This window comes from Stenotrophomonas sp. MH181796, assembly GCF_009659995.1.
Taxonomy (GTDB): domain Bacteria; phylum Pseudomonadota; class Gammaproteobacteria; order Xanthomonadales; family Xanthomonadaceae; genus Stenotrophomonas; species Stenotrophomonas riyadhensis.
This window is the reverse complement of sequence record NZ_RAHU01000005.1, coordinates 282,588-340,141: the sequence shown is the minus strand read 5'-3', so window position 1 is coordinate 340,141 and position 57,554 is coordinate 282,588. Positions and strand designations below refer to the sequence as shown.

Sequence of the window (57,554 nt, the reverse complement as noted above, 5' to 3'; positions counted from 1 at the left end):
ACAAAGCAGCGATTGAGATTGCGAAGATGCGCCTCAGCTCAGCCGAGCTGGCGGCTGCCGATAGCAGGGCATCTCTGCCTTACAAGGGATTCGCAGGCGGCCAAGTGCCTGATCCCCGCCCTCAGGGGTAGGCTCACTACAAGCCATAGGGCGCCCTTTTCGCGCCCCAGAGCGAATCCCGCCGCCTGTAGCTTCGGTTCGATCAAATGGTGCAGCTTGCGCGTACCGATCCGCAGCTGGCGCGCACGGCAATCGCTCACAAGTGCCAGTGCCGTGGCATCGGCAGCGTGTCGCCGCCGATGACGGCGTCCAGCCTGATAGAACGCCTGCCGGTTGATGCCGAAATAGCGGCAAGCCCTTGCTACGCTTACACCTTTGGCGCGCCCTTGCGTGAGGACTTGCCGGAAGGCTTTTTACGATGCGTACCCCGTAGTCCTCTTTTCCCACTCGTGATAGGCCAACAAGTAGCCCCGCACCACCGCAGCGGATTCACCTCCGTCACCTGGGTCAGGCCAGTCCAGCGGCGGCGCCTCTGCCAAACCGGGCGGCAACTGGGCTCCTACCACCTGCAAACGCACTACCACCTCTACGTGATTGCGAGCGTCAGCCATCACGAGTGCGTTGCGCCGCTCAAAGTCCAGCGGTGCCACAGCGGCGCCGCTGTCCAGTAGAAGTTCAACCATCTGCAGATGCCCACCTGAAGATGCCAACATCACCCGACGCCAGGCAGCAAGGCCTGGAAGCAAACAGTCTAGCCCGCCTCAAAGAATTGACCACTACAGACCTGCAGCAGACCCGCTCACCTTCCGCCACGACGACACCAACTTCAGCGGACATGATCTGTCCTCAGAGCAGGTCGCCATTACAAACTGAACGCAGGATAAACTACAACCTCAAACTATTGCACTTTATTTCTATATGGATTAGTCCACGGTTGCCATTTTGGCACCACCACCATATACTGAGCGCCTACCAGGACAGGGGAGATGACATGAAGTAGACGGCACCGCACCAACCAGACGCCAGGCACCAACCGAGCTCAAGGCTTGGTCTGCTTTGGCAAATACGAAATGAGAGAAGGAGTTACCGATGCATGCGACCAGTAATGACAGGGCAAGGATAACGACCCGGGTCACCGCTTATGCGCAGCAAGCAATTGAACAGGCAGCTGAGATGACGGCAACAACGACGAACCAGTTCGTTGCCCAGGCCGCGCTTAGGGAAGCAGAGAGAATCATTGAGGAACACTCGATAATTCGATTGAGCCAGAACGACATGCAGAGATTTCTGGATGCGCTCGACAACCCCAAGCCCGTCCCCGATCGTCTCGCTGCCTCCTTAAAACAACATATGGAGAGCAGAGACCATGACACTAGAAGTAGAAGTAGTACCGTTCGCTGGACACCTAAGCCGCGCTGATTTCGACTGCGGTAACGAGAAGTTGAACGACTGGCTTCGCAAGACGGCGAACCAGCACCAGAGCCGCGGCATCAGCCGCACGTTCGTGGCAATCCCAGCCAAGGGGACTCTGGATGCTTGGCATCAGGCAGGATTCAAGGACGTCACAGACACCACGGTCCTAGGCTTTTTCAGCCTGTCATCAGCGCAGGTGATGAACGACGAACTCCCGCCAGCGGGCTCAAAATTGCCGCGCAATGTCCCGGTCGTGCGAATGGGCCGTTTGGCGGTTCATCAGCAGCTGAAGGGACGCGGCTTCGGCGCGATGCTCCTCATGGAAGCCATCACGCGAGCAGCACAGGTGAGCGAAACCATCGGGGTGTCCGGAATGTTCGTAGATGCAAAGGAGGATGCGGCTCCTTTCTACGAGAAGTTCGGATTTCAGGCTGCAGAGTCTGACCCGCTAAAGCTGTGGCTGCCCTTGAAGGACATCCAGAAGCTGCTGAACCCCTAACAGCATCAGCGTGGCGCCAGAAATCCTCTACCCGTTCCGGGCTATGGGATTCTTGCGCATGCGAGATCCTTCCTACGCCTACTTCACATACGTGATGACCGAGAAGGCATCAATCTCAAGGGCTCGCCAAGCTGGACTTGATCGGAAGTACCGAGTGAACTTGTCGAATTCGCTGGACACACTACTTGACTGCGAAAGCTTCGCGCAGTTCGATTAAGCCTCCCCCTAGGGGCTCCGCATGCGGCTAGAACTGGAAGTCCTCACCCACTTGGTCCATCTCTCCCAACTCAGAGTGAATTCCACCAAGCATCCTGAAGATGCTATCCATGATTTCGCTGAGCTGCCGGACGTTGATATGCCGCAGATCTGGCAGCGACTCAGACCCCTGCTTTGTGGTTGGGTACCGGAACGAAAACGACTGCGGATCTACTTTGTCAATCTGCTCGATGAAGCTCTCAATAGCGGGAAGCTCAGCATCATCTTCATGCGGGGTCAACTCCTCCAGAAGTGGACGCAGCTCGCTCCACATTGGCATCAGCCCATGACTGTGGTCATTCTTGGACGCCTTCTCAGCCAGTCTCCTTGCAAGCGGCAGCAACATCTTCAACTGAAGCTCAATGCCCTGCCTGTAGACGAACACCAGCGGATAAACCACGCTATCCAGACTGGCTTTCTGCTGACTCAGCGCGTACAGAATGGCATCTGCAGCGTCCTTGTAACCGGCCGCGTACAGACCCATCGGGAAGCCAGTCCAGCCAAGCATGGCATTGTTGCGCCAATCTGGACCGCGCTCAAATAGGTTCCGTCCCGCAAAGTCTGATGGCCACTTACGACCCTCCAGGTTCTTGCCGGGCTCTACACCTTCACTCGTAGCCATCCCACACCTCTTTGGCGATCTAGCCATCCAATAGCTTGCCTCACGATGAGACCACAACGGCCACTCTATCTTCAAGCATCAGCATCGACTCGGCAGCACATAGACGCATTGTGGCAACGATAGTCCTCAGCGCCCGACCTAGGTTGCGCTCTCCTTAGCTCTCATTGACAAGCACTGCTTGCAGCTGTCGGGGAATCACAATGGCATCGGATCGACCAGGGGTAGAGTCACGCGCGACTGCTCGACAGGAACTCAAGACAGGAGCGGTTCGATCAGCATCGACCTGTCATCCGTCACGCCTAAGAAATGAGGATGACAGAGGTGAACTTGACATGCGTGCACCCAGCCAAGGATCTGATGATAAGTCGCTTCTGGAGTACATCGATAATTTCTTACATCACCACCCCTATGTATATGGAAGTGATGGGCTCGTAGCTGACAGGAATAGAGAGATGTCCGTAGTGGGAGGCGCTGTTAGAGCAGCGCCTCTATAGAGGACTCGATATGGAACTGTAGTAGCAGAGTCAGTGTTAGCCCCCAACAAGACTGCCAAAGAGCGATGCATACAGGGGGCTGTAGCACGCGCACTTACCGTTTCTCTATCACACCGCATTCGCTAACGAACCACTCCACTCCACACAGGCCAACAAGAGCAATCTTGTTGGCCTTTTTCGCTTACGCATAGAGAAAGGCTGATAAAGCAATGGCAAGCTTCCACTACAGTATCAAGAGCGGCAAAAAAGGCACCGCTCGCAGACACAGCAGCTACATCCAGCGAGAGGGATCGCACAGCGAACGCGAGGACTTGGTCCACGCTAGTCAAGGCAACCTGCCGACCTGGGCCAAGGACGATCCCAAAACGTTCGGAGCATGGCCGATCGCCACGAGCGCGCCAACGGTTCCGCCTATCGCGAGCATGAGATCGCACTACCCGGCGAGCTGACTCAACCACAGCTGGTTGAGCTGGCTGAGCGACTTGCTCAGCGCCTAGCCGGATCCAAACCGTACCAATACGCAATCCACGCGCCAGAAGGCGCGCTCGGCGGTATCGAGAAGCGCATAGCGCCATTGATAACCGAGGAAAATATCTGGGACAATGGCAAGAGCGGCTTCCGGTACTAGCCTGCCAGTGGCTCAGAGCATTTGGCTCCCGTCAGTTGGATCGACAATTTGAATCCGGGGCCAGACCGAACGACTCGATCGTGGGCATCACCTACGACTTAAGGCCGTTAGCCAAGCGCTATTCCGCGCCCAGTCGGTCTAGCACTCACAATCATCTCAAGAGGGCAGCGACGGCACGGGGACCGCCGCTGCCGGTTTAAACTTAGAACTTATAGCCAAGACCCAACATCACGCCATTCTGAAGCTGCCCATCGCGGCGTTCGCCGACATAGTCGACCATCACTGACAAGCGCTCGCTGGCCCGACTGGTCACGCCCACGTTCCAGGCCAGCACCTGCTCGCCCACCACCTGACTGTTGCTGCCGAACACAAGATCCGGTGCCGCGGCGAAGCCGGTGTTGTAGCGGGCCTGCGAATCGCCCAGTTCCTTCTGCCAGACCACCCGGGCGCGCGGGGTGATGCGCTCGCCGTTGTTGCCCTCGAAGGTCTTGAACAGCTGCAGGCCCGCGCCCACGCGGATGCTCTCCAGGCTGCCGCTGCGGCCAACCAGCGCACCGGCGCCCTGCCCTTCGTTGAAGCGGGTGGCCGAGGTACGCGCGTAGTCCACCACGGGCAGCAACGGCTGGACCACCAGGCCCTTGCCGGTGGTGAAGGAGAACGCATGCTCCGCTCGTGCGGAGATCGCATCGTTGCTGTACTTGGCGCGCAGCGGCTGCTGCAGGCCTTCGATGCCGTTGATGCTGCGACGGGTATCGTGGCGCAGATCGGTGTAGCGCACGGCCGCCGACAGATAGCCGCGCGCGTACGTCGCATCGAGGTAGCCGCCCACGTCCAGCGCACGCACGTCACCAGTGAAACCAGAGCCATCGCTGGCCTTGGTCGACATGTCCGCCGCGGCCACGCTGACGCCCAGGGTCACGCGGTCATCGGCCACGCGGGTATCGGCACCGACCACGATGCCACCGATGGTGTGGCTCAGGCCGGCTACGCCACCGTCGGCATCGATGCGGCCATGGCTGGCAAAGCCGCGCGCCCAGATACCATGGTTGCGCTCACTGCCGGCAGCGCGGCCGCCCTCGCTTGCAGCGGCGGGCTCAACGAGGTGCATGGCGAGCTGGTTGAACAGGCTGCCATGGCGCATGCCCGGCTGCGCCGACATCGACTGTGCGACCCGCAGGGCCAGGCCGTCGGCATCGCCACCGGCACTGCGCATCGCCGCCTGATGCTGCTGGACCATGTTGCCGATGCTGCCAAGCAGGGCGTTGTCGGCCAGGCGTAAGCTGGCGTGCGCGTCACCGCGCAGGGCACCGGACTGTTGGGCGATCACGTCGCGGTCGGCGAACTGCAGCGCACCAAGCAGCGATCTCAGACCACGATCCTTGCGATCGGAAGCGGTCGCCAGCGCGCGGCCCAGGCCATCGCCGGAGCTGCCATTGGCGAACAGGCCCAGCTGCTCGAACCCCGGGTTGGCAGTCAGCCACAGGCCATCGGCGGTCTGCTTCACGTTGAAACTCAGCAGCGAGTTGTGGCGCGGACGGAACACATCACCACTAGTGATACTGGCACTATAGCCGGTGTCACCGAGGCGTACGACCTCTTCGAAACCGCCCTGGGAGATCGGCCCCTGCACCAAATCACGATGGAAATCTTGGCCGTAGTAACCCTGCGCCACATTCAGTTCAAGGAAGGCCCCCCTGGAAACCAGCAGCGCTCCGTCGTTCATCTTGCCGCTGAGCTGATCAAAGAAGCTCCCGACGCGTAGGCGACCTCTGCCAGTGTCGTCGTTCTCGGTCACATCGAACAGCACTTTGCCGCCCGGCATGATGTTGACACGTCCATGGGTAACCAGATCGCCGCCGCGTGGCATCAGTGTCCCGAACACGCGCAGGCGATTGAAACCGTCCTCGCGCCAGGACGGACGGGTACCGCTGATCAGCGCGCTGAGATCCATCGCTGTACCAGCAACGTCACCATGGCCGACCACGGTACCGGCTGGCAATACTCGCAACTCGTCCGTGCGCAACCCGCCCCCTTCCAGGGCGATTACGCCATTCTCCACCAACATTAAATCCGCACCGGTGGTCTCACCTGTCCGCCAGACCGCGCCATTCAACAGTCGGATCACGCCTGCCGAATCGCCAAGGATGGCGCCCCCCTCGTCTGTCATTAACAACGTTGAATGGAGAAGAGCCTGTATGCCGGGTTCACGCAGTACAGCTTGAACTGACCCACCCTCTCCCAATGCAAAGTTATAGGCGGCTATTGCCAAGTTTAGATAGGACCCTAAAGGAGAAATGTAATAATGCGCAGCATCCCTATCGACAAGCGCATGCAGCTCCCTATTAGTTCTAAGATAACCAGGATTTATATCACCACCAATATCTTTATCGACCCAAAGGGTGTCACCCGGAGCGCGATAGCCTACCCGAGTAATAATATTATTACTATAAATGCTATGACCATTAAAACTCTCAATACTTACCCCATCCCCTACTGGATCGAATGTAACAGACGCGCCCGAGCTACGGCCCGGATCACTGAATACCAGCAATCCGTTAGGCTGAACAACATCGTACATAGCTTTGCGAAGCAGCTCCGCATCCATGCCGCCGCCATAGTTGCCGGTATAGATCTGGGTCATGCGCGGCGACGGTGCGTAGACAACGTTGCCGCTACTGCTGGCCGCGTGGATCTGCACCGAGTCAACGATCGGCAGGTCGCCGGCTAGATAACGCTCGACGCCACCGGACTGCATGATCGAGCAGGACGAAACGCAGTGACCGGACACGATGGTGTTCAGGCCGGAAATACGGATCACGCCCTGCAACCACTCACCCGACAACAAGACTCCTCCGTTCGACGTACGCAGGACTACCTCGCGAATCGGCCGACCCTCTGCGTTTGCCCTCGCCAGCAACACTGGAAGCGCGGCTACGTCGGCAAGAGTTACCCCCCCCGACATATATACTCGGTCGCCACGGACATGGTAATTCATCGCTCCAGCGTCCTCGATTCCTGCCAATGCGCCAGCTCCAGCCAATCCAGCTAGCGCAATACTAAGCCTTGATTTTCTCATCAAAGTTCCTTTCGTCAAAATTTGAAACATCGTGTACCGACTGAGAGCGACTTAGCATTAGATAATCCTTCTCAGCCTTGTTCAGCCGGGAGTCGACTATTTGCCAGACAACCTACCAATTGGGCAGAGCTACCCAAAGGCCTAGAGCGTGATGACGGGCGAGATGAGCATGTGCTGCAGATCTCTAGGATCGCTGCTCTCGACGCGACCGGAGTAGTAGATCGTGTCGCCATTCAGATGAAAGCTGCTTGCCTGCGCATCGAGCGTGGAAAGACCCACCAACAGGGCAATTGACGTTGCCATGCTCAGCATTGATCGGGAGATAAAGGGGGAGAACGAAGAATTCGAGATTCTCATTGACTATCCTCGAAGTAACCTAAAGGAAAATTCTGCCTGTGCGATGGCCGCAACTTAGGAACGGCCAACAATCGCTTCTCACTGCAGTGCTGTACGCCGTACCTTGATGCCCTAGCCGACGAAGTGCTTACACTTAGAGGGCGTCCTTGCCCCAGTCGAGAGCAAGTCGAAGCAGATGGTGGCGAAAGTGCCACCGGAGTGCCCTACCTATCTGGCTTATGCCAAGCGCTAAGGTTCGACACCGCATCGCGCTCTTCCCATGCCAACTATGAATCCCGCTAGTAGCTGCGTGGCAGCACTTCGCATGGCGGTGTAGTGCGACGACAATCGAAGTGCAAGTTGATTCGTCAGCCGCTTCACATTCACCTATCGGCGGCCGCCAAGCGGGCGCGGCGACTACTGTCCTCTACCGCTAGGCCAGGTACACGCACAACACTGCACGGAGGGGGGGCTCCGGCTCCAGATTCACCCAGTGCCTTGCCAGCAAGCAATGCCCCGCCGCTCAAACGCCGCTGGGTGATGTCCACCCTATCGCTCTTTCCCATACCTACTGATGAGTCGGAACGGCGGGGCGGGATGAGCTCCGCCCCGCTGCGGCAAATGCTCCGGTGAGACCGCGCAAGAAACCGGGCCCAGCCGAGCCCTTATTGATGGCAACCGTCTACTTCTTCACCGTCGGGGCATGCACTTTCAGTGCTTCGGACAGACCTGGAACCCCGTCTTCGCCCGCCGGCACTGAGATACTGGAGCCAGTGAAGTCGTTGCCAATCGGCTGCGCGCGCCCCCCTAGGCATCGCGCCAGGAATCCCTCGGCGACAGCATTGAATGCCTTGCTGTTCTCTGGACGGCTGAAACCGTGTCCTTCGTCCGGGAACAGCGCATAGGTCACCGGGATTTCCTTGGCCTGCATTGCTGCGACGATCTGGTCACTCTCGGCCTGATTGACCCGGGGGTCGTTGGCGCCTTGCCCAATCAAGAGGGGCCGGGTGATGCGGTCGACATGCGTCAGGGGCGAACGCTCAGCCAACAGCTTCTTGCCGCTTTCAGTGCGCGGATCACCGACGCGTCGAACCATCTGCTCAAAACCCGATGCCCAATATGGGGGAATTGTCGACAGTAGTGTATTGAGATTGGATGGACCCACGACATCGACACCGCATTTGAACGTATCCGGGGTAAAGGTCAATCCAACAAGGGTTGCATAGCCACCATAGCTGCCGCCCAAGATCGCGACCTGCTCCGGCGTAGTCACACCCTTTTGCACAGCCCATTGCACCGCATCCAACAGGTCTTCATGCATCTTGCCAGCCCACTCTCCGTTGCCAGCGTTGGTGAATGCCTTGCCGAACCCGGTCGAGCCACGGAAATTGACCTGCAGCACCGCGTATCCACGGTTAGCCAACCACTGCACACCACTGCTGTAGCCGTAGCTGTCGCGAGCCCAAGGCCCGCCGTGCACCATCAACACCATCGGCGTCGGCTTGTTCGGCTTGCCATCGCCGTCGGGATCTGCAGGCTTCGGCAAAGTCAGGTAGCTGACCAGCGACAGGCCATCGCGCGCCTTGATTTCCGTCGGCCACATCGGCACCAACGGCTTGCCATCCAGCGCCGGCCGGGCAGTGAACAGCTTGGTCAACTTGCGATCTTGCGAACGATCGTAGCGGTAGTACGTGGTCGGCTGCTCGGCCGTCGAATAGGCGACGATCCAAGACTTGTCGTCAAGCGTTCGGGATTCGACCGAGAAGTCGCCCGGGCCTATCTCACGCAGCTTCGTCAGATCTGCTGCGATACTATCGTCCAGCACCTTCCACTCCTCGCGCAGGTAGTCCACCGCCACTGCCTGCACCTTGCCGGTGGTCGGATCAGACAGACTGCCTCCAACGTCGGCTCGCACGTCCTCAAACACCAGGGTCCGCTTGCCGCTGCTCGAATCCACCGCATAGAGCGCGGACGTGTCACGGTTGCGCGAATCAAGGAAATAGAGAGTGGCACCGTCGTTGGTCAGACCTCCCGGCCCTGTCGTCAGGACGTCTTCGAACGGAATATCATCAATCTTGGTCCAGCCACCCTTGCCGTCCGGCCTGAGCACTTCGCTGCCGCCGTCAGGGCGAGAGCGTGAGGCAAAGCGAACCCTGTAGTCGGCATCAGCCAGGTAACCACCGATCTCGGCGTCGTTCTTCTCCAACAGCGTGCGCTTGCCACTGAGGAGATCGACACGGTACAGATCATGCCACTTTGGATCGCGATCGTTCATCGCCACCAGCACCGAATCTGGATGCAGGTGACTGACCTCGACAACCTTCGCACGAGTCTTTGGGAAAGGCGAGAGATCCCTCTCCTGCTTTGACATGACGTCGACTGCGAAAACGTGGAAATCCTCGTCGCCACCGGTGTCGCTCAGGTACAGCAAGGTGCCGGGGTGATAGGACCATGAATAATTGCGGATACCGCGGCCCTTATTCGCAGTCACCGCTGTTGCCGCAGACAAGTCATCGGCTGGAGCGACCCACACATTGAGAACACCTTCCACTGGAGCGATCCAGCTCAAGTGCCTGCCGTCCGGGCTGATCTGTACGCCGATACGCTCGGGATTGCCGAACAGCGCATCGCGGCTTATCAGTTCGACCTCATCAATGCTTGCAGGGCTCGCTGCTTTCAACGCCTCTGCAGATGAACCGGATAATTCGTCCGCCGGCTTGCAGCCACCCAGCGCAAGCAACACGGCCGAGAACAACAGAGTACTGCGCATGACTCAACTCCTTTGCAAGGGGCACACGCGGAAGCGACAACTCACCAAGATGGCGACCGGCTCATCGAGTGCAGAGAGAGCTTCAGGCTAGTCAGGGCCAACCTGACAGGAATGTTACACAATAACAATATACACAAAGCCACGACATGTGCGGAGCAGGAAGGCGGAATCTGTCCTGATACCGAGGACGGCGCGAAAAGCTGGATCACAAAGGCACTCGTCCGGCGCTTGGAATCAACGGGCAAGAGCTCTGTTGCATGCGAGCGTGGCTACCATTCGATCTGAAAATCCGTCATTAAGTCGCTCCAAGGCAAAGGCACACCGTCCGAGGTGTAGCCCTTGCTGCATGGCAAGGAGGCGAACTGGCTGGCAGTGCCGAACTTAGACTGAGGCAGGAAGAGCAAGGAAAGGTAATTGCTTTTGTCAGAACTGCCTTCGCGAAGCGGGAGAAGAGCCGCAGCAGCGAGCCGGGAAAAATCGTGTACCCCCTCTTTTCTTGAACAGATATTGGCCTCCATTGCCACTCCCAGGGAGAGGTCTCAGTTACATCGAGCGTGCTTTGGCCCGTGGCTGGAGGTTGCATCACGGCAACCTCCAGCCAACGCCACCGTCGCATCTGCTGGAACTCGTTGCGGATCTCGCGGGAAGCGTATGGAGCAAGGCCAAGCTGGGCTATCCGGACGCCCAGTCTGGCGACCCGGAAATGGCGTAGCAGTTGATGGCATAGCGCTGTCGATACCCAGACATGGTCATCCATAGGCCGCCGCCTGGCGGCTGTCCGCCACCGCCTCAAAGCAAGGGGGGTAGGTTCCGAACCGTGTCAGGAAACGCTCGCCGCTGATTGGCGGTGCGTGCAGGTAGCCCTGGGTCTCATTGCATCCAAGTCGCTCCAGCTCACTTAGCTGGGACTCGCGCTCTACGCCTTCGGCCACCACTCGTACCCCCAGGATCGAGGCCATGGCGACGATGGCCACGATGATCGACGGGGCCACCTCGTTACGATCGACGTCGCTGACGAACAAACGATCAATCTTCAGCTCATCCACGGGCAGTTGCTTGAGCCGCGCCAGGTTGGAAAAGCCGGTACCGAAGTCGTCCAGGGAGATCCTGACACCTGCGGCGTGAAGTGCGAGCAGCTGGCTCCGGGGCACTTCGGTATCCTCAATCAGGTTCGATTCGGTGATCTCCAGGATCAGCCGGTTCGCCGGCACGCCCTGCTGGGCCAGGCAGTCCAGCAGCCGCTGCGCGAAGTGGGCGCAACGCAGTTGCAGCGGGGAGACGTTGACGGCGACCGACCAGCCGAGGTTGCCTGCCGCCCTCCACAGCCGCAGCTGTCGACAGGCTGCCCTCAACACCCAGTGCCCCAACCGATGGATCGCACCGGTCTGCTCGGCGAGTTGGATGAACCGGCCGGGGGGAACCAGGCCCAGCCGCGGGTGCTGCCAGCGCACGAGCGCTTCGGCGCCGACCACGCGGTGGCTGCCGCAGTCCAGTTTCGGCTGGTACAGCAGGATCAGTTGGTCGTTGTCCAGCGCCCACAGCAGGTCTTCGTGGGTGGGGGTGATGCCGCCAGTGGCGGCTGCAAGGCTCGACATGGCCTAGGCTCCATCAGGGAGCGGCCATGCTCGTGAAAATCCGTCAATCCGGCTTCTGGCGCTGGCTCAATTGATGTCAATTCATCTCTCGGCCTACGTGCAAGATCACCGCATTCCTTCGCCGGCGCAGCGCCCGTTCTGCCAGAGCTTGGGTGGCGTCGCGTGCAGTGCGGGGAAGGCCACACCTTCCGGCACGGCCCTGCCCTCGCGCACGACGGTGCCCGCGCGGGCGTCGGCCAAGGTGGGGCATGGCTGCAGCGCCGGTCGGGTCGGTGTCGGCGCAATCAGGCTCGTCCGGTCCCGCTGCAGTGCGGGAAGGTCCTGGCCAGGGGGCAACCCGGCCAGTGGAGGGATAGCCACATGCGGCAGCGGCGCGGGCATCGACATCGCAGCGGAGGCTGGGGTCTGCGGTGGCCGCAGGTCCGCGGGGGACTGCAGGGCCACGGGCCACCCAGGCAGCCACGGTGAAACACTCAACATCACTGCAACAAGACTGATCTGCAAATACATGCTGTTGTCCTTTCCACGCGCAGACGCACGCATAAGGACGTCAGCGTGGCACGGCACGGCGCGACCAGCTTCTGACGGCGCCTCACTTCTGTCTCTACCGGCCCTGCGCCGGCCCTGTCAGCGCGGGCTGGAGCTGGTCACGCCCCGTTTGCTCCTGGGGTGACAACCACCCCATCGTTGCGCCGGGCAAGGCCGTCTGGCGGCCCTTGACGCTGGCCACGTCGGCGCCCAAGGACGGCTGCGCCGATGCCGGCAGCAAGCTGAGCACCTGCAACTGGGTGCGCAGGTCGCCCTCACTTCCGGCCTGCCTGTAAAGCTGCCTGCCCAGCTCGATGGCTTCGGAGGACCGTGCGTGACGCTGCGCGTCGGCAACCTGCAGCAGGTCCAGGCGATGTCGCAACTCGGCTTCCGCCTCGGGCAGCAGGCTGCGCGCCGTGGCCGTCTGACGGCGGCTGGCGTTCCAGTTGCCTCGGGCGGCACTGATCTCCGCCTCAAGTACGATCAATGACGCACGGATCAGCGGTACCAATCCACCCTGCTGGGTCGACGCCTGTAGGACGACCGCATCGCGCTCGGCGGCTGGGATGTCACCGAGGCGTAGTGCGATTACGGCCATGCGCAGGCGCTCGCCCCCCAGTGAATGGTTGCCGACGATCCGCCCTGCGTCGGCACCGTCGATCAACGCCCGTGCCACCTCATAGTGTTGCCGCGCTTTGGCGTGGTCGTGGACCAGCAGTGCCACCAGCGCCTGCGACGACGCGGACGTGAACCGGGAGGGGGCATCGTCCGCCTGCGTGCAGGCGGTCGTCGCATCGGCCTCCGGCGCCGTGCCGAGGTAGGTGCTGATGCGCAGGCGTTGGCATCCAACCTGGGCCCGACTGTTGCTGGTCACTGCGCCGGCCTCGCGCGCCGCCTGCAGGGCAAGGCCGCTGGCCTCGCTTGCATCACGCAGCCGTCCCTGTACTTCGAAGATGCGCGACAGCGCGAGGTTTGCCCGGACTCCAGCAACACCCTGCAACCCCAGCGCCTGTATCTGGGTCGCCCGGGCCTGGGCCTCCGGAAGCCGAAGCTGGAACATGTCGTCCATTGCCAGCTCCACCTCGAACTGGCCTTGCATGTTCAGGTTGCCCAGTTCGCGCGCAGTCTGCAGCGCCTCCCGCACCCAGTGCAGGCGACCTTCGACAGAGGGGCTGAGACCGGCAAGGGTCACCTGGATGTTCGCGACCAGCAGCAGGTTGCCGGCACGCTCGGCCCGCTGCAGGGCCTCCTCGATCATTCCCGGGTCACGCGCGACCTGACCTGCGTGCACGGTGGCCAGTACATCGGCGTACTCGGCCTGCTCAATGGCCCCGGCGCTCTTCAGCTGTGCCGCCGCAAGACGATAGACCTGTTCACCCTGCGTCGGGTCCACCGTCGCAATGATGTTGGCTTCCAGCAGGGTCGCCTGCGCAGCCTGTACGCGCATGTCTGCGGCAATGGCGATGTCACGGGCGGATCGCGCGGCGCGCTTTGCCTGCTCGAACTGCGCCTTCCCGTAGTAGGCATTGCCATATAACAACGCCCGCTGGAAGCGGGCATCCACGCTCGCGCCTTCGGCGTGCTCGGTACTGTCGAGATAACTAATCGCCGTGTCGAACTTGCCGGTGCCGATCAACAGACGCGCATATCGCAGCTGGTATGGCACATGCTGCGGATGTGCGGTGAGCAGTTGCCGCACGGCCCTCTCGGCATCCGCAGCGCGCCTCTGGTCCATTTCGAGCTGCATCGCGCCCAGCGACTGGCGCCCTGTGTCGGGCAACGGCACCAGCAAGGTGTTTGCGAGTTGCATATGGCGGACAGCTTCCAGGCTCTCGCCGAGCTCGGATTGCGCAGCCGCCAACTGCACATGCATCAGTCCGAATCGCGGCGCCTGGGTCAGGATGCTGCTGGCACCCTGCTGCACCGCTCGCCAGTCACCCCGGTCGTAGGCAGCGGCGACAGAGGCGTAGCGCTGCGCCGTGGTGCCGTCCACCTCCAGCAGGGGCCACGTGTCCTGCGCGTCCGGTGCCAGCAGTCTGACCAGTTGCCGCGAGAGATCGTCGATGGCCGTGGGTGCGGTGGCCAGCGTGGCAACCTTCTCGAACACCCGGTCACGGCCCCGGTGCTGCACCCGAGCGCGTAGCGTGAGCTGCTTGCCATCAGCGCTACGGGTGGTGCTCAACAGAACGACGGTGGGCGCTGCACTGCCCTTGTCGGCAAGTAGATCTTCACCCTTCAACAGCCGCACATCGGGTAGCTGCTGCAGCTTCCATCCGGTCCAGTGGCGAAGCAGATCGGTGGCCCAGGCGGCATCGGCGTCACTGCGTGTCGGTACGCTCATCAACGCCACGGACACCTGATCGTTCTTACGCGGCGAGAATGCCCACAGCGCCAGCACGCCGGCCACCAGCAGCAGCGCGACCATAGCGACCAGACGCGTCAACCGGCGGAGGGACGGCCGCGTGGTCCCGGTCACGGCGGTGGCGACCATGCCAGGTTCGGCTTCAGGTTCGCGGCCGCCCGGTGCTTGCTGGATCGGTTGCGGGTCCGTGCCATCCTCTGCACACCCGACCACACCGTCCGACGTTGCCGGAGGTGCCGGTTGTGTTTCAGTGTGCAGCGCAGGCATCGCATCGAGCCATTGCACCGGCCCCGGTGGGTGGAACACATAGCCGCGCTTGGCGATCGTACGTATCCACTCGCGGCGCGAATCGCCCAGCGCCTTGCGCAGCAGCCAGATGCTCTGTGACAGATTGGCGTCATCCACCACTAACCCGGCCCACAGGCGATCGAACAGCTCCTGGCGGGTGAACAGCTTGTCCGGCTCGGAAATCAGCAGCAACAGCAACTCGAAGATGCGCTGCTGCAGCTCAACGCTGCCCTCGGCAGAGATCAGGCGCCGATAGCGCAGGTCGATCAGCAGATCGCCGATCTGCAGCCCCTGCGCGCCCGCAGGCCATGGCGTATTCATCGGGACCCACCCATGCGGCAGAAATATCTGGAAAACACTGCGATCAAGCAGAACTCTCCTTGCGGGTAAGGCAGTACGCGCCGACCGTCACAGGGGCAGTACCAGAGCGCACAATGTGAGGCCAAAGCCGTGCTCCATGCAATACCTGCATGAGCATAACCCACATTCCTGTAGACGGATGGTTGCCGACAAAAAATACTCTGGGGGCTTGCGTCTGAATGAAGTGAGTTCTCCGCATTTCATGCGCCCTCGCACTGTCCACGCGGGTGCAGGCCGCCCGACCCGCTGCCGCGGATGACGGCTGTGGTAGCGCAGCTAAAGCATCTCCTGTGGCGCCGCCATACTGGTCTGATAGGCGCCAATTTCCAGACGCACCCGCGGCGCCAGCATTTCGGCCGCCGCGGGACCTGTCGGTGGTGCCACAGGCTCCGGAGCGGCGGGCAGGGCCGGTGGCGCAGTCCCGCATACGAACTGCAGTCACCAGGCGTTCTCGTTGCCACGGACCTTGTGCAGAAGATAGTCATCGGCGCCGGTAATCACGCGACCCTCCAATGCGAACGCGCCTTCCGCAGAATACCCGCCCACTGTAATGACCTGGATACCTCGCAGGGTGGATGCCATTGCTCCACCAGCATTGTGGATATTTCCCTCTATAACGCCAGATGGCGCCCAACTACAGCTTATCGGCAGCGGCATCCTCGCATCCCAGAACTCTGCCCAGCACCAGGTGCGCAACAGCAGTTACTGAACTCAATAAACAATTGAGCTACCTCCATCTCAACCTCTGACAAATTTCAATGATAAATGATAGTGAACGTTGCCGAGCTGACTGCCGGCCCAGGCGCAAGCGCCCCCTCACCGCGAACATAGCGGGCCCGAAGAGGAATAGAGTAGTCCTGAGGACTCGATTGCAAATTTAGCCCGCTAGAGTGGGCCTCACCTAAAGGCAACGGCCTACCCGAGCTATCGGAAATCTGAACAGCTATGCCGGTGGCCGGCGCTGGACTCCCTCCTAGAGCAGGATCCAAACTCAGCACACCGTTTTCAGCATCGATCGGAGCCACTGTTGGGTCTATTCTGTATGACAATGTGTTGGGCATTGTCCCGGCGCGGGTAAATCGGCCCGGCGTCTGGGTGTTACGTAGTCCCAAGCGGTTGTCCGCAGGAATAGAAGATGGAGCCATCCAAATGGGGCCCTCTGCGGTGAAGCTCCCCATGAAGCCCGGGCAACCAAGAAGACGAATCTCAAAACCCTTCCAAGCCGAGGCCCGAGCCGCCGCCAACTCCCCAATGCTATGACTTCCCATCTCGACATTAATATCGGGGGTGCTACAGGTCGAAGAAAGCATAGATATGCTGCCTGTAATAGGTACAACTATGCTTACGGGATCCGCCGTACCAACCTGAACTCGCATAACAGGCGTCGGTAGTGACGACGCGGCGATAACGCCAGGAGCCACATTTCCAATCTTTATCAACAGCAGGTCGAACGAGAGATTGCTAGCAAACTGCAGCGTGCAAGATGTCGCGGAAAGAGCGCCCACATGACTATCCGGACACTGTTGATGACCGACCAGAGTTTCTGGAAAAACGATCCTACTTGAACTAGGGATTGCACCAGGCTGGTTACCTCGAATGAAAGCAACACCGAGACCCGGCACCCCAGTATTATAAACCTTTCCGGCAAAGACTCCCTGATTCCAACCACTAAGGGAGAGCGGGGTCGAATTGTACTCGAAGGTGTATTTAGCGGAAAATTCTGGATACACCCTGATAGGGCGTCTCGTCGCCGGATCCAGTACCCGCCCTGCCTGCCCTGTGCAGGATAGCGTGCTACCAGCTTGGCGCTCAAACTTCTGCCTATATACAATACTACCGAGAGGCACATCCCCTCTAACGGAAAGGGTGCCGACTTGCAAAGGCATTTGGCGGTGCTCATCCCCGACAGCCGAGCACAAAATGGTCTGTGCAATAACCTCAAATGAGGAAAAAGCACCAATACACACGCCAAGCAACAAGAAAAACCCCTTTCGGAGAAAAATGATGGCCACCAGGCACCCAAGTTTATTCATGAAATTATCAACCAATCTCTTAACACAAACAGAACTACTCACCACCAATGACTCATGACAGATTGACGGGCGATAATATTCATAAATCCCGCACTTGAAAACTCATCCCCGAATCAACCAGCGCCATCCCATTGATTTTCCCATTAACGAAAAATACCACCAGACCGCCCTTCAACTCACCTAAACAGTGACACTGAAAGCCTCCATTCCTTGCCAAAACTCGACCTAACACGCAGTATTCGGAGGAACCGGAAGCGCATGCCAAAGGATCTTGGCCTGCTGCAAAACACCAGCTATTCTGTTATCGGCGTCATCAATGGTGCGCTCCTATCTGCGGAGACGAACCCGGAATACACTGTACGGACTCGAGTGTCGTCATACCTGATAGCACCAGGGGTACCGCCACAGAGCATTGCTGACCGCTACCGCCCCAGCGAATGTGCAACACCTTGGATTCATCTGACACGCGCGCATACAACTGCCCCGCCTGCCCTACCACTCCTACCGAGACCCCTGACGCATCCTCAACTGTGGCCCCGAATGGCACAACCTGGCCATTCTGCTGGTGCACTTGAAGTAGAACGGCACGACCCTTGTGGGTATCGTACTCCACCATAAGAATCGCACCTGCCCGTGGAGCAACGTTTCGGCTCGTTTCACGCAATTCGACGTCCATCGCAGTGCCAATCGGATCAATCGCGACTTCGTTCAGTTCATAGGGGCGAAGGTAAGGAATGATCGCGCGTCCCCACCTGTCCAGTCGCAGCCCCGGGTATCCGACAACCTTGGCACCGACGGCACCATGCGCCTGAACTACTGCCATCGTCTCGCCCTTGAATGGACTGAAGGTCAGCCCTGAGCTATGTGCGACAATCGTTCCTGTCGCACCTAGCGACAGACTCCGATAGCCGCCACCTTGTGAAGCAGTGCCGTTGACTGAAGCCTTAGATCCGGACCATTGGCCATTGACAGCAACGCTATTCCCGGCACCTGCATCGCGGGAAAGCGAAACGCCATATGAGTACTCGCGGTCAGCCCCAGCCGCACCGCTAATTGACAGACGACCATCGCTGCCCGTTTTCGAATTGTGCCCGAACTGCGTCGTGAACTGAGAAGGCGCGCTTCGATCTCGCCCCCCCAATGGCAAGCTCAGCGTGGCAAGCAAACGACGATCCGGGACGCCATGCCTTGCGTGGGTCCGTGACGCGCTAAGGCCGAAACTCGCACGCCCGATTTGCCGGCTATAGCTAATCTGATACTGCAGATCGCGCTGCGCACCCTGCCAATACGTTTGACTGTACCCACTGAAGGAAACATGCCCGAAACGGCCTAGATTCTGATCTACATTAACCGCCAGACGACTTTGTGGACGGGCGCAATCAAACACACAGCCACCTACATCCAGTTGCATTGCGGCCGTAGCGAAGTCCAGATAGCCGCGCGTAGAGAATCGATAGGCAGCCAGCGAGAAGTTGGTACCCCGCGAAAGAAGTTGCTTGCTATAGGTCAACCTCAAGCTTTGTCCGTCGTGCTTTGAATTGCCAACAGATGCAGTAGCATGACTAAGATCGACCGCCATTGCGCCGATCGGTGTCGAGAAGGCCATCCCACCGACGAGCGAAAAATAGCCCTCGGCGGCCTGAATGCCACCATAGGTTGTCATTGAATTACTCAGACCATACTGCAGCTCCCCCTGAAGGAAGAACGGAACCTGATCTAGATAAGGACTTCGAAGCCGCCCAGCAACTGCTGGTATAGCGCACCGCTCCGGGGCGTAGCAGCTGATTGACGGAAGCGAACGGAACCACAAATGTCTGCTGCGTACCATCATCTTCAGAAACGGTAACTTCAAGATTCCCCCCATAACCCGTTGCATAGAGATCGTCGATAACGAATGCGCCGGGCGCGACGGTGGTTTCCAACAACAGATTTCCGGCCTGGCGCACCGCCACACGGGCGGTAGTTCGAGCGATGCCCCGAACCACGGGTGCATAGCCGCGAAGCGAACTTGGCAGCATACGATCGTCACTGGACAATTGAACACCTTCGAACCGGACCGTCTCAAAGGCATCGCTGCGGGCATTCATCTGACCAACGGTGAACTGGCTCCGCCATGACGTAATGTCCCGCTGGATGAAGGTATCTAGCGCGTTGTACTGGATGCCCGCTTGGCCATTCCAGTGCATTGAGCCAAGATGGCGTGCGCGCCATGCGCCGACGTTAAAACCGCCATCGAGCCACAGGGCGGCTGAATCGTGGCGACCGGAGTGCACCTGCAAGGAATGCGCACTGAAGGTGTAACCTAGCATCGCCGCGGTGACGCCTTCGTCCCAAGTCTCAGGGCTTACGTATCCTCGCGGCTGGCGTACTAGCGCAGCCTGGGGGATCGTGAGTTCGAGCTGGAGATCCTCCAACGAAAATACTGCAGTCGCACCGTCAATCAGCAGAGGCAAATGGGTGCAATCATCACTGCCGTCTGTAGCGCTCGTATGGCTGGCATCAACCCCGAGCGATTGCAATAGGGATGGGCTAATGCAGACCACCGGGTTGCTCCCATCCTCTTCGCCGTCGATACGAATGTCGTGCCGGGTGCGCAACAAGCCATTGAGTACCACGTCAACACGATAGATGCCCGGTTTCACTGGATTACCTTCACGATACCGGCTTAGATCCAGATCGCGAGAATCCAAGGGTAGAAACGCCGCGTTGAACTGGATGCCCTTGGCATGCACTGCCGCAGCATGGGAAGTTGAGGAAAGGAGCATGACCTGCATCATCCGTACGGCCAACATGCGCCTACGCGGAGACAGAATGCGATTACCCCAAGCGGCAGGACGCCCAATTGAGCACTGGGGATGGGCAGATATCACCACCTTCACTGCTCCAGGCGCGCATTTATCTGAATCAGAGCACCGTGATCGTTGATCGCAGAAAAACTCACGTCAGCATTCTCCGATAGCGGTACCGCCAGCGTCTTCACAGCAAAGGACTTCGTCTCCTGCGGTCCGATCATGCCGTCCTCAGATTGCACTCGTTGCTCACCACGACCCACAGTCAGCCCAACGAGCGACACGTGAAAAGCGGTGGGATTAAATGCATGCAGAACGTACCCCTCACCACCCTCGGCGGCCGCCAACCGCCACTCTACGCGGGACATCGCGTCGGTCGAGCTGCCGGGCAACCCCGAAGGACGGAAGAACATCTTGATTCGCGAACGGAACGCCATCTGCAGGAAATTGGCGTCCGACTTAGCCTGGACCTCCGGAGGAATGTCGAGGACGTTTAGCCAGAACACTGATTCGCGATCTTTTGGAAGATTGGGCGCGGCAGCCATCACACGCAAGGACTGCCCCCTTCCCGGATCGACTCGAGTGAGCGGCGGCGAAAGCATGAAGGGAGCATCAGCGCTACTTGGAGTAGATGTGACGTCCCCGCGATCTATCCACGACTGGACAAGCGCCGGACGCGTGCCGTTGTTGTTCAGCTTCACCGTAATCTCGGAAACTTCGGCCGGGTAGATGATCCGCGTTCCGGTAATGACAATCGAGGCTGACACTGAACCACTTGCCATAAGCAACATGGCGACTGCAAATGCGCGGCAGGAAGAATTGAGATATTCCATGATGTCAACTGCGGCCCGGTCGGCCGAAATTCAGGACCGGGCCACAGAGCCTTATTGATAGTTGATGGAATAAGTCACAAAGCTCAAGACCGTACCCGCTGTCGTGGCGCCCGTTGCGTAGTACTGGACTGCATACGGCAATAGGGCGCTACCATCAGTCTGCAGCGGAATGCTACTGGTGCTTGTTCTCTGCGCCGTATCCCCGACCCTAATAGGATTCCCGTTCATGCCGTCGACAAGCTGCAGCTGCACCTCTTCGGCGGTGCCCGTGTTACGAAGGTTTCCACTCAGCGGATCGACCGACGCACCTGCTTCAAAGAATGCGGCGACGCTTCCCTCGGTCGGGTCGCAGTTACTCAACGACACATTGAAGGCGGTTTGCCCCGCCACCTGGCCAGCGGCCGAAAGCCTAGCAGCGGAAACCGTGGGAAGCGTGACGGTAGCTGGCGCCGGGCTAACCTGCCCGTTAACTGTGATTGTGCAGGTCTGGGCCGTAAGTTCGCCAACGAAGTTGATTCGACCATCCGAGGCCTGGGTGGCAGCGGCTGCCATTGAGAGCATTAAGAATGAGATTCCGCGAATATTTCTAAGCACTTTGGTACTCCATGTTGGTATGAAGGAACATTGGCGTCCACTCATTCCCGGCTACCAACTGGCGGTTAGTCAGGCCCGATGCGATAGCACCAGATGGCAGCAGAAGAATGGGAGTGTCGATCAATGAACCAGATGACGCGCCCTAGCCCGGAGAGGTGGAGCTCCATCTCTTTCATCTAGGAAGCAAGCCGGAGCGGACTGTAAGAGCGCCCACAATTCGAGGAAATCCTCTGGGGATCATTCTTTCTCAATCCCTCTAAACAATAAATCTTTCCCTTATATATCAATTAGATACGCGAGATCAGCCGGATTGAAGGCATCCGAATTTGACTGGGATAGCGGCGATATGCTGGTTGCGGGTGATCCGTCCGCGCAGCCGATGCTCTTTGGAATGGCGCAGACTTTGTGCGATCTGCGACAACTGCGCACCGTCACCACCGGCGGCCGAATCGCCTGAACATCTGGTGCAAACCTGTAGCGGCCACCGGGGTACCGATATCGTTGCCATGTCGTATCCGCATAGCGAACTCGTCGCAGGCACCCGACGCAGCCAAGCTGCGAGGGTGCGCGGTGAACGAGCGACCCGTCGCCAGCGGTTGAACAGATTTCTTGCATTACTGGCTGCCCTTGCGGTTAAGCCAGTAATCTCAACGGACGAGCGGCGTTCAAGGCCGGCTGATTGTGAAGGTTAATCGACCCTCCGGGCGAGGGGCATCAAAGGGCGCCAGCATTCATCGCCGCACATTGATTTTCACCCAGCACAATGTCTGATGCCGTGACCTGCAATTGGCGGCGCGTAGCGCTACTTTCCACACAACCGGCCCTCGCCAGCAAGCCACCTGCTATAGGGCTTCGTTTAGCGCCCGCAAGACGAAGCCCGAGGTCAGTCCTCGCACACCAACCATCTGTCGCATACGCAGTGATGCTCTCCCGTTGCACATACTGATCTGCCGCAGAAGGATTCCCTGGATACTGCGAACCCCTCCATAAACGAGATCGAAGCAGGGTTGCTGTCACTGGCAGATGCGCCATCCTCGTTGGAAAGACGGCGGCCCTGCCTCCCGATCAGTCCGCAAGGCAGGGTGTAGCGGCCCCTGTCAGTGACGTAGAGGCTACTCCAAGAGACCTTTCTGACAGGCTGCGTCGGCGTCGGTCGCTATCTCGGCCAACAGCGCCCGCGCGGCCGCGCGCCCCCACGGCGTCAACGAGATCACCAGCCCTTCGAACCGGTTGCCTTCGATATCGAAGGCAACGGTTGCTTCCAGCCATCGGTGTCGCCGCAGCTGGTGGAACACTTCACGAATATCGTCAGTTGAGTATTCTGAGAGGCGCATTCGTGAGATCCGAAAGCCAGGTCGTGGCGTCTGGAAGTATTGAAGCATCAGTGCACACAGGCGCAGTCGGATGGGCGATGCCTGATCGTCGATCTCATCCAAAGGCCGCCTCCATCACCACTCGCGAAGCGCTCACGGCGGGCGTGCCCGCCTGCAACCCGAATCTGCGCTGGAAAAGACCGCCGCTGATCGGAGGGCCGTGAACCAGACCCTGGCTCTGGTCGCAAGCTAGAAGCTCTATCGCATGCAATTGCTCTGGGCGGTCGACACCCTCAGCCACCACCCTCAGTCCAAGGATTGCCCCTAGCGTCACGATGGTCGACACGATGTTAGAGTCCACCGGATTAGTATCCACCTCGGCAACAAACACCCGGCCGATCTTCACTTCATTGATGGGAAGACGCTTAAGCCGTGCAAGGCTGGGAAAATAGTCACCGAATTCCCTCAACGCAATCTTCACGCCGTCGGCGAACAGATCCGACAGCGCACTACAATCGCCGCCCGCCTGCTGCCTCAGGCAAGACTCGGCGACTTCCAAGGTCAGCTTCTCCCCTGCAATGCCGTTGAGGCGCAGTGCATCGCGCACCTGCCCGCAAAAGTCATGGTGCTGGAGCTCCACTGGAGAAACGTTGACGGCGATCGACCAGTCGGCGTTCCCGCTATCGCCCCACTCCCGAAGTTGGGCACAGACGCGATTGAGCACCCATCGACCCAACCGATGGCTGAGCTCAGCCTGCTCAGCGAGCCCGATGAAGTGGGCCGGAGCGAGAAGGCCCAGTCGGGGATGTTGCCAGCGTACCAGCGCCTCGGCACCAACCACCCGACGGCTGCCGCATTCAACTTTGGGCTGGTACAACACCACCAACTCGTCGTTGTTCATTGCGCGCATCAGCTCTTCCGGTCCTAGAGGCACGGGGAACCTATCTGGTTCGAGCGAGAGCATGGATGCCTCCTCAATAATGGGAGCCTCCATACTGCAGAACCACTGTGCGGCAGCCATCTCTGCCAACCTCAATCGTTGTCAATTGATCTCTCGGGTCACTCCGCATCCCCGGCCTCGCTCCGCTCGCCAGAGCTACAAACGCAGAGAGCGCGACTTCCATCGGCATCGGCTTACCATTGCGGATCATGCTGGTGGAATGAGATCCCCACAGAGGCGCAGCTTGGAATGGCTGATCTCACCAGGCAGATCGCGTCCGGCTGCGGTCAGGGATTGACGGGTGCGGCAGACGGCGGCATCAGTGGTGGCGCCGGCAGGCTCCACGGCCAAGACACAGCCCGACCGGCTGCATCAGGGAGGCTGCCGCTGGAACGATTCGCCGTAGCGGGCCAGCTCAGCACGCACAAAGCCGCGGCAAGCACGTGATCGCCTCAAGCTCGCGTTGAGGCCCCTCCTCTTCAGGAGATCATCTTTATCTCAATTTTGGCCGGCGGCAACCGTGTGAGTCCGTGATCGATGTTGTTAGCTGGTCCGACGGGCCCAGCCTGCCCATAGTAGAGCCCGGGAACTTCCGTCGCCCGACCCGTATCTCCGACAATGCCAATCCGTCCAAGCACAGCGCCCCGGCGGGCGCACGCGAAGCACCTCCTGTCAAACACGGACGCCCCTATCCACTTTCGCCTTCCCGGACATAGACCGATCCTGTGCAAGCGCCATCGTGATACATCCCTGAAGCTGCGCATCGGCCACGACAGGCAGGCTCGGGCGTTGCCCTCCATGCGACCAGCCTAGTCGGCATCTGCTCGCGCGCGCCGCTATCATCTTACGCCGTCGCTATGCGTCGCCCTGGTACTGTGGGTGGCGCACGATCGGCCGGTGCAGTGCGTGAATCACGAGACACTGGCAGTGCGACTGCGACACGACCATGAGGCCATCCGTACCGCGGCCGGCGCTGATCCCTCGGTGAGCACGCGCTCCGTCAAACGCCACACCAGCATCCGGCGCGTCGCCCACCCTTTTTTTTGAAAGGCATCCTTGATGACGCCATTCTCGAACAGCTGTACGGCCAGCAGCTTCTTCCCTGCAACAGCAGAGTGACTTGGTCAGAAGTCTGACCATAGGCACTCGCATCCAAGCGAATATGTATGAGCTGTCACAGCTTGGCCCTTGGCAGAAATTGTCGGTGAACTCCATCTAGATTCCACATCGGAGCGCCCAAGAATAGCTCCGCTAGCTCAATGGGCTGAAGAAATTAGAAAGAGTTAGGTGGAGTAGAGACCCTCTTTAGAGGAATTCTCTTAGGCGACCGCTATGTTTGGCTTCGAACTAATGACGAGGTCGCGTAGCACTATGGGAGTTTCCGTGTTCACTTTCACAAAGGCTCGCAGCCTAACGTTCTCTCATCCCTCAGCGGCAGGGCGCCCGAACGTCCTTGCAATCGGCCTGGGCCTGGCGCTTCTCAGCCCAGTATTGTCTGCCGCACCGCTCGCTGGCGAAGAAGGAGGACAGGAGGACGTCGAAGTACTCCGCTCACACCGAACAAAGGAATTCCGAGCGGACGGAAGCACTGTGTCAATGGACGAGCGGGTTCTGCTACTCCATACCCAAGCGGCTGTGGAGGCGATGAGTCAGGAATCCATCGATTACATTGAGGGACGCCAGTCGGTAGAGGTTCTCGAGGCATACGTACTAGATCCAGCAGGACAACGTCACGATGTGCCGAAGGAAAGCATCTACACACAACAGCAGCAAGCCGGCGCAGCACCGGCCAGTCACGCCGATGGTAAGGCCCGGGTGATCGTCTACCCGCGGCTGAGCAGGGGGGCGACGATCGTACTCAAGACGCGCTTTACCCAAATCAAGCCATTGTTTGAGGGCTACGCCGGTCTAATGGAGGTCTTCAGTCCTTACACCACTGTGCGGGATGCACGCGTCACGATCATTGCGCCGGAGTCGATAGCTATGAAGGTCCGGCTGCGAGACGCCGGCGGCCTTGACCACTCCCGAGCCGATGGTATGGAAAAATGGGTATGGGAACATCGTAATCAAACCCCGCTGGCGAAGCCTTCCGCGCAGCCGCCGGAGGGATCTTTCGGCCCAGCCATCCTGGCCAGCAACTTCGCCGAATGGGGACAAGTTGGGCGCGCCTACCATATCAAGGCCGCCGAAGCTGCAAGCGTTACTCCCGCCATTACCGCGTTGGCAGAACGCCTGACCGAGGGACTACAGGAGCCGCACGATCAGGCAGCAGCGCTGCATCGCTGGGTTACGGCCAATATCCGCTATGTCGCGGTGTACCTGAGTAATGGTGGATTGGAGCCCAATGCCGCCTCGCTGGTGTTGGACAGGCAGTACGGGGATTGCAAGGACAAAGTGGCACTACTTCAGGCACTTCTTGCTGCCAAGGGCATCGAAAGCACGCCGGTGCTGGTGGGCATGCGCACGGGGCCTGTTCTTCCCGCTCTTCCTGTGGTGGGTCATTTCGATCACGTCATCCTATACGTGCCGGCCCTCGACTTGTACACGGATCCAACGGCAGAGTTCTCTCGCTTCGGTGAGCTCCCGGGATCTGTGCGTGGGCGGCCAGTGGTACATGCAGCCGATGGCAGACTGGGCCGCACCCCTCCACTGGAAACCTCCAGCAATCGACAGACGAGTTACACCGAGTACCGGTACGCAGGCGATGGGAATGTGATTGCTTCGACCCGCTTTGATCCAGGTGCAGAACAGGAATCTCACATGCGTGGGGCCATTGCCGGGCTGCCGGCCCGAGAGCAGGTTGCGGTGGTGGCCAGGATGATTGTCGACGCAGGGATGGAGGGTGTTGGCAGAATGTCTTTTGACGCACAGCCGCAGGATCTGACGAAACCGCTTAACTTTTCGGTAACAGTCAACGCACTGCAGAATCTCGACTTCAGCCGCAGTGGTTCCAGCGCATTGCCGCAGGCCTTCGCTCTGAAATCGATCCGTGATGCCGTGCTTGAAACGCCGAAACCGGAGAACACCGCTCCATTCTGGTGCCTGCCAAAACTGCGCGAAGAGCGATACTCAATGCACTTCCCGGCAACTGTGAAGATCATGGAAATACCGGAAGACAGCACCTACACCAATGCGGCTGGCCGCTATAGTGTCCAGTGGCGTCAAAAGGATCAGACCGTCATAGCGGACCATCGCCTGGAAGAATACGCTGTACGTGGCTCTGAAGCACTCTGCGAAGCGGAGGACTATCCTGCATTCCGCGCCTTGTTCCAGCAGGTACGACGAGCCTTCGAAGCGCGTATCCAGTTCGCTCCACGCTAAGCGCCAGTTCTCCCATGCAGCTGCCGGCTCGACCGCCATTAGAAAGGGGCCGCCGAGCTAGGCTTTTTGCATTGGCGCCACTTGTGGCCGCCTAGTCACTAGTTGACCGGTCGGGTTCTACCCCGATATCACGGACGGTTCTAAAAGAGCTGCAACCTTCTGATCCTGCCTGGCGACCCTTCGCCGCATCCTTGGGTTGTGGCGTCGCTCGATGTAGTCAAACACATCCGCTCTTGCTGCATCCAGTGTCGGGTAGCTCGTTCGATAGACTCGCTCACGCTTGAGCAGCCCAAAAGAGCCTTCGCAGGCCGCGTTGTCGCCGCAATGCCCCACAGCGCTCATTGATCAGATCAGCCCGTTAGCCGCGAGATATCCTTGGTAGTCACCGCTGCGGAACTGACTGCCACGATCCGAATGCAGGATCACCTCATCGCTGCCTTGACGCTGCCAGACCGCCATCTGCACCGCCCGGATCACCATCTGGCGATCCTGTCGATCGTGCATTGACCAGCCCACAATGCGCTGGTCGTAAAGATCCAGCACGATGCACAGATACAGCTTGCCCTGCTGGGTCTTGATCTCGGTGATGTCCGTGACCCACTTGGTTTCCGGCTCCAGCGCGAGAAAATCGCGTTCAAGCAGGTTGACCACGCCCGGCGGCGTTACGGACGGGCTGCCACGCTTCCCGCGACGCTTCCGCCGGGGCCAGCCCTGCAGGCCGTCGGCCGCCATCAGGCGCGCGACCCGGTTCAGGCTGGCGATCTCGCCTTCCTCAGCCAAGTCTTCGCGCATGCGGCCAGCTCCCAGAGTACCCCGGTTGTCTTCATGCAGTTCGCGCATCCTTACCACCAGGCGCTCATTGTCGACCTGCCGGGCGCTCGCAGGGCGCTTACTCCACTCGTAGTAGCCGCTGGCCGATACCTTCAGGCACCGGCACATCAGCCGGATCGGAAACTCATCGCGGCAACGTTCGATCACCTGATACCTCAGGATGATCCCTTTGCAAAGAACGTCGCCGCTTCTCGCAAAAAATCCCGTTCCTTCTTCACCCGCGCCAATTCACGCTTGAGTCGAGCCAACTCTTCGTCCCGTGGCGTTCCGGCGCCGCCGAAAGCGGCCGCTTCTGGATTCTGCGCCTCGCGCTTCCAGCGGGTTAGCAGGCTGTCGCGAATTCCCAGCTCCCGGGCCACCTGGGCGCAGCTGATGCCGGGCTGGCTCGCCTGCTCAACCGCACCGCGCTTGAACTCGGCACTGAACTTCCTACGCTTTGACATGAACACTCCTCATGGCCTGAATCGGCCTTCTTGTAAGTGTCCGTGAAAACGGGGCTGAACCCGACCTTGAGACCATCCTCTAGAAGATATCGGCGCACGTCGCCCACGGAAGCCCGCATCCACGGCCAGTATGCACAGCGCGCTGGCCGTGATCCGCTCTCTGGCCATCTCGATGGTGCCACTACAATCCCGGCGCGAGGCTTTCGCCCGCGGTGACAGCTACTTGTTCAAAGTAAGGGATTTCGGAAGGGCCCCTAGACTCTCATACGAAGATTTCGCGGAAGCGGCTTGGGTCCACAGGTTCTACATCTGCATGATCGAACGCGGCGACAAGAACGTTGCGACCTACGGCCCAAGCAATCAAAGTCCCGCTCAGGAGACTTCTGGGCTAAGCAAGCTATTTGCGACAGCAGATGGTCCAAATGCAACGATTTATCTGCTCCAGGCTCGTGCGATCACCCGCCCAAGCTTCGCCGGGAGACGGCCGGAAGTACTAAGGGGCCGCTTTGCCTAAGAAGCGCCGTCAGCTGACGGCTTTACAGACTTCGCGACACGCAATGATGAAGCCGCGTCCGCCTCACCAACGCCTCCGACGATCTTGAGTAAGCGTAGCCAGGAAGTCGGCAGCTGCGCCCACAACCTCCCTCGCCGCTGAGCCTCCCCCGTGCCATGGGCAGAAATCAGGACCCCCTGATTGCCGACCGCGAGGGGCCATCGCAGACGTCACGAAGTCGCCTCAGACTGAGCAACGCAACTCTTGGAATGCCCCCGAAGCGTCGAACGAAGCCAGCCTCTGTCAGCCAGAGGTGGCGTCCAGATCTGTCCATGTATACCCAAGCGGGGGTGGCATACCAGCTGGCATACCGAATTTAGAGTCGAATGATTTTATTTTTCAAAATCAATGACTTACACGAAACGGTGGCGGAGAGAGTGTCATCCAAACCAGAATACAAATTTTATCCAGTCCGTCCACACAACTCACTTACAATCTTATAAATCAGACACTTGTAGGCCATGAAATACAAATAGAGTCTAGACCGTTCCCGCCCAGCCAGGCTATCATGTAGGGAACAAAGATGGGAACGAAATCAGGCAATGCTCACAGCGGTGGCAGTCAAAAACGCAGGCCCGGGCAGGCACAGTGACGGCGGCAACCTGTATCTGTACGTCAAGAAGGACAGTGGTCGTAAGACTTGGGTTTTCCGCTACCGAGACCGGCTCACGGGTAAGTTGAAGGACTTGGGACTAGGCTCGGTCAGAGATGTAAGCCTTGCGCGAGCGAGGCATCGCGCCCAGCAGCTCCGAGCTGAACTCGCGACAGGCATAGACCCATTGCGCGCAAAAAGAGACGCACTGAAAGCGGCGCGGCGCGGCCTGGCAAGACAAATAACCTTCGGAGAGTGTGCACTGCACTGCATTGCGACACATGAGCACGAATGGCGGAACGCAAAGCACAAAGCGCAATGGACCTCGACCCTCAAAACACACTGCGCCTCGATTCAGGACATACCCGTTTCAGAAATCAATGTGGACCATGTATACGAGGTGCTGAAGCAAATCTGGCTCGATAAGACCGAGACCGCGACCAGAGTCAGGGCACGAATGGAACGAGTCCTTGATTGGGCGAAGGCCAACAACTATCGCGAGGGCGACAACCCTGCTGCATGGCGCGGCAATCTTCGCAGCCTCCTTCCCTCCCCTGCGAAGGTAAAAAAGGTCGCACACAGACCTGCATTAGACTACACAGAAGTGCCAGCCCTGATGCGCGAGCTGGCGTCCAAGACTGACCTGTCCGCAGCCTGCCTGCGCCTCCAGATTCTTACAGCGACTCGTCCCGGCGAAGCTTCGGCCGCTCGATGGGAGGAGTTCAACTTGACCAATGGAATCTGGAAAATTCCAGGGTCACGCACGAAGACCGGAACGGAACACGCTATCCCCCTATCCGCCCAAGCCATTGCATTGCTGACCAGCCTTCCAACATCGGGGGACGCTTTCCTGTTTCCTGGGAAGCCAGGTAAGTCCATCACAACTGCGGCCTCCTTGAAACTCCTGAAGTCGCTAAGAGCGGGACAGACATGCCACGGCTTCCGAAGCTCCTTCAGAGATTGGGCCGCCGAGGCCACCCATCACAGTAGAGAAGCGGCAGAGCTATCGCTTGGACACGTCATCAAATCCAAGACCGAGGCAGCCTACTTCCGTTCTGATATGTTCAAAAAGCGAGTTCCCCTCATGCAAGACTGGGCGGACTACTGCCACGCCAAGCCGTAGCGGCTAGGCCAGGACCAGCGCAGCCCTGGCCAAGCTACCGCTGCCGCGCAAAGCGACCATTTGCGTAAGTCCATGCCTCCCTCCCCGGAAGGCTTCTCAGTACCGGCCTTCCGTTGCTGCTGTCCAAGTAGAAGTTGGTCCCTTTGAACTTCTTGGCGCTCTCAGTGTACCCAGGCAGCACATCACTACTCGCGTTGTGCCACCGGCCCCCTTCATACCGATAGACGCCCAGCTCATGCAAACCGGAGTTGCCTTCGTAGTACGTCACCAGCATGTTTGAGGCACCTCGCGGCAACCACATCTGCGTGCTCGCATCAAGCTCAGCGTAGCCATTGCCGGCATCTATACGCACGAAATCTGATGCCGACACACCTGCATAGCTTGGATGAGTTCCTAGTGCAGCGATGGCCTCGTGGATAGACGCGAATCCTCGCGAAGTGATGGAGCGGTCACAGTCACTGCCAAGTGCGGATGTCACACGATTCACCCGCACCTGCATGAGGCGAGCTTCAATGCGCTCGTCATACATTTCATCTTCCGGCAGCAACCTCACATTGGCGAGCACGACGGTAGCCGTTCCTTTTGCTACGTACTTGCACCCGGGCCTCTGGGCGGCCTGCACGACCCCAAGGAGCTTTGCGCCCTCCGAAGGGTTTGACAGGCAAAGAGCGCCGCCCCACTGTTGTAGCTGCGGATTCCGGGCTACAGAAGTCGCGTCCAGCTGGAAGCAGACATTGAGTCCCTCGTCCGTCTCCATTCGGGACGCATCGTGATATTCCCACTGGCCGGTGACGGTGAGATGGCTCTGTGCCTGGGAGCCAAGTGGAACGAATGCAAGGGACACCGCGATGGCAAACCGATTCAGCATGTGCTCTTTCCTTAAAGTGCAATGTCCGAAGAGATAAGGATTTTGGGTCTCTGAGAGCGCTACGCGGGATGTAGGGAGGAGTCCCTGTCTGCGCGAATCCACAAAACGCCAAACTTGTTGTCTCTGCAGCCTGGTTGTCGTGTGAACTTTTTCACCCCTTCTGCCATCTACAGAGCAAGCACGGAAGTGATGTCCCGCGCGCCGGGGTCGGCGATCAACTCCTGCACCCTATTGAACGCCGGAATGCTGTCCTTTACGTCAACACATACAAGGCTTTCGACCCCCTTCTCGTAGAAGATGGTGGCAACGCGCTCCTCTCCCGGCATCAGGGTAACGCCCATCATTGCGTGCACGTTCTTGGGCCTGCCCACCATGCGCTTTTGACCGTCAAAGCCCACACACTCCATGTTGGCCTCCCTGGGAGCGCTCATGTGATTGCGCATCACGCAGTTGAAGCTGACTGGTCCACGCCGTTCGCATGACACGGGTCTGACGAACCCGAATGAGACCATCTCACTCGGGCCAGTCATGGCCGTGAGCTGGTCACAGCCAGCGAGGAGAATGGGGAGTAATACAGTGCAGAGAGGGCGAACGACGCGCATGGTTCTCCTTTGATGCGGGGATTGTTGTAAGGAAGCGAGGCTTGGTTAGCGGCGTTGAAGGTCTGCTTCGCAGTTCGGGCAGGAATAGACTTCATGGCTTCCAGACATCGCCACGCCGCTGACCAACGCACCAACCACGAATGCAGCCACCACTCCGATACCGCCGAACAAGACAAATGCGACGCACGCTGCTGCGGCGGAGAGGAGCGTGCTTCCCCACCACGTTGCGTACCACGGCCTCCAACTAGATTTGATGCCCACGAGTCCGGTGTATCCGCATTCCAGACATGTCATTCCTGGGGCATGTCGTTGGTGCTTCTTCAAATTCATACGGACGTGTTCAGGCAACGCATACGTGGCGCTGGCGTCCGACCCACTCTCGTTCATAGCTGTCCCCTAGTCGAATGATTACCCCATCCCGGTCCAGCAAGCCCTGACTAACTCATAAGCACCTTACTAGCCTAGTCAGCAGCTCTAATTCCCTGCGGAGTAGGGCCTCGCGCGACATCCAAGTGCACCCTCCAGCGCGAACAAACAATTGCTCTGAACGCAACCGGGGTGTCTAGCATGTCCGCACGGACAAAGTATGGATTCTCCGAACCAATAGAGTCAAGCCACGCCGAACGACAGCGGTGCGGACACTCCATATTTTGTTTGCCTAGTCCAGCAGGCAGTCCAGATGAAGGGTTTTGGCGACAGATTGCGTGAGGCGCGAGCAGCCTCGGGGCTGACACAGGAGCAGCTTGGCTTCGCTATCGGGGTCACAAAGGCCTCGGTCTCGGCCTGGGAGAATGGACGCGAAACACCTGGCTTCCGCGTCCTTCTTGCCCTGCGGGCTGCGTTAGACCGCTCTTTGGATGAGCTGATTTGCGGGGAAACGAATGCCGTAACCGGGCCTGCGGCTGGAAAGGAAAACGAGCTGCGCGCCAACAATGCGCAGGAGGAGGCTCTACTAATTCGCTTTCGGGCGCTACGGGCCAGGAAGCGTGAGGCGCTTTTGGAACTACTTAAGCCTTAGGAGCGAGCCTCAGGGCACGGTACACGCTGCTCCTGCTGATGGAAAAGCGTTCAGCTAGTTGCTCGATGCTAAACCCTTCCTCGGCCCGAAGCGCTCGGATGCGCTCTTCCTGCTCACTGGTGAGTGCCTTCTTGCGACCAAACCGGGTGCCCTTCTGCTGAGCGAGTGCAATGCCATCTCGCTGGCGCTCGGCACGGATATCAGCCTCGAACTCTGCGAAGGCGCCTAGCAAGTTAAACATCAGCTTGCCTTCTGACGTGGTGGTATCCAGACCTTGGTCGAGCACCCGGAGACTGACACCCTTCCGCTTGAGTCGGTCGGCAATCTTGGCGAGGTCCAGCACTGACCGAGCCATGCGGTCCAAGCGACACACGACTAGCGTGTCCCCGTCGCGAAGGTACTCCAACGCCGCTTGTAGCTCCGGACGGTTGTCAGCCTGACGGCCAGAGCGCTTCTCTTGGTAGACCCGGCTGCAACCTGCCCTGTGCAGCTTGTCCAGTTGAACATCCAGCGATTGCCCTGCTGAACTTACCCGCGCGTAGCCGATGACTTGCATTCTTTGTCCCACAAGCTCTAGACGTTACGATAATACCATTCTGGAATGGGTTTTGAAACGCAGACTAGGCCGTCCCAAGTTGTATACCAATTGGGACACCCCACTCCAATCAACTACAAGCTGCGTAGGGTGGCGCGCCCAGTTATCATCGAACCATCCGCACTCCTAAGAGCGTCATGACTCCCTTCGAAGGCATGTTCTATCGTCAGCTTGCTGAATGGTTTTTGAGGCCACTCCCAACTGGAGGTGCCCGAGCGGCCGGCTCCCATCCCATAGGAATGGCCACGGATACGGGCCTTGTTAGGACTGAGAATCAGGACAGAGCGGCCACTTGTCGCGGATGCGACAGGTTCGGCAATCAATTCGTGCTGTCAATGGTGGCGGATGGCATCGGCGGCCTCCAATCAGGCGACCAGGCTGCGTCTGTCGCCTTAGCCGTCATTGCAGACTCCGTCTATCAATCAGCGCTCATAGCCAACACCAAGCCATCCGTGTGGCTCGAAAAGGCGCTGAAGGATGCTAACGCGCTTTTGAACCAACAGTTCAGAGGCAAGAGCGGCACCACTCTTACCGCAGTGCTACTCACCCAGGCCGGCAGGTCGTGCTGGGCAAGCGTCGGCGACAGCCGGCTTTACGAGTATTCTTCGAATAAGCTAACGCAGTGGTCGACCGATGATACGCTCGCCGGCATGCTCGGCATAGACAGAGAGGCCGCAGCTTCGGAGCAGACTATGCTCTTGCAGCATTTGGGAATCGGCCCAGAACTAGTCTTGAAAGTCCACGAGTTCGACAAAAGGGAAGCGCGGAAGCTTTTGCTCTGTAGCGATGGCGCGTACTTTGTCAGCCCTGACTCTCGCCTCTTCGCTCAGCTGCTCGAAACTGGAAAAGAGCTCCCGCCTGCGGTTGTCGCCCGCCGTATAGTTGAGATTTCGAAGTGGGCTGGGGGCCCGGATAATTCCACAGTGGTGCTTATGGGCTTACCGCTGGAGCTGGAAGCGCCCCGAGACGAAGAGCCTGGCATTCTGAATATCTGGGATTGCTTTGGTGAAGTAGCGTACTTTCTACCAATTGAGCCACGCCCTCAACTGAGCAAAGCCCAGTCTTCCTCTCTCAAGCCTGACCAACTGCCTCAGGAGCCCGCTGCAGATGCAACGCCTCCCCGGAAGGCTACCGACCTTAGGGAGGAAAGACTGTCGAGACCTAAACGAAATAGACGAAAGGCGACTCCAAAGAGCAAAGGTCAGCACTTGAAAGCGACTTCTTTGCGGGATGGCGATGAGATGAATGAAGATGAGGAAGCAGCATCTCAGGTGCAGCTAAGGTTCTCCCAGGACACGGACGACTAGGACTGACATGTTTCCAGAGCGATACAAAATCATCGATGGACCGCTGAATGGTGGAATGAGCTCTGTTTACTTGTGCAAGGACACCATCCTCGAACGAAACGTAGCAATCAAGGTTCTTCAGGAGGTGACAGAGAGCCGCCGCATGGCTGATGAAATCTCCGCGCTGTTGAAGCTTCGCTCTAAGCATGTGGTACAGGTACTGGACCTTCTTGAGGTGGGAGAAGGCCATGGCATCGTTCAAGAGTATGTTGAAGGGCACGACTTGTGCCATCTTCCCGCACTACCCACTGACGCTGAAGCGACCTACAAGCATCTGTGGCAGATTGCGGCAGGAATCGCGGACATTCATTTGGCGGGAGTAATACATCGCGATGTAAAGCCGAACAACATGAAGATTGACCCAGAAGGTGTCATCAAGATTTTTGACTTCGGCCTGGCGAGAGACCAGAACCGCAATTCCTCGACAATGGGCTTTGTTGGGACGTACGGATTCGCAGCACCAGAGCTATTTGATGCGCCCGCCACGTTTACATTTGCAGTCGATGTCTATGCGTTTGGTGCGACTGCCCTGCATGTTGTTGCGAAGGGCATTCCTGCCGCGTTGCGAACCCCAACACGGCCGACTGGCCTACCAGCGTTGTTCTTTGACCAGTTCAATTCTGGCCTCTCCGACGAGGTTCTTCGACTCTTAGAATCTTGCATGGATGTCAACCCCAATAGGCGGCCAACTATGCAGGTCGTTCGCGATGCTCTCGCCAGGCACCTTTTGCATGACCGGCATCAAGCGTTAGCAGTTTACCAAGGTCAGCCGCATCTGCTAACGAAGAGCAAGCGCAGCGTTACCGCAAGCTGGGCGAATGTTGCATCGGTCAAGATATCGTACGACGGATTTCGTTTCTTTGTGGCCGAGCTTTCAGGCGAGGTCTACATAAATTACGGCCTTGCGACCCAAGGGCAATCACTGCCCGAGTCATGTGTGGTTGCACTAGGTGCGCCAGAGCGCGGCGCTGCTCGGAAGTACATTACATTTGACCTTTCACACCCAGAGGTGGTCCTATGAACGACTTAATCAAGGATGGACAAGTCATAGGAGGGCGCTATAAGGTTGAACACTACCATGCGCAAGGCGGCATGCAGCTTGTCTATAAGGCTTACGACTCGCTGACGGGCCGGACAGTTGCACTAAAGACACCGAAGAATAACTCTGCGACCAAGCGCTTTAAGCGAAGCGCAGTTGTAGCTGCTCGAGTTAATCATCCAAACGTCGCAAAGACTTTGGACTACGTGAAAGAAGATGGCGTGCGCTTCCTCATTGAAGAGTTCATTGAAGGCGCAGATTTGTCTAAGGCGATACTGGAGCACACACCGTCGCTCGACCCTTACACTGCGGCCAGGCTGTTCCATCACCTAGCGAAAGGTGTTTCTGCCGCTCACCACGCAGGTGTTATCCATCGCGACCTGAAACCAACGAATGTGATGGTTTCGGATGACTACAACCTGAGCTCAGTAAAAGTCACGGATTTTGGTGTAGCAAAGTTGGCCGAAAGCGAACTTGAAGAGGCTGCAGCTGGCGGTGGCGAGACAATGCTCCTCTCAGACACCGCTGTGGGCGCACTTCCTTACATGTCGCCAGAAGCAATCGAAACGCCAAAGAAGGTGACAACGAAGGCCGATATCTGGTCACTAGGGGCCCTTGCGTTTCAGTTCGTGACGGGGGCCCTGCCATTTGGGAAAGGCCTAGCCGCCGTATCCAAAATTGTAGCCGGCGAGACAGTCGAGCTTCCCGCATTCGTATTGAGCAATCCACAGTTCAAGCCTCTTGCGGCACAGATTCTTGAATTGTCAGCCTCTTGTATGACCAAGGACCCCAATGCTCGGCCTGATGCCGATGAGCTGGTAATACTTTGCGGCAATCTTTGCTACAACGCCGCCCCCAGAGAGCAGGGGCACGTGAGGCACATTGCAGACCACAAGAAGTGGGGTTTCATCGCGGGACCAGGGGGTGATGTCTTCTTCCATGTGAGCTGCGTCTATGGCTCCCCATTGAAACTAGGGGACAAAGTCGTCTACACGAAGCACTTGAGCGGCGCTGCGGGAGCGGCCCCTCGCGCATATCCCGTCATCCGCTATTTCTGATGGACCTAGAGCAAACAACTAGATGAGCACACACAGCGCGTGGTAAAAAACCCCTGCCGCAACCAAGTCTAAAAGCAATGCAAGGATGGTTTGACGGCCTGGCGGACTTTGAAGCGCCTAATGCATATACGGATGGAGCGAGACGAGCATGGAGAGTTCATATCTTGAGCTGCACTACCATCTAGTTGGTGGTTCGCACTCCATGGATGCGAGCGTTCGCAACAAATGCGAGCGCGAGGCACTTTCGGTCATCTATGAGATTGCCAAATACCTCGACGTAAGCACCGTCGTCGAAAGCTATGCACATCAAGAAGGTGGGCTTCGGGATGTCTGGAAGGCGATAGGCCGCAATGACAAGCAACTAACCCTAATTGTCGCAATTTTTGCCATCCTTTTCTCTTGTTCGCCCAAAGAGGACGAGCAGCTTTCCAGTTTGGAGAAGGAGAAGAAGGAGCTGGAGATTCAGAAGCTAAGGCTAGAAATAAAGGCACTTAGCACTGAGGTCGACCCTGATGGTGCACTAGAGCGGCGCGCCCTTGATGTGGCCGACGCGTTGAACATGAGTGGACGAATAGCTGTACGGAGGTCGAACTTTTACAAGAACTTGGTTTCGTACGACAAAGTAACTGCGGTATCGTTCTCACCAAAGGCACGACTTGATTCGAACTCTATCGAGCCCACGGTAAACCGGTCGGTCTTCTCGGATTTCGTTCTGCACTCCGACAAGCTGCCCCCTGAGATTTATGAAGAAGCAGTAATTGAAATTTTCGCGCCCGTGCTAATTGACGCCAATCAACAGTGGCGCGGTTTCTTTAACGGCGCTGCCATTTCATTCGCCATGCTGGACCACTCCTTCAAGGCGGACGTTGTCGCAAAAAGGGTTAAATTTCAGCATGGAACCACTATACGATGTACGCTCAATGTAATTCGACGTTACAACGAGCTGGGAGAAGTGGTTGTGGCGGGATATACCGTCCCTACTGTGACAGAAGTCGCCGAAGGAGGCTCGTCTTACGTAGATACCAGTGAAGGCGTGCGGCGCAAGAGGAAGCCCAATCCTCACCAGCCTCCACTGCTCTAATTTAGGACTTTCAATCCCACTCGCTTTGTATTAGACAATATTAAGTCGAGGGCTGGGCATGTTTGCCCAACTCCAAAGACTTCAGCGATGTACAACCTTAACTTTCGCGCCCAGCAGGGAAGCAGTCTAGCCGCTAATCAAGCAGTCCGAATCTTGCGCGCAAAGTTCCAGAGCACAGGCTGGTGGTCGCTGCAGCACTGCTTCAATGAGTAGTTGACGTACGTCCTCATTTCGGCAGGCGTTGCAATCTCAATGAACCACCTGTCGCCATTTCGGTCGTAGACATGTGGGTCTCCGCATACTTCGCCTGCAGCAAGCCACTTCTCCCTAACCAGTTCCTTATGGTCTAGTGGATTTCCGGGAAGCTTGATGCAGCAATGGATATGAGTCCGCTCGATGGGGTCATAAGGAGCGCCGCTGCACAACGACCTCCCTGGATAACTTTCAACGACCGGAATCAAGGGCATCCTGTACGTGCATCTTTCCTTGTACAGGCTGCACCGGAGCGCGTGGAGGAAGCGACCAAAGGTCTTCTCAGCGTGGTGGTAGCTAACTGAGTCTTCAGACTTGAAGGTCAAGGTAACGAAGGCGTTGTAGTCGTCCTGCAGGAAATGACCTGCTAACCCCTTCTGCAGCTCGGTTTGTCGCGCTTCGTATTTCTGGTCTTCCATTGCGTTCCTCGCGGAGCATTGCGTTTCTGTGCTCTCGTGAGGTATTTGTATGGCTGCTTTACATTTCGCAAATAGGAAGAGGATGGCGAGGCCAGGCGGAAATCCACACCTAGGGCAAGTCCGAAATCAGGACACCAATCGAGCGAACCAAAAGCGGCGCCTACTGGCAGACAGTTACAGCATTGAGACTGGAGAATTGCTTTACAGGGCAATGCAAGAACAACCTGGGATGAGCCTGACTGAGTACGCGACTTGGCTCAATGCGCACGGCTGGCTGACACGCAGAGGGAAGCGGTGGACGGCCACCCAGGTCCGGCGGGTGTTCAAGAGGCTATCGCTAGTAAAGCGCCCATCCGTCGTTTAATGCGAGCCATTTCTGCGGCACTCCCGGTAAGGCCGGCTCAGCTACTGCGCTTCCGTTTCGGCTCTGCGACGTGCTAGCCCCAGGCGTTCTGGAAGCGCATGCACGCTAGCGACATACACGAAGGTCCGGTTACCCATCGGGAACGTCTCCAAGAGACCGTCACGAGCGTATTGGAATGCTCGCGTCCGCGAAATGCCATGAGCCTTGCAGACATCGACCAAGGGGCCGTAGGCGACTTCGAACGTAGTTGACTTCGTCATAACCACTCCCCTTCTTGGCTGCCCAATTGTAACCAGTGGAACGCTTAGGGAACAAAGTAGGGAACGACACGAAGCTCAACAAGATAAGCCCCTTCGTTCAATGACTTACCTGAAATCTTGGCGGAGAGAGTGGGATTCGAACCCACGGAAGGTTTAACCCTTCGCCGGTTTTCAAGACCGGTGCCTTAAACCGCTCGGCCATCTCTCCAATCGGGTCCCGGTTGCCCGGGCAGCGGCGTATTCTCGCACGTGAACGGCATTTGCCCAAGACCACCCTTGCCCCTGCCCTCCGCATCCGGCACGGTGGGGCCTCCACTGCAATCGGAGCCGCCATGGCCCATCTCGATCTGGCCAACCTGCGCACCACCCTGCTGGATGACACCCAGTTGGCTGCGGTGGCCCTGCACCGCACCTTCGCCGGGCACCTGCCGGTCAGCAGCGGGCACCTGGTGGTCTGCGATCCGCTGGTCCAGGCCGAGGCACCCGCGCTGGCTGACTACACTGCCCCGCTGGGCCGGCACTCGGTCGAAGTCATCGTGCATAGCGGCCGCCCGGCGCTGGCCGTGGTCTGGTTCAAGCCGCGCCAGTTGCTCACCGCGTCTGCCCTGCACTGGCAGATGGCGCGCTGGACCACGCAGGACCTGACTGGACTCGATGAGGACAGTTTCATCGGCTACCCGGTCGACGCCGGCATCGGCTGCTTCATGGATACAGACACCCAGCGGGCGCTGCTGACCCTGATCGAACAGGCCGATGGCGACGAAGACAACACGTGGTCGGATGCACTGATCGACCACGAGGGCCTCGATGAAGGCGCCGAGTACCGTCCGTGGGGCGAAGACTCACCACACGGCCTGGTCGTATTCACCAGTGGCTGGGGCGATGGCGTCTATCCCAGCTACTGGGCGCTGGATACGTCCGGCACTCCAGTCGCGCTGGTCACCGACTTCCTCTGCATCGAGGGCGGTGATGGGCGCGACGAGCGCGAGATCGCCGATCAGGCCTACCGGGACAACCTGCCACCTGCGGAAGCCGAGGCGCTGGCCAGGCTGGTAGCTGCCGTGGAACGGGACGACGTAGAGGCACTGCGCCCCCTGCTGAAGGACGCGCCGCAGCGCGCCAACCAGATCGAGCCGGGCTGTGGCGGCACCGCAATGTTCGAGGCGATCCGCCTGGACCGTCCGCAGGCATTGCGGGTGCTGCTGCAGGGAGGTGCATTGCCGGCGATGCCCGAGCGCCTGCACATGAGCAAGGTCACCAGCTACCTGGACTACGCGCGGTTCCTGAAGAAGCCACGCAGCGCAGAGTTGATGGCGGTGCTGGAAGCGCCCGTCGTTGCAGCCGAACCGCCACCGGCCGCGCCGCGACGCCGCAGCTTCTGGGACCGGCTGTTCGGCCGGAAGTGATCGGCGCCGGAAAACAACAACGCCGGGCATGGCCCGGCGCTACCGTCAGCTCTCTCAGCCGGCATCCACCGCCAGCGCACCCAGTGCACTGGCCTTGATCCGCTCCTTGGCCTTTTCACAGGCGCCACCGCAATCCAGGCGCGAGGCCTCCAGCTGCGGCGGCAGGTGCTCGGCCAGGAAGTCGATGAACACGCGTACCGCCGGCAGCAGGCCGCGGCGCGAGGCGAACACGGCATGGCACACGCCCTGCGGCAGCGACCAGTCCGGCAGCACCACTTCCAGCTCGCCGTTGCGCACGGCGTCGGCGCAGACGGTTTCCGGCAGCATGGTGATGCCGAAACCGTCCTTCACCATGCTCTGCAGCAGCGGGAAGTCGAAACCGGCCACGCGCGGCTGCAGGTCGACCCGGCGCACTTCGCCTTCCGGGCCATGCAGCTCCCAGCGCTGGCGCGCTTCGTCTTCGCTGATGCTCAGGGTGACGTGCTGGGTCAGCTCTTCCGGGTCCTTCGGGCGGCCGGCGCGGTCCAGGTACTTCGGGCTGGCTACCAGCAGTTCCTGCACCTGGCCGAAGCTGCGCATCACCAGGCTGCCGTCGTCGTCCAGGCGCGAACGCACGCGCAGGGCCACGTCGTAGCCTTCATTGATGATGTCCACGCGGCGGTTGCTGATGTTCAACTGCAGGCGCACCTTCGGGTACTGCTCAAGGAACTTGGGCAGCAGCTTGGGCAGCTGCATCTGCGCCAGCGACACCGGCACGCTGGCGCGCACTACGCCGCGCGGTTCGGCGCTGAGGCGGTCCACCACTTCGCGGGCGGCCTGTGCTTCGGCCAGCATCGTCTGCGCATGGCGGTGCACGCTGGTGCCCACGTCGGTAACGGCAAAACGACGCGTGGAGCGCTGCAGCAGGCGCACGCCCAGGTCGGTTTCCAGCTGGCTGATGCGGCGGCTCAGTCGCGACTTGGGAATGCCCAGCGCGCGCTCGGCGGCGGCGAACCCGCCGTGGTCGACCACCATCGCGAAGTAGTACAGATCATTCAGGTCATGCATGCCCGAGTTCCATATCTAGAACAATACGTGGCATTCAATCACCTTTATTCCGTCTTTGCAACAACCTATCGTTCTCTCCGTCGGCGGGGCCACCCCGCCCCTTCCTCCCAGAACATAGGTGACTGCCATGAAGCTTCTGCATCTCGACGCCAGCGTGCTTGGCGACAACTCCGTCTCGCGCCAGCTGTCGGCCGCCGTGGTCGCCCGCTTCACGGGCCAGATCGACGGCCTGCAGGTCGATTATCGCGATCTTGACGCCAATCCGGTACCGCATCTGCGCAGCAGCTCGCTGGCCAAGACCGATGCCGCCGAGGCGACCGACGCTGAACAGGTGATGCAGCAGTTCCTGGAGGCCGACATCGTGGTGATCGGCGCGCCGATGTACAACTTCAGCATTCCGTCCACGCTGAAGGCCTGGATCGACCGCGTGGCCGTGGCCGGCCGCACCTTCAAGTACACCGAGAACGGCCCGGTGGGCCTGGCCGGTGGCAAGCGGGTGATCATCGCCAGCAGCCGCGGCGGCATCTACACCGACTCGCCGGCCGACTTCCAGGAGCCGTTCCTGCGCCAGGTGTTCGCCTTCATGGGCATCAACGAAGTCGAATTCGTGCGTGCCGAAGGCATCGCCTACTCGCCGCAGCACCGTGAAGACGCCATTGCCGGCGCGCTGGCAGCACTGCCGTCGCACGCAGCGGATGAAGCCGTCGCTGCGTAACGCGTTCCAACGTTCAGCGCCCCTCTCTCCTCGTCTGGGCGCTGAACGCGGGCCGGGATCCCCTCCCCCATCCCGGCCCACCCTGGCGGCCCCGCTTTGCGGGGCCGTTTTCTTTTGGACGCGCTAGGCTTGCGGCATGGACTACATCGTGACGACTGCGCACCGCAGCGAGTTTCCGCACCCGATCACCCTACGCCGCGGGCAGGCGCTGGTGGTGGGCGAATGTTATGAAGGCCCCGAGGGCTGGGATGACTGGTTCCTGTGCGAAGCCGAGGGCCAGCAGCCCGGATTCGTGCCGGCGCCGGTGATCGGCCGCGATGCGCAGGGTGGCGCGTTTGCCACGGAAGATTACTGCGCGCGGGAACTGGATGTGGATCCCGGGCAGGTGCTGCGCGGGCAGCGCACGCTCAATGGCTGGGCGTGGTGCGTGCCGGAGACGGGCGAACCGGGCTGGGTGCCGTTGGAGAAGCTGCGGGTTGTGGGGTGATTGCGCGGTACATCCACGCATGGCGTGGATGTACCCCGCATTGTAGGTCCACGCCATGCGTGGATTCGGTGCCATGCAAGCATGGCACCCACCAGAGCCAGAGCAGTGCCGTGCAAGCATGGCACCCACCAAAGCCAGAGCAGTGCCGTGCAAGCATGGCACCCACCAGAGCCAAAGCAGTGCCATGCAAGCATGGCACCCACCAGAGCCAAAGCAGTGCCATGCAAGCATGGCACCTACCCCATCGACTATCAGCCGATGGTTTCCAAGCCACCCATGTACGGGCGCAGCGCTTCCGGTACGGTGATGCTGCCGTCGGCGTTCTGGTAGTTCTCCATCACCGCGATCATCGCGCGGCCCACCGCCACGCCCGAACCGTTCAAGGTATGCGCCAGTTCCGGTTTGCCAGTGGCCGGGTTGCGCCAGCGGGCCTGCATGCGGCGGGCCTGGAAATCACCACAGTTCGAGCACGAGGAGATTTCGCGGTACGTCTCCTGCGACGGCAGCCAGACTTCCAGATCGTAGGTCTTCACCGCCGAGAAGCCCATGTCGCCGGTGCACAGCAGCACCTTGCGGTACGGCAGGCCCAGCTTTTCCAGCACCACTTCGGCGCAACGGGTCATGCGCTGGTGTTCGGCGTCGCTGTCCTCCGGGCGGCTGATCGAGACCAGCTCGACCTTCTCGAACTGATGCTGGCGGATCATGCCGCGCACGTCGCGGCCACCGCTGCCGGCCTCGGCACGGAAGCACATCGAGTGGGCGGTCATGCGCAGCGGCAGGCGTTCGGCATCGACGATCTCATCGCGCACGATGTTGGTCAGCGGTACTTCCGAGGTCGGGATCAGGTAACGCGTGGAATCACCCACGGCGGTCTTGAACAGGTCGTCCTCGAACTTCGGCAGCTGGCTGGTGCCGCGCAGCGAATCGGCGTTGACCAGCAGCGGCACGTTGGTTTCCTCGTAGCCGTGCTCACCGGTGTGCAGGTCGACCATGAACTGGGCCAGGGCGCGGTGCAGGCGCGCAATCGGGCCGCGCAGCACGGTGAAGCGCGAACCGGACAGCTTGGCGGCGGTTTCGCCGTCCAGCCAACCGTTGCGGGCGCCCAGTTCGACGTGATCGAGCACCTTGAAGTCGAACTGGCGCGGGGTTCCCCAGCGCGCCTGCTCGACGTTGTCGTTCTCGTCGGCACCGGCCGGCACGTCATCGGCCGGCAGGTTCGGAATGCCCATCGAAATGGCATCGATCTTCTCGCGCAGCTCGTCCAGCGCCACTTCCGAAGCCTTCAGCTCGTCGGCGAAGGCAGCGACCTCGGCCATGATGGCCGACACGTCCTCGCCCTTCGCCTTGGCCTGGCCGATGGCCTTGGAACGGCTGTTACGCAGGCTCTGCAGCTCCTGGGTCCGCACCTGGATGCGCTTGCGATCGGCCTCCAGGGACTCCAGGGCAGACACGTCGAGCTCGAAGCCGCGGCTGGTGCGCAGGCGTTCGGCGAGGTCGGCGGGCTGGTGGCGGAGCAGGGCTGGATCAAGCATGGCAGGTGTCGTGGTGGGTATCAGGGATGGGATTATCGCTTGTTATACGGATTTCTGCCGCCCGGTTCATTCCCGGCGTGGCAGAATCGGGCTATTCCGTACTGGTCCGGTCCATGTCTGCACCCCGCTCGTCGTCCGCCAAGTCGTTCACTGTGCATATCCCGCGCAACGCCCTGAAGATCGCCGGCATCGCCTTCGGCGTGGGCATGCTGCTGTTCGTGCTGGTCTGGCTGACCGGCCGTGACAAGGAGTTCTTCCGCGCCGACCCGGCCGCACAGACCCCGCAGGAAACCGCCCAGGTCGAGCCCCTGCCGGAACCCTTGGCCGCTGCAGCCGGTTCCAGCGACATGCCTGACGCCAAGCCGGCACCGGTGGAGGAAGAAGCGCCGAAGCTGGTCGAAACCGCTCCGCCGCCACCCGCCCCGATCGCCGAGCCGGCCCCGGCCGCCCCGGGCGCGGCGCCGGCCGCGACCGGCAACAGCCAGCCGATGCCGATTGCTGGCCAGTCACCGCCGCCGTCATACCCCGCCGCCGCCCTGCGCGCAGGTGAAACCGGCACGGTGGTGGTACGCGTGGATGTGGATGCCACCGGCTACCCGAACAACGCCACAGTGATCCAGCGCAGCGGCTCACGCGAGCTCGACCGTGCCGCCACCGATGCCGTGCGCCGCTGGCGCTTCACCCCGGCGCAGAGCAATGGCCAGGCCGTGCCCGGCAGCATTGAAGTACCGTTCGACTTCAAGACGCAGTAACTGAACGCTTCCCGGCAGGCAAACTGAACCCTGCCGGTGGCGTTGACGCAACGCTGACACTTCTCGTCCATGGCTCGGGCAACACTTCCCACGTCGTCAGTTGACGGAAGGAGTTTGCGATGACTGCCACCACCCACGAAGACCTTCATTCGCCGCAGCTGCAGCAGGATTCGAGCGTGCAGCACAAGCCCACGTCGCCCTGGATGTGGATCGCGCTGATCGTGGCGATGTTTGCAGCCGCCCTGCTGTGGCTGCGCCATTCCAACCAGGAGGATGTGGCGCCGGCACCGGTCGGTGAGCGCATGTTGCCCGCCCCTGAGCAGGCTGCGGCGACCGATGCAGCAGCACCTGCAACGCGCCAGGCTGCACCAGCCTCCCGCCAGCACAAGGCCGCACCGGCGATACGCAATCGCGAAGCGCGCCCGCTGGCCAGCAACCGCATGCCCACCTACCCCGCTGCCGCACTGCGCAGTGGCGTGCAGGGCAGCGTGATCGCCAGCCTGAATGTCGATACCCGTGGCAATGTCGCCAACGCTGCGATCGTTTCGCGCAGCGGCGAGCGCAGCCGCGACCTGGATCGTGCGGTGCTCAGCACCGTGCAGAACTGGAAGTTCCAGCCGGCGATGCAGGAAGGCCGTGCAGTAGCAAGCGTGGTGCGGGTCCCGGTGGATTTCCGCACCGAGCAGCGTTGATCGCGGACGAGGGGTTCGTGATGTTTCGACGGAGGCTTCGGCCTCCGTCCTTTTATGCGGAGAAGCGTGCCGACCAAGGTCGGCACCTACCGGGTGATGTGAGCGTGCCAACCAAGGTTGGCACCTACCGGGCGATATGAGCGTGCCAACCGAGGTTGGCACCCACCGGGTTGCGTCATCCGCCGGGCGTGGCCTTTCAGGCCAGATTGAACCCGGCGCTGCGCGCCAGGCCATCGAAGTCCGGGAAGGACGTAGCGACGTTGGCGATATCGTTGATGCGCACTTCGCCGTCACTGATCTGGCCGGCGATGGCGAAGGCCATGGCGATGCGATGGTCACCGTGGCTTTCGATGGTGCCGCTGCCCAGGCGCACACCGCCGTGCAGGGTGGCACCGTCTTCGGTTTCGTCCACCTGCATGCCCAGCGCGCGCAGGCCGGTGGCCATCGCGGCAAGGCGGTCGGATTCCTTCACCCGCAGCTCGGCCGCACCGCTCACCACGGTCTGGCCTTCGGCGGCGGCGGCGGCCACGAACAGCGCCGGGAACTCGTCGATCATGTCCGGCACCAGTGCTTCCGGAATGCGTGCCCCCTTCAGCGGAGCGTAGCGCACCACCAGATCCGCCACCGGTTCACCGCCCTGCTCGGCCGGATTCTCTTCGGTGATGTCCGCACCCATCAAGCGCAGCGCGTGCAGCAGGCCGGTGCGGCGCGGGTTCAGGCCGACCTGCTTCAGGCGCAGCTCGGAGCCGGGAATGATGCTGGCCGCAACCAGATAGAACGCGGCCGAGGAGAAGTCGGCCGGCACCACGATGTCAGTAGCGCGCAGGCGCTGACCACCACGCAGGCGTGCCTTGCCGGGCGAGAATTCGATGTCCACGCCGAACGCGGACAGCATGCGCTCGGTGTAGTCGCGGGTCGGGTGCGGTTCGGTCACCTGGGTTTCGCCCTGCGCGTACAAGCCGGCCAGCAGTACCGCCGACTTGATCTGCGCACTGGCCACCGGCGAGGCGAAGTCGATGCCGTGCAGCGATTGCCCGCCATGCACGTGCAGCGGCGGCGTCCCGTCGTCCTGGGTGTCGATCTTCGCGCCCATCTGCGACAGCGGGCCGGTGACACGGCGCATCGGGCGGCCGGACAGCGACTCATCGCCGATCAGCGTGCAGTCGAACGCCTGGCCCGCCAGCAGGCCGGCCAACAGGCGCATGCCGGTACCGGCGTTGCCGCAGTCCAGCGGCGCATCCGGCGCCTTCAGGCCGTCGATGCCGACGCCGTGCACGATGCGCTGCGACGGGCTGGGGGTTTCGATGCGCACGCCCAGCTGGCCGAAGATGCGCGCAGTGGCGCGGGTGTCTTCGCCTTCCAGGAAACCTTCGATATGCGAGGTGCCATCGGCCAGCGCGGCGAACATCACCGAGCGGTGCGAGACCGACTTGTCGCCGGGAATGGTCAGGCTGCCCTGCAGCGGCTGGCCCTTGCGGGCGATCCAGTGTTGCGCGTTGCTCATCGTTCGATCATTCCGTAAACGCCAGCAGCGCCGGCGATGCATCAGGGAGCGGCGGCCGTGGCCGCCGCGGCAGCACTCAGGGCACGGCCACCGGGTAGGAGCCCAGCACCTTGATCTGCGCCGAGTGCGCTTCCAGTTCGGCCAGCGCCGCCTGCATCGGCGCATCGTCGATGTGGCCGGCCAGGTCGATGAAGAAGCCGTATTCCCACTTGCCGTGGTGCGACGGCCGCGACTCGATGCGGTTCATGCTGATGCCGTGGCGGGCGAACGGGCTGAGCACGTCGAACAGCGCACCGGGCTTGTCATGGATGAACACCAGCACCGACGTGCGGTCGTGGCCGGAGGTCGGGAAGATGTTGCGGCCCACCACCAGGAAGCGGGTGGTGTTGTCGGCATCGTTCTGGATCGGCTTGGTGACCACCTTCTTCAGGCCGTACACGTGGCCGGCGCTCTCGCCACCAATGGCCGCCGCGTCGTCGGCGTTGCGCGCACGGCGCGCACCTTCGGCGTTGCTGGATACCGGAATCTTCTCGGCCTTCGGCAGGTTGGCGCGCAGCCACGCCGAGGTCTGCATGAACGACTGCGGGTGCGCATAGATGCGCTCGATGTCCTCGATCCGGCCACTGCGCGACATCAGGTACTGCTGCACGCGCAGTTCCACTTCGCCACAGATCTTCAGGTTGGAGGTCAGGAACATGTCCAGGGTGATCTGGATGGTGCCCTGCCCCGAATTCTCCACCGGCACCACGCCGAAATCGGCGTTGCCCGCTTCCACTTCCTGGAACACTTCTTCGATGCTGGCCATCGGCAGGCCCAGCGCGGAGCGGCCGAAGTGCTTGAGCACGGCCTGCTGGCTGAAGGTGCCTTCCGGGCCGAGGTAGCCGATCTTCAGCGGCTCCTGCTGGGCCAGGCAGGCCGACATGATCTCGCGGTAGACGTGCACCAGCAGCTCATCGCTGAGCGGGCCTTCGTTGCGGTCCACCACCATGCGCAGCACCTGCGCTTCGCGCTCGGGGCGGTAGTAGTCGACGGCAGCGGCGAGCTTGCCCTTGGCCTTGCCGACCTGGTGGGCGAAACGCGCGCGCTCGGCGATCAGGCTCTGGATGTCGCGGTCGATCTGGTCGATCTTCGAGCGCACATCGGCCAGCGCCAGCGGCGCCAGGGTGGGTGCCGGGTTCGACGCGGCCTTGGACTTGCCCTTCGCCCTGGTGGGCGCGCTGTCCTTGGCCGGTTCGGCCTTCTTCGGCGCCTTCTTGCTGGATTTGCTGCTTGCCATCGGAATTCCTTGTTGCGGGGCACGCACCCGACGGTGCGCGCCGTTCATTGCTCAGCCGTGACGCTGCTGGAAATCGGCCATGAAGGCGACCAGCGCCTCGGCCCCGGCCAGCGGCATGGCGTTGTACAGCGAGGCGCGGATGCCACCCACCACCTTGTGGCCCTTCAGCGCCAGCAGGCCGGCGGCCTTGGCTTCGGCGACGAAACGCGCATCGAGCTCGGCACTGGGCAGGAAGAACGGGATGTTCATCCGCGAACGTGCCGCGTGCGCCACTTCATTGCGATAGAAACCGCCGGAGCCGTCAATGGCGCCGTACACCAGCGCGGCCTTGGCGGCATTGCGCTTGGCAAACTCGGCCACGCCGCCTTCGGCCAGCATCCACTTGAACACCAGGCCAGCCAGATACCAGTTCCAGGTCGGCGGGGTGTTGAGCATCGAATCGCGGGCAACGTGCGAGCGGTAATCAAAGATGTCCGCACGCGGCTGGCCGCTGCGCTCGAGCAGGTCGCGGCGGATGATCATCACCGCGATGCCGACCGGGCCCAGGTTCTTCTGCGCGCCGGCGTAGATCACGCCATAGCGGCGCACATCCAGCGGTTCACTGGCGATGGACGAGCTGAAGTCGGCGATCAGCGGGACGCTGCCGGTGTCGGGCACATCACGGAACTCGACGCCGTGGATGGTCTCGTTGGCGGTGATGTGCACGTAGGCGGCATCGGGTGAGAGCTGCCAGTCGGCACGCGGCGGCAGCGTGCGGTAGCCATCGGCCTCGCTGCTGGCGGCAATGTTGACGTCGACGTAGACACCGGCCTGCTTGACCGCGGTCTTGCCCCAGTGGCCACTGACCACATAGTCGGCACGCTGGCCGGGGGCGGCGAAGTTGAGCGGGATCAGCGCCTGCTGGGTGGTGGCACCACCGGACAGGAACAGCACCGCATAGTCTTCGGGGATATCGAGCAGGCGACGCAGGTCGGCCTCGGCCTCGGCGGCCACGGACATGAACTCCGCACCGCGATGGCTCATTTCCACGATCGAGGCACCGGTACCGTGCCAGTCCAGCATTTCCGCCTGCGCCTGGCGCAGGACCGATTCCGGCAAGGTCGCAGGGCCGGCACTGAAGTTGAACGCGCGCGTCATGTCACACCTGTGGGGCAAGACCCCTAGTATGCCGCAGTGCACCAGCCTTGCGGCCTAGTGCGGCAAGGGAAATTTGGTTTCATTGGAATCCATTGGCCGCCAGCACGGCGCCGGTAGTCGCCGACCTTGCTCGGCGTACGCCGTCAGGCGTCAAACCCGGCGAAGAAGCGTGCCGACCAAGGTCGGCACCTACCAGAGCGGATCCAGCGGATTCAGACCAGGAGCATTGCCCCGGCAATCGCCGACCTTGCTCGGCGTACGCCGTCAGGCGTCAAACCCGGCGAAGAAGCGTGCCGACCAAGGTCGGCACCTACCAGAGCGGATCCAGCGGATTCAGACCAGGAGCATTGCCCCGGCAATCGCCGACCTTGCTCGGCGTACGCCGTCAGGCGTCAAACCCGGCGAAGAAGCGTGCCGACCAAGGTCGGCACCTACCAGAGCGGATCCAGCGGATTCAGACCAGGAGCATTGCCCCGGCAATCGCCGACCTTGCTCGGCGTACGCCGTCAGGCGTCAAACCCGGCGAAGAAGCGTGCCGACCAAGGTCGGCACCTACCAGAGCGGATCCAGCGGATTCAGACCAGGAGCATTGCCCCGGCAATCGCCGACCTTGCTCGGCGTACGCCGTCAGGCGTCAAACCCGGCGAAGAAGCGTGCCGACCAAGGTCGGCACCTACCAGAGCGGATCCAGCGGATTCAGACCAGGAGCATTGCCCCGGCAATCGCCGACCTTGCTCGGCGTACGCCGTCAGGCGTCAAACCCGCCGAAGGAGCGTGCCGACCAAGGTCGGCACCTACCAGAGCGGATCCAGCGGATTCAGACCAGGAGCATTGCCCCGGTAGTCGCCGACCTTGGTCGGCGTACGCCGCAGGCGTCAAGCCCACCGGAGAAGCGTGCCGACCAAGGTCGGCACCCACCAAGGCGGCTCCAGCGGATTCAGATCACCGCGCGCCGAACCAGAGCAGCAGGCTGAGCAGTGCGGCCAGCAGCAGCGCACTCACCAGCAGCCACGGCCAGCGCCGGACCTTGCGCGGCGCGGCCGGCAGCACCGGGGTCTGTTCGGCCTCCTGGCTGGACTCGTCTTCCGCAGGCAGCGGACGCCGGCGCGGGTCGTGCGGCACTTCCAGCACGAACCGGTGCTGCCCATCGAACACCACCTGGTCGCCCGCCTGCAGCCAGCAGTGGCGCACGGCCACGCCATTGACCCGGGTGCCGTCGGCACTGCCCAGGTCACGCAGCAGCACGCGCTCGCCGTGCACTTCCACGCGGGCATGCTGTTCGGCGAACGCAGGATCGTCGATGGCGATGTCGGCGTCGTTGCCGCGGCCGATCAGGCGGGCCCGCGACAGGGTATAGCTGCGCCCATGGTGCAGCCCGCCGACGCCGCGCAGCAGCCGCTGCTGCTCATCGGAGCCATCGTCGTTTTTCGGTGCGGGCGCCTGCAGCAGGCTCTCGACTTCGCCCTGCAGGACCATTTCCACGCCATCCACGTACACCGCATCGCCTGCACGCAGCAGGGCCATCCGGCGAACCGGGCGACCATTCACGTGGATGCCGCGGATACCGTTACCGACCTGCAGCCAGAGGCCGCGATCATCCATGCAGAACTGCGCCAGCAGAAGGGCACCGTTGCCGGCATCGCCGAGCCGCACACTACCGTTGGCCTGGCGCACGATGCGTTGCACCCCGGGCCGCAGCGGCTGGTCGGGCTGTTGTTGTTGACTGAAGTGAACAAGCAGGTTCTGCACGCGGCGCAGCCTAGCAGGTTGGTCGCCAACGAAGAAGAACCCACGATGAGTGCTTGGCGCGAAGGCCCTCGATGCGCACAATGCTCGCCCTCTATTGATCATCCCCGCCCTGCGCCAGGAGCCCGTATGTCCACCATCGATGTCCGCCACGCCCACGCCCTGCCCGACGCACAGGCGCGTGCCGCGATCGAACAGGTTGCCGCCAAGTTGTCCGAGCGCTTCGGCCTGAAGTCGTCCTGGACCGCCGATGTGCTGAACTTCTCCGGCAGCGGCGTGGACGGTGCGATCGAACTGCAGCCGGGCGCCGTGCGCGTCACCGCCAAGCTGGGCTTCCTGCTGTCGGCGATGAAGGGCATGGTCGAAGGCGAGATCCAGCGCGTGCTGAAGGAAAAGCTGGGCTGAACCCCGGCGGCGGCCGTCACGGCCGTGCAACGCCATCGCGCGCTACTCTCGGGACAGGCCCAACTCCCACGGGAAGTGCGATGAACCACTACGAAAACGACGACCGCCGCAACGACGACGCCTCTTTCGGTGACCAGGCCGAGCGCTTCTCGCGCAAGCTCAGCGATTCGGCCCAGCAGGTCTGGCTGGCAGGCCTGGGCGCCCTGGGCCGTGCACAGGCTGAAGGCAGCCGCTTCTTCGATGGCCTGGTGAAGGAAGGCGAAGCCTGGGAGGCCCGCCGCCGTGAACGCCACGGCGAACAGGGCCCGGGTTGGCGCGACAACGTCGAAACCTCGCTGGACGAGGCCCGGGAGAAGGCCTCCGGCACCTGGAACAAGGTTGAAAAGGCCTTTGATGACCAGGTGCAGGGCGTGCTCAAGCGCCTGCATGTCCCCACTGCGGACGAGGTGACCGCGCTGGAAGCCCGCATCGACGCCCTGCATGCGCGCCTGGCCAAGCTGGAGAACCGTGCCGCTTCGGGCGCCGATGCTCCCGCCCCGGGCAGCCATCAGTCGCCCGACAGCGTGCCCTGAATGCCATTGTTGCAATGCAATAAATTTTGATTGACAATCGCGAGCAACCCGCCAATCGCTTCGGCTGCCGTTTGTTCCCTCCCCTCACGGCTTCAGGATTGGCGGGTTTTTCGTGTCCGCCGTATACCGATCTGCGCGCGCCATCACGTTTCCTGTCAGGAACCTCCTGATCCAGCGATGCGGCACGACCTTTACACTGTCGTCCTCCGCATTCGCCCCTTCCGCGCACCTCCTGCATGCTCCCTTGGATCCTGGCCCTGCTGTCGGCCCTGCTTACCTGTTCCCTGGCCGTTGTCTATCTGTGGTGGATCAAGCGGCGGCAGAAGGAGATGCAACTCGGCCTGCAGGCCTTGGCTGGCATGCACTGGCGCGAATTCTCCGTGCTGGTCAAACGCATGCTGCGCGAACAGCGCGGCCTGCGTGAACTGAACGACCCGGCCGAGGAGTCCCGCGAGCCGAGCAGCGACTTCCTGCTCAGCGATGGTCCCAACCAGTGGCTGGTGTCCTGCAAGCACGGCCTGGCCTACCGCATCGGTACCGCCGCAGTGAACGAACTGGGGGCGGCCGCGCGCCTGGCCGGCGCCAAGGGCGGCGTGCTGCTGACCGAGGGCCGGATCGAACGCGACGGCCGCAGCGCCGCCGAGAAGCAGGCCGTCGAGGTGCTGGACGGCCCGCGCCTGTGGCCGTTGCTGCAGCCCTATCTGCCGGCAGAAATCGAAACCCGTGTGCGCGCCAGTGCCCGCCATGAAGCCCTGCGCCGCATTGCCATAGCCGCGCTCGCCGCGGTGACGCTGGGCCTGCTGGTGGGACTGAGCCTGCAAGGGCTGCATGTGCAGGACGCTCCGCCCGTTGCCGAGGAGACGGGCGCCCCCGCGCCGGTTGCGCCTGCGGTTGAAGCGGCGCCCGAACTGGCGCCGCCCCCCGCCACCACACCGCCGACCACGGCGCCTGCGCCGACGCCCTCAACCGATGCGCGCAGCAATCCCAACCCGGATGCCGCCACGCTCGAGCGCTTCCAGGCCGATCTGTCCCGTGCCTTGGCTGGCAAGCCCGGCATCGCCAGCGGTGTCTGGCTGACCCGGCAGACGCTGGCGATCAACCGCACCGGCGAGCTGGACGCGGTGTGGCCGCAGGTCTGCGAGGAAGTGCTGCACTACCCCGCCCTGCGTAACGTGCGCATCCAGCTCAACGCCCGCCCTGGCGTGGATGAGCCCGTACGCTGGCGGCAGTGCGCTACGTATTGATTGGGGTGTCTGTAGATCCACGCCATGCGTGGATGCCTCTGTAGCGTCGAGCCACGCTCGACTCATCGCGCATCGCGCGAACAGCAGCCGAGCATGGCTCGGCTCTACAGGGCGCCTGCTCAGCCCAATGCCGCGAGATGGGCGATGTAACTGGAGCGCGATTCACCCGCCGCTCTGGCCTGCGCATCCAGCCTCGCCAGGATCCGGCGTGGCAGGCTGATATTGACCCGCTCGATAGTGTCGTCCAGTAGAGCCGGATCAATGCAGATGTACGCAAGAATCCAACGGATGTCCTTGGATGCCTCGGCGGCGATTTTCTGCGGTGCCGAAGGTGTCGGAATCGAGCGTCCCTCATCCAGGGCCGCATCAATCCAGGCGAGCGCGGCCTCTTCCGCCGCAGTGAGCGCATCATCAAGCGTGTCGGCCGCCGAGAAGCACCCCGGCAGATCCGGAACGACCACACCCCACGCGGTGCGCTCATCACCTGCCTCGATCAAGACTGGATATCGCATGGGCCCTCCTACGTCAGTCCTGCGAGCTTCCGCAACGCCTGCACCAGCCCTTTGCCCAGATCCTTCCTTGGGTGAGGCACGGTGATGATGTGAGGGTGCTGCGGGTGCACGAATACATGATGGGATCCGCGAATCCAGCGACAGGTCCAACCTGCCGCCTCCAGATCCCGGATGAGGTCCCTGCTCTTCATGCGGGGACGATACACATCGTACACACGCCCCGACAGAGTTCAAGGCGACAGTGTGTCCCGAGCGGGGTCGACCCTACCTTGCCCCAGGCGCGAAGCGCGCCACCAGGTCCCAGGCGTCGCCGAGGAACACCTGACGCACACGGGTGATCGGCTGCTCACCGCGCCAGGTCAGGCGCTCGATCACCAGACAGGCGGTGCCCGGCTTCACCTCCAGCAGCTTGGCGGTGGCGGTGTCCGCGCCCCAGGCACTGATGCGGTGCTGGGCACGGGTCCACGAGACGTTCTGCAGCAGCCAGCTGCCCGGTGCAGTGGTGCTGAAATCGACCTCCAGTACCTCGGGCACGCCCACCGGGCTGATCAGGCGATGCTCCAGTGCCAGCGGGCGGCCGTCAGCCAGGTGCAGGCAGCGCATCGCCAGCAGCATTTCGCTGCCGGCCAGCTCCACTTCGCCGGCATTGCCGGCATCGGCCAGGCGCAGGTCGCGCTGCAGCAGACGATAGGCGTACTGATGGCCGCGCGAGCCGACCTCCATCGCGATATCGGGAATCTCCAGCGCCACCTGCTCCAGGTGCGGGGGCTGCCGCGCCACGAATGAGCCGGCGCGACGGCGGCGCTCGATCATGCCGCTCTCGGCCAGCGCAGTCAGCACCTTGTTCACCGTCATCCGCGAGCAGCCGTACTGCTCCATCAGCTCGTGCTCGTACGGAATACGGAAGCCCGGCGCCCACTCTCCGCTGAGGATGCGGCTTTCCAGATCGCTGCGGATACGCTGGTTGAGCGTGGCGGACTTGCTGGCCTTCACGTGATGGGGTCTCAGTGGCGGGATGCGATCAGCCCAGCACGCCGCGCAGGGCGGCAGCAAAGGCGCTGGTGATCGCCTCGCGCTGCAGGTGGCGGCCCTCGGCCACGCATTGGCGGCCATGGCGCCAGACCGATCGCAACGCGCCATTACGTGCGGCGAACATCCAGCTGTCAAGCCATGCGTCGTCCTGTCGCGCCTGTAGCGCCGGGTGCGAAGCATCCAGCTCGACCAGGTCGGCACTGGCGCCGACCTGCAGGCCGGCGGCCACGCCCAGGGCCTGTGCACCGCCCTGCAGTGCGCCCTCGAACAGGAAGCGGCCGGTGCTGCGGGTGGCATCCGGTGCCAGCACATTGCGCCCGCGCAGGGTCAGGCGTTGGCCGTATTCAAGCAGGCGCAGTTCTTCGGCCGCATCAATCAGCACATTGGAATCGGAACCGACACCGAAGCGACCGCCCTCCCGCGCGAACGCCTGCATCGGGAACAGGCCATCGCCCAGATTGGCCTCGGTGATCGGGCACAGGCCAGCCACGGCGTGGCTGGCGACGATGGCCGCGCGCTCGTCATCGGTGATGTGGGTGGCATGCACCAGGCACCAGCGCGCATCCACCGGCGCATGGTTGTACAGCCACTGCACCGGGCGCTGGCCGCTCCAGGCCAGGCAGGCCTCAACTTCGCGCACCTGTTCGGCGATGTGGATGTGCACCGGGCCGTCGGTCAGCGGCAGCAGGGCACTCAGTTCCTCTCCGGTGACCGCACGCAGGCTGTGCGGTGCAATGCCGAGCACCGCATCGGGCAGCGCGGCCAATGCCGGCCTGGCGGCATCCAACAGCTGCGCGAAACCGTCCACATCGTGGATCAAGCGACGCTGCGCGGGATTCGGCGCCGCACCGCCGAAATCGGCGTGCGCATAGAACACCGGCAGCAGGGTCAGGCCGATGCCGGTCTGGTCGGCCGCCGCCGCAATCCGCGCGCTCATCTCGGCACGGTTGGCATACGGCCGGCCGTCAGCATCGTGGTGCAGGTAGTGGAATTCACCGACGCGGGTGAAGCCGCTTTCCAGCATTTCCATGTAGGCCTGGGCGGCGATGGCCTGCACCGCGTCCGGGCGCAGATGGGCCAGGAAGCGATACATCAGCTCGCGCCAGCTCCAGAAGCTGTCACCGTCGCCGCCGCCGATCTCGGTCAGCCCAGCCATGCCGCGCTGGAAGGCGTGGCTGTGCAGGTTGGGCAGGCCCGGCACCAGGATGCCGACGCGGGTGTCGCCGTGCTGGGCGCCCTGCCCCGTGTGGATCGCCGTGATGCGACCGTCCTGCACCTGCAGGCGGACATCACGGGCCCAACCCTCGACCAGCAGGGCGTGGGCGGCATGGAAACTGTGCGGGGAACGCGAATCGGACATGGCTGGACAACCCGAAATGGACACCTATATTGTATAGACATATAAGCACAGCCGCGTTGTGGATGCCATGCACGTCGATACCCTCTGGTCCAACGTTCACCTGATCACCCTCGATGGCGAGGGGCTGGGTGTCATCCGCGATGGCGTACTGGCCTGCGCCGACGGTCGCATCGTCCATGTGGGTACCGCCGGCAGCGATGCCCAGCTGCAGCCGACCACCCGCATCGACGGTGAAGGCCGCTGGATCTCGCCGGGCCTGATCGACTGCCACACCCATCTGGTCTACGCCGGCAACCGCGCCAACGAATTCGAGCAGCGCCTGCAGGGCGTCAGCTATGCCGACATCGCCCGTGCCGGCGGCGGCATCGTCTCCACCGTGCGCGCCACCCGCGCCGCCACGCCGGAACAGCTGGCCAGCGAAAGCCGGCCACGCCTGCTGGCGATGCGCGCCGAAGGCGTGACCACCCTCGAGATCAAGTCCGGCTACGGCCTGACCCTGCCCGACGAACGCAAGCAGCTGCAGGTGGCGCGCGCGCTGGGCGAGGAATGCCGGGTCAACGTGGTGACCACCTTCCTCGGCGCGCACGCGATTCCGCCGGGCCGCGAAGCACAGGAGTACACCGACGAGGTGTGCAACGTGAT

The 57,554-nt window shown here is 61.1% G+C and carries 52 protein-coding genes, 1 tRNA gene and 1 pseudogene (2 of these 54 cut by a window edge); 21 read left to right on the top strand and 33 right to left on the bottom strand.

Annotated features, from left to right (window positions below; translation table 11 throughout):
• Window positions 1-131, top strand: the 3' end of a protein-coding gene (locus D5301_RS14520) for a hypothetical protein (RefSeq protein WP_153856050.1). It extends 568 nt beyond the left edge of the window; only the last 131 of its 699 coding nucleotides appear in the window; the start codon falls outside the window, past its left edge; the stop codon is at window positions 129-131.
• A gap of 282 nt (window positions 132-413) precedes the next feature.
• On the opposite strand, the gene D5301_RS24475 is transcribed toward D5301_RS14520, so the two are convergent.
• Entirely contained in the window at window positions 414-713 is a 300-nt protein-coding gene (locus D5301_RS24475; protein WP_324187328.1) for an ankyrin repeat domain-containing protein, read from the bottom strand.
• Between the two features lie 376 nt (window positions 714-1,089).
• Here D5301_RS24475 and D5301_RS14515 point away from each other — a divergent pair, with 376 nt between their 5' ends.
• Together D5301_RS14515 and D5301_RS14510 are read left to right on the top strand one after the other, a co-directional pair.
• Entirely contained in the window at window positions 1,090-1,419 is a 330-nt protein-coding gene (locus tag D5301_RS14515) for a DUF1778 domain-containing protein (protein ID WP_153856049.1), read from the top strand.
• Entirely contained in the window at window positions 1,367-1,912 is a 546-nt protein-coding gene (locus D5301_RS14510; protein WP_153856048.1) for a GNAT family N-acetyltransferase, read from the top strand. Before D5301_RS14515 ends, D5301_RS14510 begins: the two co-directional genes overlap by 53 nt.
• A 244-nt stretch (window positions 1,913-2,156) precedes the next feature.
• On the opposite strand, the gene D5301_RS14505 is transcribed toward D5301_RS14510, so the two are convergent.
• Entirely contained in the window at window positions 2,157-2,789 is a 633-nt protein-coding gene (locus tag D5301_RS14505) for a hypothetical protein (protein ID WP_153856047.1), read from the bottom strand.
• Between the two features lie 870 nt (window positions 2,790-3,659).
• Between D5301_RS14505 and D5301_RS24055 the strand changes: the two genes are divergently transcribed.
• Complete coding sequence (locus D5301_RS24055) at window positions 3,660-3,911, top strand: hypothetical protein (protein WP_194936644.1); 252 nt, start codon at window positions 3,660-3,662, stop codon at window positions 3,909-3,911.
• Window positions 3,912-4,113: 202 nt separating this feature from the next.
• Here the strand turns inward: D5301_RS24055 and D5301_RS14495 are convergent, their stop codons facing one another.
• From D5301_RS14495 to D5301_RS14435, 13 genes are all read right to left on the bottom strand, one after another.
• On the bottom strand, window positions 4,114-6,987 hold the full coding sequence (locus tag D5301_RS14495; RefSeq protein WP_153856148.1) for an autotransporter outer membrane beta-barrel domain-containing protein: 2,874 nt from the start codon (window positions 6,985-6,987) through the stop codon (window positions 4,114-4,116).
• A 141-nt stretch (window positions 6,988-7,128) separates the two neighbouring features.
• On the bottom strand, window positions 7,129-7,344 hold the full coding sequence (locus D5301_RS14490; protein ID WP_153856046.1) for a hypothetical protein: 216 nt from the start codon (window positions 7,342-7,344) through the stop codon (window positions 7,129-7,131).
• A 661-nt stretch (window positions 7,345-8,005) separates the two neighbouring features.
• Window positions 8,006-10,093 carry a S9 family peptidase gene (locus D5301_RS14485; protein WP_153856045.1) on the bottom strand — a complete coding sequence of 696 codons (2,088 nt, stop codon included), beginning with the start codon at window positions 10,091-10,093 and terminating at the stop codon, window positions 8,006-8,008.
• A gap of 269 nt (window positions 10,094-10,362) precedes the next feature.
• Window positions 10,363-10,611: a hypothetical protein gene (locus D5301_RS14480; protein ID WP_153856044.1), complete on the bottom strand. Its 249-nt coding sequence runs from the start codon at window positions 10,609-10,611 to the stop codon at window positions 10,363-10,365.
• A gap of 231 nt (window positions 10,612-10,842) precedes the next feature.
• The gene (locus D5301_RS14475) at window positions 10,843-11,688 is read right to left on the bottom strand and encodes an EAL domain-containing protein (protein ID WP_153856043.1); all 846 of its coding nucleotides are present in this window, start codon (window positions 11,686-11,688) and stop codon (window positions 10,843-10,845) included.
• 105 nt (window positions 11,689-11,793) lie between these two features.
• On the bottom strand, window positions 11,794-12,198 hold the full coding sequence (locus tag D5301_RS14470; RefSeq protein WP_153856042.1) for a hypothetical protein: 405 nt from the start codon (window positions 12,196-12,198) through the stop codon (window positions 11,794-11,796).
• Window positions 12,199-12,292: 94 nt separating this feature from the next.
• Window positions 12,293-15,187 (bottom strand): winged helix-turn-helix domain-containing protein, encoded by a 2,895-nt coding sequence (locus D5301_RS14465; protein WP_153856041.1) that lies wholly within the window; start codon window positions 15,185-15,187, stop codon window positions 12,293-12,295.
• Between the two features lie 477 nt (window positions 15,188-15,664).
• Window positions 15,665-15,883, bottom strand: coding sequence for a hypothetical protein (locus D5301_RS14460; protein ID WP_228756414.1), 219 nt, complete (start codon window positions 15,881-15,883; stop codon window positions 15,665-15,667).
• Between the two features lie 98 nt (window positions 15,884-15,981).
• Window positions 15,982-17,301, bottom strand: coding sequence for a fimbrial protein (locus D5301_RS24470; protein WP_153856039.1), 1,320 nt, complete (start codon window positions 17,299-17,301; stop codon window positions 15,982-15,984).
• A 271-nt stretch (window positions 17,302-17,572) separates the two neighbouring features.
• Window positions 17,573-18,946: a fimbria/pilus outer membrane usher protein gene (locus D5301_RS24390; protein WP_267463612.1), complete on the bottom strand. Its 1,374-nt coding sequence runs from the start codon at window positions 18,944-18,946 to the stop codon at window positions 17,573-17,575.
• Window positions 18,927-20,024 (bottom strand): fimbria/pilus outer membrane usher protein, encoded by a 1,098-nt coding sequence (locus tag D5301_RS24385; protein ID WP_267463608.1) that lies wholly within the window; start codon window positions 20,022-20,024, stop codon window positions 18,927-18,929. The genes D5301_RS24390 and D5301_RS24385 overlap by 20 nt, the downstream gene beginning before the upstream one ends.
• Window positions 20,025-20,134: 110 nt before the next feature.
• Window positions 20,135-20,881 (bottom strand): fimbria/pilus periplasmic chaperone, encoded by a 747-nt coding sequence (locus tag D5301_RS14440; RefSeq protein WP_153856036.1) that lies wholly within the window; start codon window positions 20,879-20,881, stop codon window positions 20,135-20,137.
• 51 nt (window positions 20,882-20,932) lie between these two features.
• Window positions 20,933-21,433: a fimbrial protein gene (locus D5301_RS14435; protein WP_228756413.1), complete on the bottom strand. Its 501-nt coding sequence runs from the start codon at window positions 21,431-21,433 to the stop codon at window positions 20,933-20,935.
• 352 nt (window positions 21,434-21,785) lie between these two features.
• Here D5301_RS14435 and D5301_RS14430 point away from each other — a divergent pair, with 352 nt between their 5' ends.
• The gene (locus tag D5301_RS14430; protein WP_153856034.1) at window positions 21,786-21,932 is read left to right on the top strand and encodes a hypothetical protein; all 147 of its coding nucleotides are present in this window, start codon (window positions 21,786-21,788) and stop codon (window positions 21,930-21,932) included.
• Window positions 21,933-22,587: 655 nt separating this feature from the next.
• Here the strand turns inward: D5301_RS14430 and D5301_RS14425 are convergent.
• Window positions 22,588-22,911: a hypothetical protein gene (locus D5301_RS14425; protein ID WP_153856033.1), complete on the bottom strand. Its 324-nt coding sequence runs from the start codon at window positions 22,909-22,911 to the stop codon at window positions 22,588-22,590.
• Window positions 22,904-23,752 carry an EAL domain-containing protein gene (locus D5301_RS14420; protein WP_194936641.1) on the bottom strand — a complete coding sequence of 283 codons (849 nt, stop codon included), beginning with the start codon at window positions 23,750-23,752 and terminating at the stop codon, window positions 22,904-22,906. The genes D5301_RS14425 and D5301_RS14420 overlap by 8 nt, the downstream gene beginning before the upstream one ends.
• Window positions 23,753-25,060: 1,308 nt before the next feature.
• Here D5301_RS14420 and D5301_RS14415 point away from each other — a divergent pair.
• Window positions 25,061-27,049 (top strand): DUF3857 domain-containing protein, encoded by a 1,989-nt coding sequence (locus tag D5301_RS14415; protein ID WP_153856031.1) that lies wholly within the window; start codon window positions 25,061-25,063, stop codon window positions 27,047-27,049.
• 117 nt (window positions 27,050-27,166) lie between these two features.
• Here D5301_RS14415 and D5301_RS14410 read toward each other — a convergent pair.
• Window positions 27,167-28,323 (bottom strand): annotated as a pseudogene (locus D5301_RS14410) (IS3 family transposase).
• A gap of 1,095 nt (window positions 28,324-29,418) precedes the next feature.
• Between D5301_RS14410 and D5301_RS14405 the strand changes: the two are divergent.
• A complete protein-coding gene (locus D5301_RS14405; RefSeq protein ID WP_081323743.1) occupies window positions 29,419-30,591 on the top strand; it encodes an integrase arm-type DNA-binding domain-containing protein in 1,173 nt (390 codons plus the stop codon).
• Window positions 30,592-30,625: 34 nt separating this feature from the next.
• Here D5301_RS14405 and D5301_RS14400 read toward each other — a convergent pair whose 3' ends face one another.
• On the bottom strand, window positions 30,626-31,459 hold the full coding sequence (locus D5301_RS14400; protein ID WP_153856030.1) for a hypothetical protein: 834 nt from the start codon (window positions 31,457-31,459) through the stop codon (window positions 30,626-30,628).
• A 167-nt stretch (window positions 31,460-31,626) separates the two neighbouring features.
• Complete coding sequence (locus D5301_RS14395; RefSeq protein ID WP_153856029.1) at window positions 31,627-31,905, bottom strand: hypothetical protein; 279 nt, start codon at window positions 31,903-31,905, stop codon at window positions 31,627-31,629.
• Window positions 31,906-32,740: 835 nt separating this feature from the next.
• Between D5301_RS14395 and D5301_RS14390 the strand changes: the two genes are divergently transcribed.
• On the top strand, window positions 32,741-33,079 hold the full coding sequence (locus D5301_RS14390) for a helix-turn-helix transcriptional regulator (RefSeq protein ID WP_059064568.1): 339 nt from the start codon (window positions 32,741-32,743) through the stop codon (window positions 33,077-33,079).
• Here the strand turns inward: D5301_RS14390 and D5301_RS14385 are convergent.
• Window positions 33,069-33,635: a recombinase family protein gene (locus tag D5301_RS14385; RefSeq protein ID WP_153856028.1), complete on the bottom strand. Its 567-nt coding sequence runs from the start codon at window positions 33,633-33,635 to the stop codon at window positions 33,069-33,071. The genes D5301_RS14390 and D5301_RS14385 overlap by 11 nt on opposite strands.
• Before the next feature lie 176 nt (window positions 33,636-33,811).
• Between D5301_RS14385 and D5301_RS14380 the strand changes: the two genes are divergently transcribed.
• From D5301_RS14380 to D5301_RS14365, 4 genes are all read left to right on the top strand, one after another.
• The gene (locus D5301_RS14380; RefSeq protein WP_153856027.1) at window positions 33,812-34,981 is read left to right on the top strand and encodes a protein phosphatase 2C domain-containing protein; all 1,170 of its coding nucleotides are present in this window, start codon (window positions 33,812-33,814) and stop codon (window positions 34,979-34,981) included.
• A 55-nt stretch (window positions 34,982-35,036) separates the two neighbouring features.
• Window positions 35,037-36,041, top strand: coding sequence for a serine/threonine-protein kinase (locus D5301_RS14375; protein WP_238582186.1), 1,005 nt, complete (start codon window positions 35,037-35,039; stop codon window positions 36,039-36,041).
• Window positions 36,038-37,117: a serine/threonine-protein kinase gene (locus D5301_RS14370; protein ID WP_059064572.1), complete on the top strand. Its 1,080-nt coding sequence runs from the start codon at window positions 36,038-36,040 to the stop codon at window positions 37,115-37,117. The genes D5301_RS14375 and D5301_RS14370 overlap by 4 nt, the downstream gene beginning before the upstream one ends.
• A gap of 148 nt (window positions 37,118-37,265) precedes the next feature.
• Window positions 37,266-38,198 (top strand): hypothetical protein, encoded by a 933-nt coding sequence (locus D5301_RS14365; RefSeq protein ID WP_153856026.1) that lies wholly within the window; start codon window positions 37,266-37,268, stop codon window positions 38,196-38,198.
• A gap of 137 nt (window positions 38,199-38,335) precedes the next feature.
• On the opposite strand, the gene D5301_RS14360 is transcribed toward D5301_RS14365, so the two are convergent.
• A complete protein-coding gene (locus D5301_RS14360; protein WP_059064574.1) occupies window positions 38,336-38,869 on the bottom strand; it encodes a hypothetical protein in 534 nt (177 codons plus the stop codon).
• A 742-nt stretch (window positions 38,870-39,611) separates the two neighbouring features.
• Window positions 39,612-39,701 (bottom strand) — tRNA-Ser (locus D5301_RS14350).
• Window positions 39,702-39,825: 124 nt separating this feature from the next.
• On the opposite strand from D5301_RS14350, the gene D5301_RS14345 reads away from it, so the two are divergent.
• Window positions 39,826-40,899 (top strand): DUF4241 domain-containing protein, encoded by a 1,074-nt coding sequence (locus tag D5301_RS14345; RefSeq protein ID WP_153856025.1) that lies wholly within the window; start codon window positions 39,826-39,828, stop codon window positions 40,897-40,899.
• Window positions 40,900-40,953: 54 nt separating this feature from the next.
• Here the strand turns inward: D5301_RS14345 and D5301_RS14340 are convergent, their stop codons facing one another.
• Window positions 40,954-41,946, bottom strand: coding sequence for a LysR family transcriptional regulator (locus D5301_RS14340; RefSeq protein WP_005410175.1), 993 nt, complete (start codon window positions 41,944-41,946; stop codon window positions 40,954-40,956).
• 127 nt (window positions 41,947-42,073) lie between these two features.
• Between D5301_RS14340 and D5301_RS14335 the strand changes: the two genes are divergently transcribed.
• Both D5301_RS14335 and D5301_RS14330 read left to right on the top strand, forming a co-directional pair.
• Entirely contained in the window at window positions 42,074-42,661 is a 588-nt protein-coding gene (locus D5301_RS14335; RefSeq protein ID WP_014037684.1) for an NAD(P)H-dependent oxidoreductase, read from the top strand.
• Window positions 42,662-42,797: 136 nt separating this feature from the next.
• A complete protein-coding gene (locus tag D5301_RS14330; protein WP_153856024.1) occupies window positions 42,798-43,148 on the top strand; it encodes a ligand-binding protein SH3 in 351 nt (116 codons plus the stop codon).
• Window positions 43,149-43,399: 251 nt separating this feature from the next.
• Here the strand turns inward: D5301_RS14330 and serS are convergent, their stop codons facing one another.
• The gene (gene serS, locus D5301_RS14325; RefSeq protein ID WP_032129791.1) at window positions 43,400-44,680 is read right to left on the bottom strand and encodes a serine--tRNA ligase; all 1,281 of its coding nucleotides are present in this window, start codon (window positions 44,678-44,680) and stop codon (window positions 43,400-43,402) included.
• A 113-nt stretch (window positions 44,681-44,793) separates the two neighbouring features.
• On the opposite strand from serS, the gene D5301_RS14320 reads away from it, so the two are divergent.
• Together D5301_RS14320 and D5301_RS14315 are read left to right on the top strand one after the other, a co-directional pair.
• The gene (locus tag D5301_RS14320; protein WP_110712765.1) at window positions 44,794-45,432 is read left to right on the top strand and encodes an energy transducer TonB; all 639 of its coding nucleotides are present in this window, start codon (window positions 44,794-44,796) and stop codon (window positions 45,430-45,432) included.
• Between the two features lie 119 nt (window positions 45,433-45,551).
• Window positions 45,552-46,124: an energy transducer TonB gene (locus D5301_RS14315; protein ID WP_153856023.1), complete on the top strand. Its 573-nt coding sequence runs from the start codon at window positions 45,552-45,554 to the stop codon at window positions 46,122-46,124.
• Between the two features lie 196 nt (window positions 46,125-46,320).
• Here D5301_RS14315 and aroA read toward each other — a convergent pair whose 3' ends face one another.
• From aroA to D5301_RS14295, 4 genes are all read right to left on the bottom strand, one after another.
• Window positions 46,321-47,628, bottom strand: a complete 1,308-nt coding sequence (aroA, locus tag D5301_RS14310) for a 3-phosphoshikimate 1-carboxyvinyltransferase (RefSeq protein ID WP_110712767.1) — start codon at window positions 47,626-47,628, stop codon at window positions 46,321-46,323.
• A gap of 76 nt (window positions 47,629-47,704) precedes the next feature.
• Window positions 47,705-48,904 (bottom strand): prephenate dehydratase, encoded by a 1,200-nt coding sequence (gene pheA / locus D5301_RS14305; protein ID WP_094000930.1) that lies wholly within the window; start codon window positions 48,902-48,904, stop codon window positions 47,705-47,707.
• Window positions 48,905-48,955: 51 nt separating this feature from the next.
• On the bottom strand, window positions 48,956-50,041 hold the full coding sequence (serC, locus tag D5301_RS14300; protein WP_110712768.1) for a 3-phosphoserine/phosphohydroxythreonine transaminase: 1,086 nt from the start codon (window positions 50,039-50,041) through the stop codon (window positions 48,956-48,958).
• 942 nt (window positions 50,042-50,983) lie between these two features.
• Complete coding sequence (locus D5301_RS14295; RefSeq protein WP_132810424.1) at window positions 50,984-51,790, bottom strand: FHA domain-containing protein; 807 nt, start codon at window positions 51,788-51,790, stop codon at window positions 50,984-50,986.
• Window positions 51,791-51,916: 126 nt separating this feature from the next.
• Here D5301_RS14295 and D5301_RS14290 point away from each other — a divergent pair, with 126 nt between their 5' ends.
• From D5301_RS14290 to D5301_RS14280, 3 genes are all read left to right on the top strand, one after another.
• Window positions 51,917-52,192 carry a polyhydroxyalkanoic acid system family protein gene (locus D5301_RS14290; protein ID WP_005417302.1) on the top strand — a complete coding sequence of 92 codons (276 nt, stop codon included), beginning with the start codon at window positions 51,917-51,919 and terminating at the stop codon, window positions 52,190-52,192.
• Window positions 52,193-52,272: 80 nt separating this feature from the next.
• Complete coding sequence (locus D5301_RS14285; protein WP_110712770.1) at window positions 52,273-52,764, top strand: phasin family protein; 492 nt, start codon at window positions 52,273-52,275, stop codon at window positions 52,762-52,764.
• Between the two features lie 236 nt (window positions 52,765-53,000).
• Window positions 53,001-54,008: a restriction endonuclease gene (locus D5301_RS14280; protein ID WP_110712771.1), complete on the top strand. Its 1,008-nt coding sequence runs from the start codon at window positions 53,001-53,003 to the stop codon at window positions 54,006-54,008.
• A 119-nt stretch (window positions 54,009-54,127) separates the two neighbouring features.
• On the opposite strand, the gene D5301_RS14275 is transcribed toward D5301_RS14280, so the two are convergent.
• The 4 genes from D5301_RS14275 to D5301_RS14260 all read right to left on the bottom strand — a co-directional run bounded on the left by D5301_RS14275 (window position 54,128) and on the right by D5301_RS14260 (window position 56,912).
• Entirely contained in the window at window positions 54,128-54,520 is a 393-nt protein-coding gene (locus D5301_RS14275; protein ID WP_134951390.1) for a type II toxin-antitoxin system HicB family antitoxin, read from the bottom strand.
• An 8-nt stretch (window positions 54,521-54,528) separates the two neighbouring features.
• A complete protein-coding gene (locus D5301_RS14270) occupies window positions 54,529-54,711 on the bottom strand; it encodes a type II toxin-antitoxin system HicA family toxin (RefSeq protein ID WP_153856022.1) in 183 nt (60 codons plus the stop codon).
• 73 nt (window positions 54,712-54,784) lie between these two features.
• Window positions 54,785-55,513 (bottom strand): histidine utilization repressor, encoded by a 729-nt coding sequence (gene hutC / locus D5301_RS14265; protein ID WP_253144304.1) that lies wholly within the window; start codon window positions 55,511-55,513, stop codon window positions 54,785-54,787.
• Between the two features lie 28 nt (window positions 55,514-55,541).
• The gene (locus D5301_RS14260; RefSeq protein ID WP_153856021.1) at window positions 55,542-56,912 is read right to left on the bottom strand and encodes a formimidoylglutamate deiminase; all 1,371 of its coding nucleotides are present in this window, start codon (window positions 56,910-56,912) and stop codon (window positions 55,542-55,544) included.
• A gap of 67 nt (window positions 56,913-56,979) precedes the next feature.
• On the opposite strand from D5301_RS14260, the gene hutI reads away from it, so the two are divergent.
• Window positions 56,980-57,554, top strand: the 5' portion of a protein-coding gene (gene hutI / locus D5301_RS14255; RefSeq protein ID WP_153856020.1) for an imidazolonepropionase. It continues 649 nt past the right edge of the window; the window shows 575 of its 1,224 coding nt (coding positions 1-575); its start codon is at window positions 56,980-56,982; its stop codon lies beyond the right edge, outside the window.

Bases quoted from the DNA above. Each gene is read 5' to 3' on its own strand.
- D5301_RS24475 (WP_324187328.1), bottom strand. From the start codon at position 713: ATGTTGGCATCTTCAGGTGGGCATCTGCAGATGGTTGAACTTCTACTG.
- D5301_RS14515 (WP_153856049.1), top strand. From the start codon at position 1,090: ATGCATGCGACCAGTAATGACAGGGCAAGGATAACGACCCGGGTCACC.
- D5301_RS14510 (WP_153856048.1), top strand. From the start codon at position 1,367: ATGACACTAGAAGTAGAAGTAGTACCGTTCGCTGGACACCTAAGCCGC.
- D5301_RS14505 (WP_153856047.1), bottom strand. From the start codon at position 2,789: ATGGCTACGAGTGAAGGTGTAGAGCCCGGCAAGAACCTGGAGGGTCGT.
- D5301_RS24055 (WP_194936644.1), top strand. From the start codon at position 3,660: ATGGCCGATCGCCACGAGCGCGCCAACGGTTCCGCCTATCGCGAGCAT.
- D5301_RS14495 (WP_153856148.1), bottom strand. From the start codon at position 6,987: ATGAGAAAATCAAGGCTTAGTATTGCGCTAGCTGGATTGGCTGGAGCT.
- D5301_RS14490 (WP_153856046.1), bottom strand. From the start codon at position 7,344: ATGAGAATCTCGAATTCTTCGTTCTCCCCCTTTATCTCCCGATCAATG.
- D5301_RS14485 (WP_153856045.1), bottom strand. From the start codon at position 10,093: ATGCGCAGTACTCTGTTGTTCTCGGCCGTGTTGCTTGCGCTGGGTGGC.
- D5301_RS14480 (WP_153856044.1), bottom strand. From the start codon at position 10,611: ATGGAGGCCAATATCTGTTCAAGAAAAGAGGGGGTACACGATTTTTCC.
- D5301_RS14475 (WP_153856043.1), bottom strand. From the start codon at position 11,688: ATGTCGAGCCTTGCAGCCGCCACTGGCGGCATCACCCCCACCCACGAA.
- D5301_RS14470 (WP_153856042.1), bottom strand. From the start codon at position 12,198: ATGTATTTGCAGATCAGTCTTGTTGCAGTGATGTTGAGTGTTTCACCG.
- D5301_RS14465 (WP_153856041.1), bottom strand. From the start codon at position 15,187: ATGAATACGCCATGGCCTGCGGGCGCGCAGGGGCTGCAGATCGGCGAT.
- D5301_RS14460 (WP_228756414.1), bottom strand. From the start codon at position 15,883: ATGCCGCTGCCGATAAGCTGTAGTTGGGCGCCATCTGGCGTTATAGAG.
- D5301_RS24385 (WP_267463608.1), bottom strand. From the start codon at position 20,024: ATGCTCCTTTCCTCAACTTCCCATGCTGCGGCAGTGCATGCCAAGGGC.
- D5301_RS14440 (WP_153856036.1), bottom strand. From the start codon at position 20,881: ATGGAATATCTCAATTCTTCCTGCCGCGCATTTGCAGTCGCCATGTTG.
- D5301_RS14435 (WP_228756413.1), bottom strand. From the start codon at position 21,433: ATGGCAGCCGCTGCCACCCAGGCCTCGGATGGTCGAATCAACTTCGTT.
- D5301_RS14420 (WP_194936641.1), bottom strand. From the start codon at position 23,752: ATGCTCTCGCTCGAACCAGATAGGTTCCCCGTGCCTCTAGGACCGGAA.
- D5301_RS14415 (WP_153856031.1), top strand. From the start codon at position 25,061: ATGTTTGGCTTCGAACTAATGACGAGGTCGCGTAGCACTATGGGAGTT.
- D5301_RS14405 (WP_081323743.1), top strand. From the start codon at position 29,419: ATGCTCACAGCGGTGGCAGTCAAAAACGCAGGCCCGGGCAGGCACAGT.
- D5301_RS14400 (WP_153856030.1), bottom strand. From the start codon at position 31,459: ATGCTGAATCGGTTTGCCATCGCGGTGTCCCTTGCATTCGTTCCACTT.
- D5301_RS14390 (WP_059064568.1), top strand. From the start codon at position 32,741: ATGAAGGGTTTTGGCGACAGATTGCGTGAGGCGCGAGCAGCCTCGGGG.
- D5301_RS14385 (WP_153856028.1), bottom strand. From the start codon at position 33,635: ATGCAAGTCATCGGCTACGCGCGGGTAAGTTCAGCAGGGCAATCGCTG.
- D5301_RS14380 (WP_153856027.1), top strand. From the start codon at position 33,812: ATGACTCCCTTCGAAGGCATGTTCTATCGTCAGCTTGCTGAATGGTTT.
- D5301_RS14375 (WP_238582186.1), top strand. From the start codon at position 35,037: ATGAGCTCTGTTTACTTGTGCAAGGACACCATCCTCGAACGAAACGTA.
- D5301_RS14370 (WP_059064572.1), top strand. From the start codon at position 36,038: ATGAACGACTTAATCAAGGATGGACAAGTCATAGGAGGGCGCTATAAG.
- D5301_RS14365 (WP_153856026.1), top strand. From the start codon at position 37,266: ATGGAGAGTTCATATCTTGAGCTGCACTACCATCTAGTTGGTGGTTCG.
- D5301_RS14360 (WP_059064574.1), bottom strand. From the start codon at position 38,869: ATGGAAGACCAGAAATACGAAGCGCGACAAACCGAGCTGCAGAAGGGG.
- D5301_RS14345 (WP_153856025.1), top strand. From the start codon at position 39,826: ATGGCCCATCTCGATCTGGCCAACCTGCGCACCACCCTGCTGGATGAC.
- D5301_RS14340 (WP_005410175.1), bottom strand. From the start codon at position 41,946: ATGCATGACCTGAATGATCTGTACTACTTCGCGATGGTGGTCGACCAC.
- D5301_RS14335 (WP_014037684.1), top strand. From the start codon at position 42,074: ATGAAGCTTCTGCATCTCGACGCCAGCGTGCTTGGCGACAACTCCGTC.
- D5301_RS14330 (WP_153856024.1), top strand. From the start codon at position 42,798: ATGGACTACATCGTGACGACTGCGCACCGCAGCGAGTTTCCGCACCCG.
- serS (WP_032129791.1), bottom strand. From the start codon at position 44,680: ATGCTTGATCCAGCCCTGCTCCGCCACCAGCCCGCCGACCTCGCCGAA.
- D5301_RS14320 (WP_110712765.1), top strand. From the start codon at position 44,794: ATGTCTGCACCCCGCTCGTCGTCCGCCAAGTCGTTCACTGTGCATATC.
- D5301_RS14315 (WP_153856023.1), top strand. From the start codon at position 45,552: ATGACTGCCACCACCCACGAAGACCTTCATTCGCCGCAGCTGCAGCAG.
- aroA (WP_110712767.1), bottom strand. From the start codon at position 47,628: ATGAGCAACGCGCAACACTGGATCGCCCGCAAGGGCCAGCCGCTGCAG.
- pheA (WP_094000930.1), bottom strand. From the start codon at position 48,904: ATGGCAAGCAGCAAATCCAGCAAGAAGGCGCCGAAGAAGGCCGAACCG.
- serC (WP_110712768.1), bottom strand. From the start codon at position 50,041: ATGACGCGCGCGTTCAACTTCAGTGCCGGCCCTGCGACCTTGCCGGAA.
- D5301_RS14290 (WP_005417302.1), top strand. From the start codon at position 51,917: ATGTCCACCATCGATGTCCGCCACGCCCACGCCCTGCCCGACGCACAG.
- D5301_RS14285 (WP_110712770.1), top strand. From the start codon at position 52,273: ATGAACCACTACGAAAACGACGACCGCCGCAACGACGACGCCTCTTTC.
- D5301_RS14280 (WP_110712771.1), top strand. From the start codon at position 53,001: ATGCTCCCTTGGATCCTGGCCCTGCTGTCGGCCCTGCTTACCTGTTCC.
- D5301_RS14275 (WP_134951390.1), bottom strand. From the start codon at position 54,520: ATGCGATATCCAGTCTTGATCGAGGCAGGTGATGAGCGCACCGCGTGG.
- D5301_RS14270 (WP_153856022.1), bottom strand. From the start codon at position 54,711: ATGAAGAGCAGGGACCTCATCCGGGATCTGGAGGCGGCAGGTTGGACC.
- D5301_RS14260 (WP_153856021.1), bottom strand. From the start codon at position 56,912: ATGTCCGATTCGCGTTCCCCGCACAGTTTCCATGCCGCCCACGCCCTG.